Annotated in this window: 52 protein-coding genes, 4 tRNA genes and 1 riboswitch; of the genes, 10 read left to right on the top strand and 46 right to left on the bottom strand. The window is 42.3% G+C overall.

The genetic code is table 11. The annotated features are described in order from the left end of the window. From Q7U33_RS03000 to Q7U33_RS02950, 11 genes are all read right to left on the bottom strand, one after another. On the bottom strand, nt 1–98 hold a 98-nt coding region (locus tag Q7U33_RS03000), incomplete at its 3' end, for a GTP-binding protein (RefSeq protein WP_033453371.1). Between the two features lie 172 nt (nt 99–270). Then, nucleotides 271–345 (bottom strand) — tRNA-Thr (locus tag Q7U33_RS02995). 25 nt (nt 346–370) lie between these two features. Beyond that, nucleotides 371–446: transfer RNA gene (locus tag Q7U33_RS02990), tRNA-Gly, on the bottom strand. 76 nt (nt 447–522) lie between these two features. Then, nucleotides 523–607: transfer RNA gene (locus Q7U33_RS02985), tRNA-Tyr, on the bottom strand. A 72-nt stretch (nt 608–679) separates the two neighbouring features. Continuing rightward, nucleotides 680–755 (bottom strand) — tRNA-Thr (locus Q7U33_RS02980). A 46-nt stretch (nt 756–801) separates the two neighbouring features. After that, a complete protein-coding gene (locus tag Q7U33_RS02975) occupies nt 802–1,224 on the bottom strand; it encodes a ClpXP protease specificity-enhancing factor (protein ID WP_304858102.1) in 423 nt (140 codons plus the stop codon). Between the two features lie 104 nt (nt 1,225–1,328). Next, nucleotides 1,329–1,928 carry a glutathione S-transferase N-terminal domain-containing protein gene (locus Q7U33_RS02970; RefSeq protein WP_304858101.1) on the bottom strand — a complete coding sequence of 200 codons (600 nt, stop codon included), beginning with the start codon at nt 1,926–1,928 and terminating at the stop codon, nt 1,329–1,331. Between the two features lie 3 nt (nt 1,929–1,931). Beyond that, nucleotides 1,932–2,639 carry a cytochrome c1 gene (locus tag Q7U33_RS02965; RefSeq protein WP_304858100.1) on the bottom strand — a complete coding sequence of 236 codons (708 nt, stop codon included), beginning with the start codon at nt 2,637–2,639 and terminating at the stop codon, nt 1,932–1,934. 5 nt (nt 2,640–2,644) lie between these two features. Continuing rightward, nucleotides 2,645–3,943 carry a cytochrome b N-terminal domain-containing protein gene (locus Q7U33_RS02960; RefSeq protein ID WP_304858099.1) on the bottom strand — a complete coding sequence of 433 codons (1,299 nt, stop codon included), beginning with the start codon at nt 3,941–3,943 and terminating at the stop codon, nt 2,645–2,647. A gap of 2 nt (nt 3,944–3,945) precedes the next feature. Beyond that, complete coding sequence (petA, locus tag Q7U33_RS02955; protein ID WP_304858098.1) at nt 3,946–4,584, bottom strand: ubiquinol-cytochrome c reductase iron-sulfur subunit; 639 nt, start codon at nt 4,582–4,584, stop codon at nt 3,946–3,948. A 248-nt stretch (nt 4,585–4,832) separates the two neighbouring features. After that, entirely contained in the window at nt 4,833–5,582 is a 750-nt protein-coding gene (locus tag Q7U33_RS02950; protein ID WP_304858097.1) for a Nif3-like dinuclear metal center hexameric protein, read from the bottom strand. 136 nt (nt 5,583–5,718) lie between these two features. On the opposite strand from Q7U33_RS02950, the gene Q7U33_RS02945 reads away from it, so the two are divergent. Further along, nucleotides 5,719–6,891 (top strand): Do family serine endopeptidase, encoded by a 1,173-nt coding sequence (locus Q7U33_RS02945; protein ID WP_304858096.1) that lies wholly within the window; start codon nt 5,719–5,721, stop codon nt 6,889–6,891. A 7-nt stretch (nt 6,892–6,898) separates the two neighbouring features. On the opposite strand, the gene tatC is transcribed toward Q7U33_RS02945, so the two are convergent. The 25 genes from tatC to Q7U33_RS02820 all read right to left on the bottom strand — a co-directional run bounded on the left by tatC (nt 6,899) and on the right by Q7U33_RS02820 (nt 24,712). Beyond that, nucleotides 6,899–7,639, bottom strand: a complete 741-nt coding sequence (tatC, locus tag Q7U33_RS02940) for a twin-arginine translocase subunit TatC (protein WP_304858095.1) — start codon at nt 7,637–7,639, stop codon at nt 6,899–6,901. A gap of 8 nt (nt 7,640–7,647) precedes the next feature. Then, nucleotides 7,648–8,004 (bottom strand): Sec-independent protein translocase protein TatB, encoded by a 357-nt coding sequence (gene tatB, locus Q7U33_RS02935; RefSeq protein WP_304858094.1) that lies wholly within the window; start codon nt 8,002–8,004, stop codon nt 7,648–7,650. 51 nt (nt 8,005–8,055) lie between these two features. Then, complete coding sequence (tatA, locus tag Q7U33_RS02930) at nt 8,056–8,406, bottom strand: Sec-independent protein translocase subunit TatA (protein WP_304858093.1); 351 nt, start codon at nt 8,404–8,406, stop codon at nt 8,056–8,058. Nucleotides 8,407–8,435: 29 nt separating this feature from the next. Beyond that, on the bottom strand, nt 8,436–8,774 hold the full coding sequence (locus Q7U33_RS02925) for a histidine triad nucleotide-binding protein (RefSeq protein WP_304858092.1): 339 nt from the start codon (nt 8,772–8,774) through the stop codon (nt 8,436–8,438). Between the two features lie 75 nt (nt 8,775–8,849). Then, nucleotides 8,850–9,173, bottom strand: coding sequence for a phosphoribosyl-ATP diphosphatase (locus Q7U33_RS02920; RefSeq protein ID WP_304858104.1), 324 nt, complete (start codon nt 9,171–9,173; stop codon nt 8,850–8,852). Nucleotides 9,174–9,177: 4 nt separating this feature from the next. Further along, nucleotides 9,178–9,564, bottom strand: a complete 387-nt coding sequence (gene hisI / locus Q7U33_RS02915; RefSeq protein ID WP_304858091.1) for a phosphoribosyl-AMP cyclohydrolase — start codon at nt 9,562–9,564, stop codon at nt 9,178–9,180. Nucleotides 9,565–9,660: 96 nt separating this feature from the next. Continuing rightward, complete coding sequence (gene hisF, locus Q7U33_RS02910; protein WP_304858090.1) at nt 9,661–10,428, bottom strand: imidazole glycerol phosphate synthase subunit HisF; 768 nt, start codon at nt 10,426–10,428, stop codon at nt 9,661–9,663. A gap of 10 nt (nt 10,429–10,438) precedes the next feature. Next, on the bottom strand, nt 10,439–11,179 hold the full coding sequence (gene hisA / locus Q7U33_RS02905) for a 1-(5-phosphoribosyl)-5-[(5-phosphoribosylamino)methylideneamino]imidazole-4-carboxamide isomerase (protein ID WP_036301888.1): 741 nt from the start codon (nt 11,177–11,179) through the stop codon (nt 10,439–10,441). Between the two features lie 74 nt (nt 11,180–11,253). Next, on the bottom strand, nt 11,254–11,916 hold the full coding sequence (gene hisH / locus Q7U33_RS02900; protein WP_304858089.1) for an imidazole glycerol phosphate synthase subunit HisH: 663 nt from the start codon (nt 11,914–11,916) through the stop codon (nt 11,254–11,256). Between the two features lie 49 nt (nt 11,917–11,965). Next, nucleotides 11,966–12,553, bottom strand: a complete 588-nt coding sequence (gene hisB, locus Q7U33_RS02895; RefSeq protein WP_036301884.1) for an imidazoleglycerol-phosphate dehydratase HisB — start codon at nt 12,551–12,553, stop codon at nt 11,966–11,968. 147 nt (nt 12,554–12,700) lie between these two features. After that, complete coding sequence (gene hxlA, locus Q7U33_RS02890; RefSeq protein WP_304858088.1) at nt 12,701–13,378, bottom strand: 3-hexulose-6-phosphate synthase; 678 nt, start codon at nt 13,376–13,378, stop codon at nt 12,701–12,703. A gap of 244 nt (nt 13,379–13,622) precedes the next feature. Further along, the gene (gene hisC / locus Q7U33_RS02885) at nt 13,623–14,684 is read right to left on the bottom strand and encodes a histidinol-phosphate transaminase (RefSeq protein WP_304858087.1); all 1,062 of its coding nucleotides are present in this window, start codon (nt 14,682–14,684) and stop codon (nt 13,623–13,625) included. A gap of 141 nt (nt 14,685–14,825) precedes the next feature. Continuing rightward, complete coding sequence (gene hisD, locus Q7U33_RS02880) at nt 14,826–16,121, bottom strand: histidinol dehydrogenase (RefSeq protein WP_304858086.1); 1,296 nt, start codon at nt 16,119–16,121, stop codon at nt 14,826–14,828. Nucleotides 16,122–16,145: 24 nt separating this feature from the next. Further along, nucleotides 16,146–16,790: an ATP phosphoribosyltransferase gene (gene hisG, locus Q7U33_RS02875; protein WP_304858085.1), complete on the bottom strand. Its 645-nt coding sequence runs from the start codon at nt 16,788–16,790 to the stop codon at nt 16,146–16,148. Nucleotides 16,791–16,801: 11 nt separating this feature from the next. Next, complete coding sequence (gene murA / locus Q7U33_RS02870; RefSeq protein ID WP_304858084.1) at nt 16,802–18,067, bottom strand: UDP-N-acetylglucosamine 1-carboxyvinyltransferase; 1,266 nt, start codon at nt 18,065–18,067, stop codon at nt 16,802–16,804. Further along, nucleotides 18,068–18,379, bottom strand: coding sequence for a Grx4 family monothiol glutaredoxin (grxD, locus tag Q7U33_RS02865; RefSeq protein ID WP_304858083.1), 312 nt, complete (start codon nt 18,377–18,379; stop codon nt 18,068–18,070). Between the two features lie 76 nt (nt 18,380–18,455). Beyond that, on the bottom strand, nt 18,456–18,707 hold the full coding sequence (locus tag Q7U33_RS02860; RefSeq protein WP_304858082.1) for a BolA family protein: 252 nt from the start codon (nt 18,705–18,707) through the stop codon (nt 18,456–18,458). A 33-nt stretch (nt 18,708–18,740) separates the two neighbouring features. Beyond that, nucleotides 18,741–19,541 carry an ABC transporter permease gene (locus tag Q7U33_RS02855; protein ID WP_304858081.1) on the bottom strand — a complete coding sequence of 267 codons (801 nt, stop codon included), beginning with the start codon at nt 19,539–19,541 and terminating at the stop codon, nt 18,741–18,743. Next, nucleotides 19,538–20,476, bottom strand: coding sequence for an ABC transporter ATP-binding protein (locus tag Q7U33_RS02850; protein ID WP_304858080.1), 939 nt, complete (start codon nt 20,474–20,476; stop codon nt 19,538–19,540). The genes Q7U33_RS02855 and Q7U33_RS02850 overlap by 4 nt, the downstream gene beginning before the upstream one ends. Nucleotides 20,477–20,714: 238 nt before the next feature. After that, a complete protein-coding gene (locus Q7U33_RS02845) occupies nt 20,715–21,005 on the bottom strand; it encodes a lipid asymmetry maintenance protein MlaB (protein ID WP_304858079.1) in 291 nt (96 codons plus the stop codon). Further along, nucleotides 21,002–21,574 (bottom strand): phospholipid-binding protein MlaC, encoded by a 573-nt coding sequence (locus Q7U33_RS02840; RefSeq protein WP_370651975.1) that lies wholly within the window; start codon nt 21,572–21,574, stop codon nt 21,002–21,004. Before Q7U33_RS02840 ends, Q7U33_RS02845 begins: the two co-directional genes overlap by 4 nt. A 118-nt stretch (nt 21,575–21,692) precedes the next feature. After that, nucleotides 21,693–22,223, bottom strand: coding sequence for an outer membrane lipid asymmetry maintenance protein MlaD (mlaD, locus tag Q7U33_RS02835; RefSeq protein ID WP_304858077.1), 531 nt, complete (start codon nt 22,221–22,223; stop codon nt 21,693–21,695). Nucleotides 22,224–22,254: 31 nt separating this feature from the next. Beyond that, a complete protein-coding gene (gene mlaE, locus Q7U33_RS02830) occupies nt 22,255–23,058 on the bottom strand; it encodes a lipid asymmetry maintenance ABC transporter permease subunit MlaE (protein WP_304858076.1) in 804 nt (267 codons plus the stop codon). A gap of 39 nt (nt 23,059–23,097) precedes the next feature. Beyond that, nucleotides 23,098–23,892: an ABC transporter ATP-binding protein gene (locus Q7U33_RS02825; protein WP_304858075.1), complete on the bottom strand. Its 795-nt coding sequence runs from the start codon at nt 23,890–23,892 to the stop codon at nt 23,098–23,100. A 172-nt stretch (nt 23,893–24,064) separates the two neighbouring features. Continuing rightward, entirely contained in the window at nt 24,065–24,712 is a 648-nt protein-coding gene (locus Q7U33_RS02820) for a prepilin-type N-terminal cleavage/methylation domain-containing protein (protein WP_304858074.1), read from the bottom strand. A gap of 242 nt (nt 24,713–24,954) precedes the next feature. Between Q7U33_RS02820 and Q7U33_RS02815 the strand changes: the two genes are divergently transcribed. Beyond that, nucleotides 24,955–26,655: an ATP-binding protein gene (locus Q7U33_RS02815; RefSeq protein ID WP_304858073.1), complete on the top strand. Its 1,701-nt coding sequence runs from the start codon at nt 24,955–24,957 to the stop codon at nt 26,653–26,655. Between the two features lie 140 nt (nt 26,656–26,795). Here Q7U33_RS02815 and ccsB read toward each other — a convergent pair whose 3' ends face one another. The 3 genes from ccsB to Q7U33_RS02800 form a co-directional block, all read right to left on the bottom strand. Then, nucleotides 26,796–27,938, bottom strand: a complete 1,143-nt coding sequence (gene ccsB / locus Q7U33_RS02810) for a c-type cytochrome biogenesis protein CcsB (RefSeq protein WP_304858072.1) — start codon at nt 27,936–27,938, stop codon at nt 26,796–26,798. 9 nt (nt 27,939–27,947) lie between these two features. Next, nucleotides 27,948–29,861 carry a cytochrome c biogenesis protein ResB gene (locus Q7U33_RS02805; protein WP_304858103.1) on the bottom strand — a complete coding sequence of 638 codons (1,914 nt, stop codon included), beginning with the start codon at nt 29,859–29,861 and terminating at the stop codon, nt 27,948–27,950. A gap of 219 nt (nt 29,862–30,080) precedes the next feature. Then, on the bottom strand, nt 30,081–30,692 hold the full coding sequence (locus Q7U33_RS02800; protein WP_304858071.1) for a cytochrome c: 612 nt from the start codon (nt 30,690–30,692) through the stop codon (nt 30,081–30,083). Between the two features lie 205 nt (nt 30,693–30,897). Here Q7U33_RS02800 and yihA point away from each other — a divergent pair, with 205 nt between their 5' ends. After that, the gene (gene yihA / locus Q7U33_RS02795; protein ID WP_304858070.1) at nt 30,898–31,542 is read left to right on the top strand and encodes a ribosome biogenesis GTP-binding protein YihA/YsxC; all 645 of its coding nucleotides are present in this window, start codon (nt 30,898–30,900) and stop codon (nt 31,540–31,542) included. Between the two features lie 83 nt (nt 31,543–31,625). On the opposite strand, the gene trmB is transcribed toward yihA, so the two are convergent. Then, nucleotides 31,626–32,345: a tRNA (guanosine(46)-N7)-methyltransferase TrmB gene (gene trmB / locus Q7U33_RS02790; RefSeq protein ID WP_304858069.1), complete on the bottom strand. Its 720-nt coding sequence runs from the start codon at nt 32,343–32,345 to the stop codon at nt 31,626–31,628. Between the two features lie 61 nt (nt 32,346–32,406). Then, entirely contained in the window at nt 32,407–33,570 is a 1,164-nt protein-coding gene (locus Q7U33_RS02785; protein WP_304858068.1) for a class I SAM-dependent methyltransferase, read from the bottom strand. Nucleotides 33,571–33,610: 40 nt separating this feature from the next. Here Q7U33_RS02785 and Q7U33_RS02780 point away from each other — a divergent pair, with 40 nt between their 5' ends. The 3 genes from Q7U33_RS02780 (at nt 33,611) to topA (ending at nt 38,040) form a co-directional block, all read left to right on the top strand. Next, nucleotides 33,611–34,360: a pteridine reductase gene (locus Q7U33_RS02780; protein ID WP_304858067.1), complete on the top strand. Its 750-nt coding sequence runs from the start codon at nt 33,611–33,613 to the stop codon at nt 34,358–34,360. A gap of 65 nt (nt 34,361–34,425) precedes the next feature. Further along, nucleotides 34,426–35,331, top strand: coding sequence for a tRNA 2-thiocytidine(32) synthetase TtcA (gene ttcA / locus Q7U33_RS02775; protein WP_304858066.1), 906 nt, complete (start codon nt 34,426–34,428; stop codon nt 35,329–35,331). Nucleotides 35,332–35,442: 111 nt separating this feature from the next. Next, entirely contained in the window at nt 35,443–38,040 is a 2,598-nt protein-coding gene (topA, locus tag Q7U33_RS02770; protein WP_304858065.1) for a type I DNA topoisomerase, read from the top strand. 161 nt (nt 38,041–38,201) lie between these two features. Here topA and phoU read toward each other — a convergent pair whose 3' ends face one another. Further along, complete coding sequence (gene phoU / locus Q7U33_RS02765; protein WP_304858064.1) at nt 38,202–38,909, bottom strand: phosphate signaling complex protein PhoU; 708 nt, start codon at nt 38,907–38,909, stop codon at nt 38,202–38,204. 80 nt (nt 38,910–38,989) lie between these two features. Beyond that, complete coding sequence (gene rpiA / locus Q7U33_RS02760) at nt 38,990–39,649, bottom strand: ribose-5-phosphate isomerase RpiA (protein ID WP_304858063.1); 660 nt, start codon at nt 39,647–39,649, stop codon at nt 38,990–38,992. An 80-nt stretch (nt 39,650–39,729) separates the two neighbouring features. On the opposite strand from rpiA, the gene ilvA reads away from it, so the two are divergent. Next, nucleotides 39,730–41,241, top strand: coding sequence for a threonine ammonia-lyase, biosynthetic (gene ilvA, locus Q7U33_RS02755; protein WP_304858062.1), 1,512 nt, complete (start codon nt 39,730–39,732; stop codon nt 41,239–41,241). A 236-nt stretch (nt 41,242–41,477) separates the two neighbouring features. Next, a complete protein-coding gene (locus tag Q7U33_RS02750; protein WP_304858061.1) occupies nt 41,478–42,608 on the top strand; it encodes a glutaminyl-peptide cyclotransferase in 1,131 nt (376 codons plus the stop codon). Between the two features lie 49 nt (nt 42,609–42,657). Here the strand turns inward: Q7U33_RS02750 and Q7U33_RS02745 are convergent, their stop codons facing one another. After that, entirely contained in the window at nt 42,658–43,116 is a 459-nt protein-coding gene (locus Q7U33_RS02745; RefSeq protein ID WP_304858060.1) for an EVE domain-containing protein, read from the bottom strand. 67 nt (nt 43,117–43,183) lie between these two features. On the opposite strand from Q7U33_RS02745, the gene Q7U33_RS02740 reads away from it, so the two are divergent. Further along, on the top strand, nt 43,184–43,555 hold the full coding sequence (locus Q7U33_RS02740) for a DUF2237 family protein (protein ID WP_304858059.1): 372 nt from the start codon (nt 43,184–43,186) through the stop codon (nt 43,553–43,555). A gap of 454 nt (nt 43,556–44,009) precedes the next feature. Here Q7U33_RS02740 and Q7U33_RS02735 read toward each other — a convergent pair whose 3' ends face one another. Further along, nucleotides 44,010–44,300, bottom strand: a complete 291-nt coding sequence (locus Q7U33_RS02735; RefSeq protein WP_304858058.1) for a cell division protein ZapA — start codon at nt 44,298–44,300, stop codon at nt 44,010–44,012. Nucleotides 44,301–44,334: 34 nt separating this feature from the next. Further along, nucleotides 44,335–44,523, bottom strand: coding sequence for a hypothetical protein (locus Q7U33_RS02730; protein ID WP_304858057.1), 189 nt, complete (start codon nt 44,521–44,523; stop codon nt 44,335–44,337). 123 nt (nt 44,524–44,646) lie between these two features. After that, nucleotides 44,647–44,900: riboswitch (cobalamin riboswitch) on the top strand. A gap of 49 nt (nt 44,901–44,949) precedes the next feature. Between Q7U33_RS02730 and Q7U33_RS02725 the strand changes: the two genes are divergently transcribed. Next, a complete protein-coding gene (locus tag Q7U33_RS02725) occupies nt 44,950–46,938 on the top strand; it encodes a TonB-dependent receptor domain-containing protein (RefSeq protein WP_304858056.1) in 1,989 nt (662 codons plus the stop codon). The last annotated feature ends 66 nt before the right edge of the window (nt 46,939–47,004 follow it).

The raw sequence follows: 47,004 nt of genomic DNA, 5'->3' as shown, positions 1-47,004 counted from the left end.
GTGATCGCTGCTGTTAGTGTTGTCTTACCATGGTCAACGTGGCCAATCGTACCTACGTTAACGTGCGGCTTGGTCCGCTCAAATTTACCTTTTGCCATTGCTTCAGTCCTTTACAATATTTTATTAACCATAAGTTTTATTAGAATTAATAAAACTTGTTCAAATCATCATGCCCGACATTTCACCATGCGGCTACTTATCATCAAGCACACTATACCAACAACCTCTAACCGCCACAGCAACTTGCCATTTACTAGCACGTAAGCTTTATGGTGCCCATGGCGGGAATCGGACCCGCGACCTCTCCCTTACCAAGGGAGTGCTCTACCACTGAGCCACATGGGCGCTTAAATCCGCTACAGCCAACTGGTGGAGCGGGCGACGAGGTTCGAACTCGCGACATCTTGCTTGGAAGGCAAGTGCTCTACCAACTGAGCTACACCCGCGTACATGTTGCATAACGCCAACAAGCTCAAATTACCGCAACTTACTATATGCTTTAAAACGTTATGTTTTACAAACTGGTGGAGGGGGAAGGATTCGAACCTTCGTACTCTGAGAGAACGGATTTACAGTCCGTCGCCTTTAACCACTCGGCCACCCCTCCTCACCGAACCCGCGATTATGCTGAAAATTTGACTTGCTGTCAAATGTATAAAAGGGAATTTGCTAAGAATTCTGGTGCCGGGTATCGGAATCGAACTGATGACCTTCGCATTACAAGTGCGCTGCTCTACCAACTGAGCTAACCCGGCGTTTTCGTGAGATGCGTATTATACGCAGTTTTCGAAAAATGTTAAGTTATTTTACTATTTTTAATATAGGTTTTTTACTTTTTATTAATTCTTCTTTATTTTCAACAACTTTTGCATCTACATCAGCTTTTGAAAGTTCCACATCTTCTTGCTCTGATTCAGCCTCAAAAAACATACCTTGTCCATTTTCTCGTGCAAATATACCTCTTATCGCACTCATGGGAACATATATATTTTGTGACACTCCACCAAAGCGGGCAGAGAATACCACAGAATCATTGTCTATGTGTAAATCTTTAGTTGCGCCGTAATTAACATTTAAAACAATTTCACCATCTTTAACATACGCCATTGGTACTCGCGTTTGCGCATTCACTGCAATTATCAAATGTGGCGTTAGATTGTTATCTACACACCACTCATGAAGCGCACGTAACATATATGGTTTTGTTGGAATTAATTCAGACATATTTAACGAACCCAATAGGATAGCTTCAGTTACGCACTTGTAGAGTAATGGCGTTTAATTTCAACAACTTTAATTAAACGCCACCCAAATGCTATTTAGACAGCTTACTTACGCATTGCTTTTTCTGAAGGCGTCATTGCATCTGCATACAATGGCCTTGAGAACAAACGCTCTGCATATTTTAAAATTGGTGCAGCTTGATTTGGCAGGTCAATACCGTAATGCCCTAAACGCCAAAGTAACGGCGTTACCGCAACATCCAACATCGAGTAGTCATCTCCTAACAGATAATTCTGTTTAGAGAAAATAGGCACTAATTGACACAAGTTATCACGTATCGTGGCACGCGCTTTATCCGCTTTTTCTTGATCATCAGATTCGATATCAACAATATGACTAAACAAGTCTTTTTCAAAACTATACAAGAACAATCTAGCACGTGCGCGCATCACTGGATCTGGCGGCATCAACTGCGGATGAGGAAAACGCTCATCAATATATTCATTGATAATATTAGCTTCTGACAATACCAAGTCACGTTCCACCAACACTGGCACATGGTTATATGGATTAATAACCGCTAAATCTTCTGGTTTATTTGCCAAGTCGACATCAATCACCTGAAAATCCATGCCTTTTTCAAATAAAACAATTCGGCAGCGGTGGCTATAGGGATCCGTTGTCCCTGAGTACAAAGTCATCATAATTTAATGTATTTCCTTCCAGTAAGCTTTTTTAAGTTTGTATGTTAGTACTAATAACACACCTAAAAATAGCAAGACAAACCAACCGAGTTGGTTTCTTTGATGCTTTGCTGGTTCAGCCATGTAAGCCATAAAGTTTGTTAAATCACCCACCAAAACATCGTATTCTTCGACAGACAGCTTGCCAGGTTTAACAAGTTTCAGTGCATGAGTTTCATGATTCAACTCTTGCTCACCCTGTAACCCATAAAGCACATGCGGCATACCAACCTTATCAAACACCGTATTATTCCAGCCCGTTGCTCTAGTGCTATCACGGTAGAACCCGCGCATATAGGTATAAACCCAGTCTGCACCACGCGCACGCACCTCTACTGACAAATCAGGTGGCGCAGCACCAAACCATTTCATCGCATCCTTCTTATTGATAGCCACTTTCATCGTGTCACCAATTTTTTCACCTGCCAGCAACAAATTATCTTTGATTTGCTTTTCAGTTAAACCAATCTCCAACAATCTGTTATAGCGCATGTAGTTAGCGCTATGGCAGTTTAAGCAATAGTTAACGAAAGTACGCGCACCACGCTGCAATGACTCATGATCAGCAGCATCAATCGGCGCCTTATCCAAACTAACACTTTCACTCGCACTCACTGCCAAAGGCATCGCAAGGAAAGGCATCAACAACAAAGTTAACAATAATTTTTTCATGGTTATTATCCTGTTACCCTTTCTGGCACTGGTTTAGTCTTATCTTTTTTCGTATACCAAGGCATCAAAATAAAGAACAAGAAATAAACCGCTGTAAAGATACGCGCAACTACTGTAGCGCGATCAGCACCACCCATCCATGCACCGAACTGCCCCCAAATATTTGATGGCACAGTACCAAGATAGCCAAGCACCAAGAAACTGATAACAAATGCAAGCAACCATTGTTTATATAGCATCCCGCGGTAACGAATTGATTTCACTGGACTCTTATCCAACCAAGGCAGGAATGCAAACGCCACTACAGACAAGCCCATTGCAGCCACACCTGGAAATTGTGAGTTCAAGATGGGCGGAACAGCTCGCAAAATAGAGTAGTACGGTGTGAAATACCAAACTGGCGCAATGTGTGCTGGCGTTTTTAGTGGATCAGCAGGCACAAAGTTATTTGCCTCAAGGAAATAGCCACCCATTTCTGGTGCAAAGAAAACAATTGCTGAGAAAACAATTAGGAACACTGATACACCAACCAAGTCTTTTACGGTGTAATAAGGATGGAAAGGAATACCATCTAATGGAAACCCTGTTTTCTTATCTTTCAGCTTTTTAATCTCAATACCATCTGGGTTATTTGAGCCAACTTCATGCAAAGCAATTAAGTGAGCAACAACCAAGCCAACCAATACAAAAGGTAAAGCAATTACATGGAAAGCAAAAAAGCGATTCAAGGTTGCATCAGATACCAAATAGTCACCACGCAACCACTCTGAAACATCAGGCCCAATCAATGGAATCGCAGAGAACAAGTTAACAATTACTTGCGCACCCCAGTAAGACATTTGACCCCATGGTAATAGGTAACCAAAGAATGCCTCACCCATCAACACCAAGAAGATTCCAACACCGAACAACCAAATCAATTCACGTGGATTTCTATAAGATCCGTAAATAATACCGCGGAACATGTGTAGATAAACGACAACAAAGAACATAGACGCGCCAGTTGAGTGCATGTAGCGAATCAACCAACCCCATGGCACATCACGCATGATGTATTCCACTGAGCCGAATGCTAAGTCCGCATCTGGTTTGTAATGCATTGTCAGGAAAATACCTGTTAGTATTTGCAGCACCAATACCAACAATGCCAAAGAACCAAAGAAGTACCAGAAGTTAAAATTCTTTGGCGCGTAATACTCGGTTAAATGCGCTTTGACATTACTAGTCAACGGAAAACGTGCATCAACCCAATTTAAACCGTCATTTAAAGCGCTTGATAGCGCTGATTTATTTTTATCAGTCATGATTATGCTTTCTCTTCAGTATCAACACCAATCAGAAGTAGATTCTCACTCAAATATTTATGTGGCGGCACTACCAAATTGATAGGTGCAGGTGAGCCCTTAAATACGCGACCTGCTAGATCGAACTTAGAGCCATGACAAGGACAGAAGAATCCACCCGTCCAACCTTCACCCATATCACCACCACGCTGTAATTTTTCGCTTGGCGAACAACCCAAATGCGTACAAATACCAACCACAACAGCAAGGTTAGGCTTAAGTGAACGACTCTCATTTTTACAATATTCAGGTTGTTGTGATGTAACATCAGACGCAGGATCTGATAATTGATCATCATGCTTAGCTAATTCAGCAGTCATTTCATCAGTACGATTGATAATCCAAACTGGTTGGCCACGCCATTCAGCTGTAAGCATAGTACCTGGTTCAATCTTACTAATATCAACTTCTACTGGCGCACCCGCAGCTTTTGCACGCTCACTTGGCGTCATGCTTTTCACAAAGGGCACTGCTACCGCAGCACAACCCAACGCCCCCACCGCAGAGGTGGCTATTAAAAAGTTACGCTTATCTAAATCTACTTGAGAACACTCGCGCATTTGCGAGTCAGCCTGCTGATTGTCATTTTGGTTGTCTGACATGTTTTCCTCTTGCTCGAAAGGATTGACTGGATACAGACGCCGCACCTACGCGAGGTAACAACGTCAACTTTACTAAAACACTTAACATTAAGCGCGAACAGCTATTTCCTAATTAGAAAAAAGCTTGAACACTTAATCACAGCCAAAGCAATTAAAATGTAGGCGAGGCTTCATGTTTAGGCGCCAGATTATACAATTTTTTGACCACCAATTAAAGCTTTATTTATTAAGTTACTGAAATAAAACGATTAAACAGGATTGTGAATATCTATAAATTCATGTTCTAAGTTAAATTTATCTGCCAAATGGCGTCCTAATGCCTGCACCCCATAGCGCTCTGTTGCATGATGTCCTGCAGAAATATACGCAACACCCGACTCGAGTGACTGATGTGTAGTTTGTTCAGAAATTTCGCCACTGATAAATAGATCTACATCTAGCGCTATCGCTTGATCTATATAACCTTGCGCTGCCCCAGTACACCAAGCTACCTTGTTTATCTTTTTAGCTGGCTCACCAATAGCCATTACTTTGCGCCTCAAACGATGCTCTACCAACAAAACTATTTCCGATAGAGGCAACTCCATTTCAAGTTCAGTGTATGCAAGCAAGCTATCTGACCCCACGTAACTTTGGGGCTTAAATCCCAACAAATTGCCAAGCTGCACATTGTTACCCAACTCTCCATGTGCATCCAACGGTAAATGGAATGCCATTAAGTTAATATCATGCGCCAACAAGAATTTAAGGCGTCTTTGTTTAATACCAACAATCTCAGATGCTTCATTTTTCCAGAAATATCCATGGTGCACTAAAATCAAATCAGCACTAGCTTTATGTGCAGCCTCTAATAGCGCCATGCTGGCAGTTACACCAGTAACAATCTTATTAATTTCAACTCGCCCTTCTACTTGCAAGCCATTAGGACAGTAATCTTTGAAACGCTCTACTTGCATCAGTTGTTGGGTATAATGCGTTAACTCATTGATTTTTACCATAAGCTTGAGACCTTTAAAATGTTAGTCTATTGATTTTCAATATTGTTAACTCAATATCAAAAATCATTAGGTGAGATGTATTTGAGATACTAAAGCAACTTTGATTAAATTTAATTACCATACTAAGAATTAAAAAATGAACAATTCGCTACATAAAAGATTATGGCTAATTTTTGCGCAAGCAGCCACCATATGTATGGCTTTAATATTTGCTTCACGCATTTTCTACCCCAATCTCCTTAACTTCAGAGAACCTGTGGTCGTTGTAAAACAAGCAGAGCCTGCTTCAGCCACCACCCCTTCCAACTCATACAGCCTAGCAGCAAAAAAAGCCATGCCTGCTGTTGTGAATATCTTTACCAGTAAAAAACAGCGCGTCAGTCCACATCAGGATTTTCTAGATGACCCTGCATTTCGCCACTTTTTTGGCGACCAGCTAGATGAGCTAGAAATTCCATCACAAACTGAAAATAGCCTTGGCTCTGGTGTTATCGTTAGTACACAAGGCTTGATTTTAACCAACAACCACGTGATTGCCACTGCGGATGCTATTGAGGTCGCTTTATCTGATGGCAGAAAAATGACCGCTAAAGTAGTAGGTACCGACCCAGACACAGACCTAGCACTTATTAAAGTAGATGCCAATAATTTACCTGCAATTACTTTTGCCAGCTCCGACTCATTAAACGTCGGTGACGTAGTATTAGCGATTGGCAATCCATTTGGCGTAGGGCAAACAGTGACTCAAGGGATTGTTAGCGCACTTGGTCGTAGCCATCTAGGGATTAATATTTATGAAAACTTCATACAAACAGATGCCTCGATTAACCCTGGCAATTCAGGCGGCGCATTAATCGATACAGAGGGAAATCTGGTTGGTATCAACAGTGCAATCTACTCACGCAGTGGCGGCTCTATGGGAATTGGGTTTGCAATCCCAACTACATTAGCTAAACAAGTGATGGAACAAATTGTAGCGCAAGGCAATGTTACTCGCGGATGGATTGGTATTGAGGCACAGGACATCACCCCTGAGCTAGCAGAGTCATTCAGATTAAACAAAGCTCAAGGCGCTTTAATTGCGGGCGTACTGAGAAATAGTCCAGCAGATAAAGCTGGCCTCCGCGCGGGAGATATATTGGTGGCAATTGAGGGTAAAGCGGTTAAAGACAGTGGAACCATGCTTAATTTAATCGCAGCATTAAAACCAAATCAAAAGGCGACGGTGCAAATTATTCGAGCTAGCGCTATTGTTGACATTACAATCGTGATTGGCAAGCGTCCAAAACCTGCAATGGCAATGGAATAAAATCGACTTAAGCTGGCGGTAAAATTTTAGGTTCACTTTCCTTTGTAGTAAACCTTGCCACAACGATACCCAACTCATAAAGCAGCCACATAGGCACTGCAAGCATGAATTGTGAAATCACATCTGGCGGTGTCACTATAGCCCCAATGACAAACGCGCCGACAACAATGTAACCTCTCGCCTCTTGTAGCGCACTTATTGTTACCCATCCAAAACGCACCACTATTACCACGGCAATAGGCACTTCAAATGCCAACCCAAACGCAAAGAACAGCGTAATGACAAAATCCAAGTAATTTCCTATATCAGTCATCACTGCAACCCCCTCAGGTGCAGTGCCCACAATAAACCCAAATATCACTGGGAAAACAAGAAAATAGGCAAAAGCCATACCGGCAAGAAACAAAAAGCTACTGGCCACAATGATAGGTACCATCAACTTCTTTTCATGGGCATATAAACCTGGTGCAACGAATGACCAAACTTGATATAAAGTATGCGGCAATGAAAGTACAAAAGCAGCCATCATCGCAACCTTCATTGGCACAAAGAACGGTGTAGTGACGGCCGTCGCAATCATCTGACCGCCTGACGGAAGCTTGCTTAACAATGGCGCAGCAAGTAATGCGTAAATTTCATTCGCAAATGGGAACAGCAGAATAAAAACAACGATAAAACCTATTACGATACGCAGTAAACGGTTTCTTAACTCGATTAAGTGGGAAATGAAATTTTCTGTAGGTGTCACAGCGGGCGCTAATCTTTAATTGGAGAGTGGGATTCTTGAGGTTTTATAGCAGAGGCTGCCGTGTCATCGACTTCCTGAATTGTATTCTGATTATCTGCGCCAACTGTATCCGCAAGATAATTAGCACCACCCTGAAAACCTGACTGCGCACTGTCCGTTGCTTGCTGAATCTCTTGCTGAAGCTTCTGCAACTCAGCAAAACGCGACTCACGATTCACTTCATCTTTAATTTGTGTCATATAACGTTGCATACGTCCGACCACAGTACCAATCGTGCGTGCTACTTTAGGTAATCTTTCAGGGCCTATCACGATCAGTGCAACAATCGCAATGACAACTAACTCAGAAAATGCAATATCAAACATTCTGCCTAGATCCTATTACGAATGATGCGCCATAGCTAATATTCCATGCAGCTATTTAGCGGCAGTAGTGGCTTTAGTTTTTGCGGGGGCCTTTTTTACAGTTGTCGACTTTGCTTTAGGCGCCGGCTTACTAGCTGCGGGTTTTGCTGGTGCTCTTTTTTTAGGCGTTGGCTTAGGTGCAGCAACCTCAACAGCCTCACCCTCAATTAAAACTGAACTATTTGCAACTTGCGCATGCTCAGTTGTATCAGCAGCAGCATTCTTACCATCATTAACCGCATCTTTGAAGTTTTTTACTGCGCCACCAACATCACTACCAATATTACGAAGTTTTTTTGTACCAAACACGAGCACCACAATGAGTAAAACTACTAACCAATGCCACCAAGCTCCGATTCCCATTGTAAATCTCCTTAATAAATATGTTTAAACTATGTTTTAGGTAGTGTATTGCCGCCACCAAACACATGCATGTGTATATGGAACACTTCCTGACCGCCCTCGCGCCCAGTATTAATCATCGTGCGAAAACCAGTCAATCCTTGTTGTTTGGCTAACTCAGGCGCTAGCAATAACATCTTACCCAATAATGCCTGATGTTGCGAGCCGCAACTTATCAAACTTTCAATATGCTGCTTGGGTACAATTAAGAAGTGTACTTTAGTAATAGGATGTATATCATGAAAAGCAATCACATCCTCATCTTCATAAATTCTCTTTGACGGAATGTCACCTTGAACAATCTTACAAAAAATACAATCAGTACTCATTTTTATTCTTTCAATTTTCAGCTTTATATCAACTAAAGAATCATTAAACTTAAGCTATCTTTTGAATAAGTCGTACTAGTCGCCCTTATTGCGACTAGCTTTCTCATCAATACCTGACAAACCTTCTCGCCTAGCCAGCTCCAACAAAACATCTTGTGGTTTTAAGTCTACTTTCGCCAGCATAATCATCGTATGGAACCACAAGTCGGCTGTTTCATAGATAATCTCATCTTTATTACCACCTTTGGCGGCAATCACAGTTTCCGTGGCTTCCTCGCCTACTTTCTTAAGAATACTGTCCATTCCTTTAGCGTACAACTTTGCAACATAAGACGATGCAGGATCTGCAGATTTGCGCTGCTCCAACAACTCTGAAAGTCGAGTTAACACATCATTCATATCATCACTCATGCTTATAAATTTCTTCTGGGTTTTTAATGACAGGCTGGTCTACCTCCCAGACACCCTCTTTTAAAACTTTAAAAAAGCAATTATGCCGACCAGTATGGCAAGCAATACCACCAACTTGTTCGACCTTAAGCAAAATCACATCCTCATCGCAATCTAAGCGAATTTCGTGTATCTTTTGAACATGGCCAGACTCTTCGCCCTTATGCCACAACCGATTACGCGACCTTGACCAGTAGACGGCTCGATTGGTTTCACTACTTAACTGTAAGGCCTCACGGTTCATCCATGCGAACATTAACACACGGCCAGTGTCGTACTCTTGAGCAATAACAGGAACAAGACCATTGACATCCCAAGCAACTTCATCTAACCAACTCATCAGATACCTTACCTATTGAAACTTCTGTTTAATTTACATGGTTAGAGTCACAACCTAAAAAGGTAACACTCTGAAAGTATTTAACTTTAAAGACTATTACAGCCTAACCTCAATGCCATGTTGTGCCATGTACTCTTTTGCCTGTCTTACCGTATATTCGCCATAGTGAAAAATACTTGCCGCTAACACTGCGTCAGCGCCACCTTCTTTAACCCCATCAACTAGATGCTGCAAATTACCTACACCACCTGAAGCAATAATCGGCACTTCTACTGCATTGCTAATCGCCTTATTAAGTGGATTATTAAATCCAATTTTGGTGCCATCTCTGTCCATGCTAGTGACCAGCAACTCTCCAGCACCAAGGCTCACCATATACTCTGCCCACTTAACCGCGTCTAAACCCGTTGCCTTACGCCCGCCGTGCGTAAACACTTCCCATTCGAATGGTTGGTTATCTACTTTTTTTGCATCGATAGCCACAACAATGCATTGCGAACCAAACTTAGCTGCGGCAGCTTGCACCATTTTTGGATTAAGCACGGCTGTTGTGTTGATACTGACTTTATCAGCACCTGCGTTTAACAAACGGCGCACATCTTCAACTTCGCGCACGCCACCACCCACTGTTAATGGGATAAACACCTGACTGGCGACTTCTTCAATGATATGCAGAATAAGCCCTCGGTTATCCGAGCTTGCCGTGATATCTAGAAAAGTAAGTTCGTCAGCACCCTGCTCGTCGTAGCGCCTAGCAATCTCTACTGGGTCGCCAGCATCCCTAAGCTCCAGAAAATTAACACCCTTTACTACACGCCCATTAGTGACATCCAAGCAAGGAATAATACGTTTGGCTAATCCCATCAACTAAACCTTATGCACTTAACTCATCAGCAAGCTTCTGTGCAGCTGCAAAGTCTAAGGTACCTTCATAAATTGCACGGCCTGTAATCGTACCAATAATGCCTTCATTGGCTACCGCACATAGTTTTTTAACATCGTCTAAGTTTGTTACGCCGCCAGAAGCAATAACAGGAATTGTTAGGGCTTGTGCCAATGCAACTGTCGCTTCGATATTGACGCCCGTTAACATGCCATCACGACCGATATCCGTGTAAACAATCGACTCAACACCGTAATCTTCGAATTTTTTTGCTAAATCAATCACATCATGGCCTGTTAATTTAGACCAGCCATCAATCGCCACTTTCCCATCTTTAGCGTCTAAACCCACCATAATCTGCCCAGGGAAGGCATAACAAGCCTCATGTAGGAAGCCAGGCGTTTTGACTGCTGCAGTACCGATAATGACATAGTCAATACCACTATCTAAATAGCGTTCGATGGTATCTAAATCTCGAATACCACCACCTAATTGAATTGGAATATCGCCACCGACAGCACTTACAATAGATTTAATCGCGCCCTCATTTACAGGCTTACCTGCAAAAGCGCCATTTAAATCAACAAGGTGTAAGCGCTTGCCGCCGAGATCAACCCAATGCCTAGCCATCGCGCCTGGGTCTTCTGAGAATACGGTTGATTCTTCCATCAAACCTTGTTTCAGTCTGACGCAGTGACCATCTTTTAAATCAATTGCTGGGATTATTAACATAGTAAAAATTAATTTTTATATACGAAAAAGTTAAAAAGAAGAAAAGCTATTACTTATATTTAAGGCTAACCTATTTAGTTTGGTGACCAGTCAACAAAGTTACTCAACAATTGCAAGCCAGCATTAGCGCTCTTTTCTGGATGAAACTGTACTGCAAATAAATTATCTTTAGCAACAGCACAAGTAAAACGATTAGGATAATGGGTAAAACCAGCCACGATATTGTCATCTTCAGGTTGCACATAATAGCTATGTACATAATAAAATCTGGCACCATCTTCTATACTATGCCATAACGGATGTACATTAGCATCTAGATTGCGATGTTGATACACCTGATTCCAACCCATATGAGGCACCTTCAGCTTCTCACCTTGGCTATCAACCATATCTTCAGTTGCAAATCTTTTCACGCTACCTTTAAATAAACCTAAGCCAGCTGCGTCGCCTTCCTCAGAGTGTTCAAATAGCATCTGAAGGCCGATACAAATTCCCAAAAATGGTTTATTTTGTGCTGCATCCAATACCGCTGTCCGTAAACCTCTGGCATCCAACTCTCTGATGCAATCTGGCATCGCACCCTGACCAGGAAATACAACCCGAGACGCTTTTGCAACATCATCAGGATGACTAGTCACGACCACGTTTTTTGTAGGTGCGACATGCTCTAATGCTTTTGACACTGAGCGTAAATTACCCATGCCATAATCAACTACTGCAATATCAATTGTACTCATATTTTAAATCCTGCCTAAGGTCATGTCTCAAGGATGCGCTTTGGCAGACTTACAAACTACCCTTTGTGGATGGCATAATCCCAGCCATACGTGCGTCCAACTCTACTGCCATACGCAATGCGCGCCCAAAGGCTTTAAATATGGTTTCAGCTTGATGGTGTGCATTATGACCTTTTAAATTATCAATATGCAAAGTGACGTTGGCATGATTTACAAAACCCTGAAAGAACTCATGTACCAAATCAACATCAAAACTACCAATAGCGGCACGTGTAAATGTACAGCCGAATTCTAATCCTGGGCGCCCAGAAATATCTAACACTACTCTTGATAGCGCTTCATCTAATGGCACATAAGCGTGCCCATAACGACGAATGCCTTTTTTATCGCCTACTGCCTGCGCAAATGCCTGACCAAGCGTAATGCCAATATCCTCAACGGTGTGGTGTGCATCAATATGCAAATCACCCTTAGCGTTCACTTCAATATCCATCATGCCATGACGCGCGATTTGGTCTAGCATGTGATCTAAGAAGCCTAAGCCAGTATTAAATTGAGAAACGCCAGTGCCATCTAAGTTGATGCTCACCGTAATTTGAGTTTCTAAAGTATTCCTAGTAATTTTAGCGTTACGCATAAGTGTAATGTTTTATGTTATCAGCCTGCATTTTAACCCATTAAAAGGTTGTAACACATAGCTACATGATGAATTTAAAATCTAAAATAAAAAAACCCCAGTTTTAAGACTGGGGTTTTCATTTTACTACTTAGATATCAATAGATATTAGCTAAATAATTTTTTGATCCAGCCGAACAAACCACCTGTAGATCCGCCATGAGCGATTGCAGTGATTTCTGCAGCAGAAGCAGCTGGGTCAGCAGCACCGTAGATTGCAGCACCAGCAACAATGATTGTTGCGCCAGCGTCACGTACTTGTGCAGCTGTAGCCGCTTTAACGCCACCAGCAACTGAAATTTCAAGACCTAAGTTCAAACCAGCAACTAATGCTAAGTCAGCAAATGGTGTTTGACCAGCAGCTTGTTGATCTAAACCAGTGTGAACGCCAATGATGTGCGCGCCTAATTTAGCAACTTCTTGTGTGCGTGCTTTTTTATCAGCAACATTGATCAAGTCATCTTGTGCTTTTTTACCGTATTTGTTAGCTACATCAATCACGCCTTTGATTGTACCGATGTCTGAAGTACCCAATACTGTACAAATGTCAGCACCAGCTTTGTAGAATGGTTCAGCTTCGTAGAAACCAGCATCCATTGTTTTCAAGTCAACTAAGATTTTGTTGTTTGGGAACTTAGCACGTAATGTTTGAAGTAATTTGATACCGTTATGCTTAATGCATGGTGTACCAATTTCTAAAATATCTACGTGTGGCGCAACTTTAGCTGCTAAAGCAACTGTTGCGTCGAAATCTAATGAGTCTAATGCCATTTGGGTTTGTGCCACGATACATCCTCCAACTAATAATAAATCAAAATTAATGACTTACCTAGGTTAAAAATACAGATTGAAAATAATTATTATATTGTGCACAAAACGCACATTTCGCTATCATAACCGCACTTCGTGTCAAAATTCAAACTTTTCGTGCTTAATTTACATGTTTTATCTATATTGCACGTTTAAATTCTTAAATTCATTCACTTAGGCAGCCCGCACATGCAATATTTTAAGCTAACTTTCACCACAATTAAGCTAAAAGTGCTCTTAATGCCTTAAGCAATAACTCAGACTGATTATCAGTACCTATCGTAATACGTAAGTAGGGAGCTATTCGATTTGGCGACTTAAAATGACGCACAATAACACTGTGCTCACGCAATCCTGAACTTAACTCAGCTCCATCTCGTATTTTATGTTTAGCAAATATAAAATTCGCACCAGAGGGTAATACATCAAAACCTAATGCCTCTAAGTCTTTAACTAGCGCCTCACGCGTAGCAACAACCTTAGCACACGTTTCATCAAAGTACTCAACATCTAGCATCGCCGCCGTAGCGCCTGCTGAAGCAAAACGATCGATAGGGTACGAGTTAAAGCTATCCTTAACTCGTACCAAGGCTTCTATCAATTCCACCGACCCAAGCGCATAGCCAACACGCAGACCAGCCAACGAGCGTGCTTTAGACAATGTATGCGTCACTAGCAAGTTAGGATATTGATTAATTAAACTTACTGCAGACTCCGTTCCAAAATCCACATAAGCCTCATCTATCACCACTACGGATTCGGCATTGTTTTGCAATAGCCATTCGATTTTCGCAAGCGGCAACGGCATGCCAGTTGGCGCGTTCGGATTAGGAAATATAATACCGCCATTTGGTTTCTTATAATCTTCCACACAAATGCTAAAGTCTTCAGCTAATGGAATCGTTTGATAGGCAATGTCATATAGTCCGCAATACACAGGATAAAAGCTATAAGTAATATCAGGAAATAACAAAGGCTTATCATGCTTTAACAATGCTTGAAACACATGCGCTAATACCTCATCAGATCCATTACCCACAAACACCTGACTACTATCTAAATGATGTACCTGAGCAATTGCAGTTCTTAAAGCATCAGAATTTGGGTCTGGATATAGGCGTAACGTCTCTGCAGCCTCAAGCTTCAAGGCTTCAATCACTTTCGGACTTGGTCCATAAGGATTTTCATTGGTATTCAACTTCACCAAATTATTAATTTTTGGTTGCTCGCCTGGCACATAAGGGGTGAGCTTATGAACGACATCACTCCAATATTTACTCATACCAAAACCTCGGACACATTCTTTGTGATCACGTCTTCCAACGTGAAATTAATTAATAGGTGTTATTACCAAACTGATATACGCTTGATTGATCGCTTTAAGCATGTATCACTAAGACAAATACTTAAAGCGATTAAAAGACTATTTAAGACGATATTCAGCAGAGCGTGCATGCGCTTGCAGACCTTCACCATAAGCCAAAGTGGCAGCTACTTTACCCAGCACTTGCGCACCTTCTGAAGATACCATAATCAAGCTTGAGCGCTTTTGGAAGTCATATACACCTAATGGTGATGAAAACCTTGCAGTACGTGAAGTAGGCAAGACATGATTTGGCCCCGCACAGTAATCACCTAAGGCCTCACAGGTATCACGACCCATAAAAATAGCGCCCGCATGTTTAATTTTTTTGCTAAAGGCTAATGGCTCTTCAATAGACAATTCCAAATGCTCAGGCGCAATATAGTTACTAATTTCTGCTGCTTCATCTAAATCACTTACGTGAATTAAAGCACCTCGATCTGTCAATGAAGTCGTAATAATTTCTTTACGTGGCATTTCTTGTACCAATTTCTCGATACTAGCAGCGACCTGATCCAAGAAGCCAGCATCAGGACTTAGCAAAATAGATTGTGCTAACTCATCATGCTCAGCTTGTGAGAATAAATCCATCGCAATCCAGTCTGGATTTGTTTTACCGTCACAAATAACTAAAATCTCAGAAGGTCCAGCCACCATGTCAATACCCACTACGCCAAATACACGACGTTTAGCGGCAGCAACATAAGCATTACCTGGTCCTACAATTTTATCAACTTGCGGTACGGTTTCAGTACCATATGCCAAAGCACCAACGGCTTGCGCGCCACCGAGACAGAACACACGATCAACCCCACACACAGCTGCGGCAGCCAACACTAGTTGATTTTTCTCACCATTAGGGGTTGGTACAACCATAATAAGTTCTTGCACGCCGGCCACTTTTGCGGGTATCGCATTCATCAACACTGAAGATGGATAAGCGGCTTTACCTCCTGGCACATATAAACCAACACGATCAAGCGAAGTTACTTGTTGACCAAGTAAAGTGCCATCAGCTTCTGTGTAACTCCATGAACTCATCAACTGTTTTTCATGATAGCTTCTCACTCGGTCTGCGGCTGTTTGTAATGCTACACGCTGATCAGCTGGCAAGCCATTTAATGCCGCAACCAACTCTGCTTGGCTGATTTCAAGTTCGCTGATTTTGCTAGCGTTCGTTTTATCAAAACGATTGGTATATTCAAGCACAGCCGCATCACCGCGATTTTTAACATCTTTTAAGATATTAGCCACCACAACATCAATGCTATCGTCTTGCGCAGTTTCAAATGCAAGCAATTGTTTTAAGTTCGCTTGGAAATCACTATCTGAAGTAGAAAAACGTCTAATATTCATATGATTAAACCTATTTACCTAAATTTATTTATTGTTTGCAATGGCGGTTTGAAACGCATCCATGATGGGTTGTAGCTTAGCCCTATTGAGCTTAAGTGACGCCTGGTTGACAACCAGCCTTGAACTGATGTCACCAACCTCTTCTACAGCCTTAAGCTTGTTAGCGCGCAAAGTACCGCCCGTGCTCACCAAATCAACAATCACATCAGCTAATCCAACTAATGGACCAAGCTCCATGGAGCCGTACAGCTTGATTAAATCAACGTGCATGCCTTTTGCCGCAAAATGCTCACGTGCAGTTTTAACGTACTTAGTCACCACTTTAAGACGTGCACCACTTCGAATAGACCCAAAGTAATCAAAATCCTCACGCACAGCCACCATCATTTTGCATTTTGCAATTTGTAAATCTATCGGCTGATACAAACCATCACCACCATGCTCATCCAACACATCTTTACCAGCGATACCTAAGTCAGCCGCGCCATACTGCACATAGGTAGGCACATCGGTCGCCCGTACGATAATCAAACGCACATCAGGTCGGTTCGTTTCTATAATCAACTTACGCGATGATTCTGGATCTTCAGCCGCATGAATCCCTGCTGCCGCAAGCAATGGTGCGGTTTCTTCAAAGATTCTGCCTTTTGAAAGTGCTATCGTAATCATTTTTAGTTTCTCTATGCTATTCGCTTTACATTGGCGCCTAAGGCATTTAACTTAGCTTCTAAGTTTTCATAACCGCGGTCTAAATGATAGATACGCTCAATCACCGTATCTCCACGTGCTACTAATCCAGCCAACACCAAACTTGCTGAAGCGCGCAAATCAGTGGCCATCACGGTAGCACCATCTAAAAACGGTACGCCTTTGACCAACGCTGTATTGCCATCAATATCAATATCTGCGCCCAAACGCTGCATTTCCTGCACATGCATAAAGCGATTTTCGAAGATTGTTTCTGTGACTTTAGAAACGCCAGTCGCAATGGTATTAAGCGCCATAAACTGCGCCTGCATATCGGTTGGGAATGCTGGATGAGGTGCAGTACGAATATTCACCGCTTTTAATTGACCATCACTTTTAACAGTGATGCTATCAGCATCGGATGTCACTGTTGCACCAGCTTCGCGCAATTTCTCAATCACCGCATCTAGTAGATGTGTTTGCACATTCCGCAAGGTCACTTCACCGCCAGTCATGGCAACCGCAACCATATAAGTACCAGCCTCAATGCGATCGCACACGACATTATGTGTAGCACCTGTTAACCGCTCTACACCTTCAATGGTGATCACATCTGACCCTGCACCAGTGATTTTTGCACCCATTTTAATCAGGCACTCAGCCATATCAACCACTTCAGGCTCTTTTGCTGCATTTTCTAATACAGTAGTTCCGTTCGCCAATGCAGCTGCCATCATTAGATTCTCGGTACCAGTGACCGTTACTAAATCCATGTAATAACGCGCACCTTGCAAGCGCTGATTAGGCAAATGCTTAGTCGTTGCTTCAATATAGCCATGCTCAATATGAATTTCGGCACCCATTGCTTGCAAGCCTTTGATATGCAAATCTACCGGACGTGAACCAATGGCACAGCCACCAGGCAATGAAACTCGAGCATGCCCAAATCGGGCTAATAGCGGCCCCAACACCAAAATAGAAGCACGCATGGTTTTAACCATCTCATACGGCGCCTCTTTAGTGTGGATGACACTCGCATCTAAAGATACTTTATCTGCATTACGCTCAGCCTTTACACCCATTTGCTCTAAAAGCTTGATGGTCGAACCCACATCTTTTAATGCAGGGACACTCGATAGGTGCAAGGGCGTTTCAGCAAGCAATGATGCGCATAGTATCGGCAATGCCGCATTTTTAGCACCAGACACGGCCACTTCACCATGAAGGCGATTACCGCCTGTAATCAGCAGCTTGTCCAATTATTTGGTCGCATTCAATAAAGTTTGGAGCTCACCACTTTCGTACATGGCACGCATAATGTCTGAACCACCCACAAACTCACCGTTAACATATAACTGCGGAATGGTTGGCCAGTTTGCATAAGTTTTAATACCCTCGCGGATATTTTGGTCTGCTAACACATCAATAGCCACGTACTCTACGTTGCAAGCATTGAGAATTTGCGTTGCCAAATTTGAAAAACCACATTGTGGGAATTTAGGGCTACCTTTCATGTAAAGCACTACTGGGTTACCTGTTACCTGACTTTTGATTAATTCCTGCGTATCCATTATTTATCCTAATTACAAAACTTTATTACAAAATTACAAAACTTTTCACTGGTATCTATTTAGACACACTTTAAATTCAATTGTTAGCTTTTAACTTCAGCCATGCTTCTGGGGTCAGGGTTTTCATGGATAAAGCATGTATTTCAGCCTTCATCCGCTCACCTAACGCTGCATATACGAGTTGATGCTGCTTCACCATGGGCTTACCAACAAACTCTGGACTCACAATCACAGCCTCAAAATGGGTACCGTCATCACCTAAGACCTGTATATAATCACACGCCAAATTTTGTGTGATATAGGCTTCTAATTGCTGGGCACTTAACACGCGACACTCACCTTTATATTATTCAACCTAACATTATGACCTAAGTTTGTAGCCAGATTTTAACATTTTTAATGTTACCAGTGCTAACACAAGGAACGATGCTCCTACAATCAACAAACTAAGCACAGGTGATACATCCCCCTTACCAAAGAAGCCGTATCTAAACCCATCGATCATGTAGAAGAATGGGTTTAAATGAGATACTTTTTGCCAAAATGGCGGTAGTGAATGAATTGAATAAAAAACACCAGACAAAAATGACAAAGGCATAATAATAAAATTCTGAAAAGCTGCCATTTGATCAAATCGATCAGCCCATATTCCAGCAATAATGCCAAACGTTCCGAGTAAGGCACTGCCAAGCAAGCCAAACGCAATAATCATCCATGGATTTGCTACTGTTAAATCAACAAACCACATTGCCACAAGGTAGATACATAAACCCACAACCAAACCACGAATAATCGCAGCAATCAGAAATGCCATAAAAAACTGCAAATGCGTCAAGGGTGTTAATAAAACAAATACGATATTACCCATAACCTTAGATTGAATCAGGCTGGACGAACTGTTAGCAAACGCATTCTGCAACACAGACATCATAATCAAACCAGGAATTAGAAATTCAGTATAGGCAACACCGTCATAAACCTGCACGTGCTTATCTAGCACGTGAGAAAAAATCAATAAATATAGCAACGCTGTAATCACAGGAGCGGCTACCGTTTGAAAAGAGACTCGCCAGAAACGCAGCAACTCTTTTTTAAGTAAAGTCCATGGACCCACCCAACTTGACCTACTCTTCAATGGATCAATCACTTTTGAATCACTCATGATGATTGGCTCGTTAAATGTTGGTCAACAACCACATTGCCCACTAATGATAAAAAGACATCTTCCAAATCGGCCTCATTCAATTGCATATCAATCACCTTAATGCCACTAGCGCGTAACGATGTAAGCACAAACTCAATTTGTATCATATCGGTTAAAGCAAAGGTATAAATGCCATTTTCCACATGGCGCACTAAGCGCGCCACATCTTGAGGCAAACTCACGTTACCTAATGTTAGTCGCAAATGTTTACCTGAGAATTTGTTGAGCAAATTGGCTGTACTATCTAATGCGACAATTTTACCCTGCTTCATCATGCCGACACGACTACACAGCGCTTCGGCTTCTTCTAAATAATGTGTCGTTAAGATGATCGTGTGGCCATCTCGATTTAGCTTTTTGATAAACTCCCAAAGCATTTGGCGCAATTCAACATCCACACCAGCTGTTGGTTCATCCAGCACAATCACGGGCGGCTTATGAGCAAGCGCCTGTGCGATTAAAGCGCGACGCTTCATACCTCCAGATAACTTACGCATATTGGTGTGCGCTTTATCCGCCAAACCAAGCCCCTCCAACACCTCATCTACCCATGGGTCGTTTTCGCGGCCAAGGCCAAAATAGCCTGCTTGAAAACGCAACATTTCTCGGACATTGAAGAAAGGATCAAACACTAACTCCTGAGGCACCACACCCAACAACTGGCGTGCTTGTTGATATTGCTTCTGCACATCAAAACCCATCACAGAGATACTGCCAGCAGTTGGCGCAATAAGCCCTGCAAGAATATTGATTAATGTGGATTTCCCTGCACCGTTAGGTCCAAGCAGCGCAAAGAACTCACCTTGCTCAATGGTAAGGTCCACGCCATTTAAGGCATGTAGCGTACCAAAGTTTTTATGTACTCCATGGATATGAATTGCAGGATGATTCAAGAAGTGACTTTCGATTAACAATTAAAACGCATAAGTACTCAACGACAAAAGCCTTAACTTTCAAAAGCAGTGTAAATATGCAATGCTGTTTAGAATAGCTATATTTAAAATATGGGTAGTGATTTGAAAATGCAGCTTACAAAAAGCTACTACTTTTCAATCAATTAAAGCCGCACTGAACCCTGAATCCCAAAACACCGAATCCCAAAACAATCTTAAATCAAAAAATAGGCTCTCACTAGGCACTCAGAGGAATGAAATCGGCAACCCCATAAAGGATGGCCAAACTACCAAGACCTTCAGGTAAGCTTTTAAATGTAATTTTATGATTAGAAGCAGCCGCTCTACGCTGCCACTCCATCATCAAACTAATGGCAGCCGTATCTGTATTAGTCACAGCCGAAAAATCAATCTGAAGCGCGTCATTCATTGGCAATGCAACGCTCTCGACGAGCACTGCATTTGCGTTGTCCACTAATATCTCACCAGTGACTAACCATTTATTTTCTTGTGAATCGAAACTAATCATACGCCAGATGCTTTGTTCTTATCCGCAAGTTTTTTATTTAAGCTATCAATACCATTCTGACGAATTTCGCTACTAAACTGGCTACGATAATTAGTCACCAAGCTCACGCTTTCAATCACAATATCATATACTTTCCAACCATTTTCAGCTTTCACTAAGCTGTAATCAACAGTTATCGGTTGGCCACCAGATTGTAAAATCTGGGTTTTAACACTCACGTTTTTCGCACCAGCCTCTGCACGCATAGGCTTATATTCAATCACTTGATCTTTATATTTACCAAGTGCAGTAGCATACGTGCGCAACAACAAAGTACGGAACTCTTTTTGGAAAGCTGCTTGCTGTTCTGGCGTAGCTGATCTCCAGTTTTTACCAAGCACCATGCGACAAACACGGTCAAAATCGAAGTTTGGCAAAATCTTCTCTTCGGCCAGCGCGAAAATCTTTTTTTGGTCGCCAGCTTGAATGTCTTTGTCGCTCTTGATTGCACTAAGCACTTCATCAGCAGTACGTTTCACCAACTCATCAGCAGAAAGCTCTGCTTGTGCCAAGCTAACATTCACAAACATCGCGGTAATGAAAGCAGTGTTCATTAATAATTTCAAAAACATTTTCATTGGAACCCTTTATATTTTCGTCAAAATGACCAAATAGTTAATTCAACATCAGTACTGTGGCTAACCCAGATTAAAACGGTGCATCACCCAATTCCGTTGACTTGTCTTTTGTAGACTCAGCACTTGGTGCGCTTTTATCAGCTTCGGCCTCAGAAGCTTTACTATACAAAAATTGACTAATCATTTTTTCTAATACAATAGCGTCTTGCGTCTGTGTGATTTTATCACCACTTTTTAGCACATCCTCGTCGCCGCCAGCCTCTAAACCAACATACTGCTCACCCAACAAACCTGCTGTATAAATATTGGCAAACGTATCTTTAGGAAACTCATAACGCTTATCAATTTTAATCGTTACAATTGCCTCATAAGTTTTAGCATCAAAACCAATCTCAGCTACGCGACCTACGACTACGCCAGCACTCTTTACTGGTGCATTTGGTTTCAGGCCGCCGATGTTTTCAAAGGCAGCACTCACATGGTAAGTATCTCCAATTTTATTGGATGTTAAATTACCCACTTTCATGGCAAGACCAAGCAAAGCCGCTGCGCCTAAAGCCACAAAGATGCCTACCCATAAATCTATTTTTGTTCTTTCCACTTCACTACCCTCTCAACTATGCTTTTATGGCCTAAACAACCAACATAAAAGACGTTAATACAAAATCTAATCCCAACACCGTCAGTGACGAAATCACTACGGTTCTAGTGGTAGCATGGCTAACACCCTCTGCAGTAGGCGGGGCATCAAAGCCTTCAAATAAAGCAATCATCGTACACGCGACACCGAACACGACACTTTTAATCACGCCATTAATAATATCTGCACGAACGTCTACATTAGCCTGCATCTGCGACCAGAACGCACCTTCATCCACACCAATCAAAGGCACAGCAACTAAATACCCACCCAGCACACCCACCATTGAAAACAGTGCAGCAAGGATAGGCATAGAAATCACGCCAGCCCAAAATCTTGGTGCTACTACGCGCGCAATTGGATTAACTGCCATCATTTCCATTGCAGATAACTGCTCAGTCGTTTTCATCAGGCCAATTTCAGCGGTAATTGCAGTGCCCGCACGGCCAGCGAATAGCAAGGCGGTAACGACTGGTCCCAACTCCCGCACTAAAGCTAGCGCGACCAACACACCTATCGCTTCAGATGAGCCATATTTCTGTAACGTGTTATAGCCTTGCAATGCTAACACCATACCCACAAAGAACGCCGACACTATAATAATTAACAACGACATCACGCCAGTAAAGTAAATTTCACGCAAGGTGAGGTGAAACCGCTTAAAACTTTCACCCGAATAAATAATGGCCAATATAAACAGCCGCGCACCCGCACCCAGACGCCAGATGCGTGCAATCATACGATGACCGATACCACTTAGAAGCCGAGAAATTTTATTAATTATTATATTAATCATTAAACTAAATCCATTGAACTGCCATTGTGAGCAGAATGCTCAACCCAACAACTGAGCGCGATAATCAGGCGCTGCATAATGGAAAGGCACTGGACCATCTTTTTCACCATGAACAAACTGGTGAACAAATGGAAGGGTAGACTGCATTAAATCTTCAGGAGTGCCCTCTGCCGTCACTTCACCATTTGCAACAAAGTACACGTAATCAGCAATTAAGAAAGTCTCTTTTACATCGTGCGAAACAATAATAGAAGTGGCACCAAGCGCATCATTCAAGCTACGAATCAACCCGCATATCACCCCCATAGAGATAGGGTCTAAACCTGCAAATGGCTCGTCATACATAATAATATTTGGATCTAATGCAACAGCTCTTGCCAACGCTACTCGTCGCGCCATACCGCCAGACAACTCGGTTGGCATAAACTTATGCGCACCGCGCAAACCTACCGCATTGAGCTTAAGCAACACTAAGTCTCTAATCATAGACTCTGGTAAGTCTGTTAGTTCACGCATTGGAAAGGCAACGTTATCAAACACGCTTAGATCGGTAAATAATGCGCCGTGCTGAAACAGCATCCCCATCGTACGGCGCAGTTGATAGATACCATCACGCGTTTGCTCGTGCACCACATGCCCATCTACCCGCACCTCACCTTTAGTCGGCTTAATTTGCCCACCAATCAAGCGCAACAATGTGGTCTTGCCGCTACCGCTACCCCCCATAATGGCCACGACCTTTCCTTTTGGAAAAACCATATTAATGCCTTTATGCAATAAGCGACCGTTGTACCCAAAGGAAAGATTATCGATTTCTACAATATTTGATGTCATTTAAAGCACAATTTTTCAGTTAGTTTTCTTGCTTTTACTCAAGTTGTCATTTTAGAACAATTAGGATTCTGCGCAAGCTTAAATGTCACATAAGTAGCAGAGTCAATGCAAAAGCATGAACCAGCCCTAACAAAAAAGCCCGCCATAAGCGGGCTTTTAAAACCAACATAACTTAGAAGGTCATACAAACAGTATATGGCGATCCATCATCTATTGTTGCTGTAGTAATAGCATTTGTGTTTGCACCAGCGGTGCCAGTGCCTAGCGCCCTTAATGAGCCAGTTGCAGTATTACCATCGTCCATATTAATATCTATCTGTTTAACCAAGCGACCTGCAATATTGTCCGAACACACTACATACAACCCTGTCATGCCTGTAATTGTATTGAAGCCAGTAACACTTTGCACACCAATACGCCCATTATCAGCGTTTCTTGGATAGTAGTTTGGATCATTTACCAACGTAGGTCCTGTAGAAAACCCCGCCAAACGCACATGCTGCCAAAATAACGCTGACTCAGAGGTACCATCTTCCAAATTCCATGCACCCTCAATACGTGCATTACCCACTGTGCCGCCTGTTGCCAAAGTGCCAGCGACATGAGCCACTACTCCCGCATCATCGCCTGGCAACGCTTTAAATTTATCTTGATAGCCATAAATAAAAATCTGCGCGTTTTTAAAATCACTCGCAATACTTTTCGCTTTAGCGCTATTAATCAGCTCCTGCCCTTTAAGTACGCCTCCAAGCAATAAGCCAATAATTACCAGCACAATTGCCAACTCAATGAGCGTAAAGCCTGCTTGTGTTCTTTTCATTTAGTTCCCCGAACTGTGCGCAATTTAATTACGCTATTTTAAACATGTAAATTAAAACACTCAAAGTGTTAATTTTAAATAGCAAAAAACATACCACATATGCTTGATTACACTCACGACCAATTTGCTTGTATTCTACAAGATGCAACATCAAATATGCAGGAATTATTGTCAAAGATTGGACACTTATGTTCAAATCCTAACAGCAGGTTAATTTAACCAATTTGTGAACCATCCAAACTATGCGAACACTTCATCAGTTTTATCAGCTAGCACTCAATAATCATGACCGCCTAATGGCACTCATGATGCTGTCTTTGCACGGCCTTTTAATCTGGGGCGCCAATGGTCACTTGCAAACAGCATTGCTACTTTGCCATTACGGCTTCTTCTTGTTATGGCAGCCAGTCATGCGCCAAAGCGACAAGCTATCATGGAAAATGATGGGGATAGTTCTCGCTGGCGCGTATCTCACTACGTTCCTCACTAACTGGTGGGTCACGGCATTTTGGATTGCAGGATTATTTTCTCTGATAGGCGGACGAGTACTATCTAGTGATGCTTCACATTCAAAAATCCCGAATATTCTGGCTGCTTCGTATCTGCTTGCCATATTATTGCTTTGGGTTGTACCCAAAATTCTTGACGCAAACAACGACTTACTCGCTGCTGAATTAATCCTTATTTATGTATTACCAGTACTTCCACTCGCTATTTTATTTTTATCCGCAAAAAAGAAAAGCTCCGCTTATACGCCCAATATTGACTTTTTTTACACCTTATTAATCTTTTTACTGACAATAATTGTCATATTAAGTAGCTTTGCGATTGGCATTATCTGGCAAATCCATTATGTAAAACTGTTGGCTTTTACCGTTTTTGGCTTAGCAACCACTTTAGTTGCTATCAGTTGGCTATGGAATCCTAGCGCAACTTTTTCGGGCTTAGAGCTGCTAATGTCACGCTACCTCTTAAGCATAGGATTGCCATTTGAACAGTGGATTAGAAAAATTGCAGCATTTGCTGAAAATGAAACTTCTGCAGAGGGTTTTTTACAAGCATCAATGCATGAGTTAGCAGCATTAAACTGGGTTAGCGGCGTGTCGTGGCAGTCTAACAACACTCACCAAGAGATTGGCGAAACCACACGCTTCATTTCTACGTTTAGCTTTCAACAACTTCATTTAACGCTGTATTCACGCTGGCAATTTACACCTGCTATGTACCTGCACGTACAACTACTCACTCAAATTTTAGGCGAGTTTTACGAGGCAAAACGTCGCGAGGAGACGATCAGCCAAAATGCCTACATGCAAAGCTTATATGAAACAGGCTCTAGATTAACGCATGATATTAAAAACATTTTACAGTCGTTAGGCACGCTTTCTGCCGCCGCAGAGCAGAGCAATCACGCAGAAGATGACGCTAGGCTAGTTAATCTAATAAAAAAACAACTGCCAAAATTAAGTCAGCGCCTTTCAAGCACACTCAACAAACTTGAAGAACCTAGTATAGAGAAAAATAACCAAGCTAAAATTAGCCACTGGTGGAAGAACTTTAAACAACTTAACGCACACTACCAAGTGCAATTTGAGGCGCCTACTCATTTACCGAAGACCGACATCGACCCTGATGTACTGGATAGTGTAGTAGACAACTTAATACAAAATGCACTAGAGAAAGCTAGGCTTGAAGCTGGTATTAGCATCAACGTCTCATTAATGCCATCTAATCACTTTTGTATAGAGGTCACCGACACAGGATCAGCTTTAGCTAATGAAGTTGTAGAAAAGTTATTTAAATCACATATCAGCTCAAAAAGCGGCTTAGGTGTTGGTTTGTTTCATGCTGCTCAGCAAGCTAAAAATGCAGGCTATTTATTGAGCCTGACAGACAATACTGATGGCGAGGTTAGGTTTAGACTTGAAAAAATAAGTGAATAACCCATCTGCTTTACTTACTACACTTAACTTAATTTACGATTTACGCATGTCTGAGTTAAAAAATAAGGCATTGTGATTAATCACAATGCCTTACAGGAATTAACCAGCAACTATGTCTTAAATCAACATAAGAATCTTGGCTATAACGTGCCGTATGAATGTAAACCGCTCAAGAACATATTCACGCCCAAGAATGCAAAGGTGGTAATAATCAAACCAATCAATGACCACCAAGCTAGCAATGGCCCACGCAAGCCTTTAACCATACGTAAATGTAGCCATGCTGCATAATTTAGCCAAACAATCAACGCCCAAGTCTCTTTAGGGTCCCAGCTCCAATAGCCACCCCATGCCTCAGCTGCCCACATTGCGCCTAAAATTGTTGCAATGGTGAAAAATGCAAATCCGACTGCAATTGATTTGTACATTAAATCATCTAACACTTCTAAACTAGGCAAACGTGAAGTAAGTACGCCCTTACTAGAAAGCAAATACGCCAACGCTACCATTGCCGCGAGAGAAAACGCACCATAGCCGACGAAGTTAGCTGGAACATGAATCTTCATCCAGTAGCTTTGTAACGCAGGGACCAGTGGCTGAATACTGTGCGCCTCACGATCAAAGGTATACCATAAAATGAAACCAACCGCGGCATTGATGACCAGCAACACAAAACCACCCAACTGCTTGGTGTTTAACTTTTGCTCATAGTGTAAATATAACAAAGCGGTAATGAGGCAAAACAACACAAAAACTTCATACAAATTACTGACTGGAATATGGCCAACATCTACGCCAATAAGATAAGACTCATACCAGCGCACCATCAAACCAACAAAGCCAAATAGCACTGCCACCCATGTTAATGCGGAAGCTACGTTAGCTGTAAAAGCACTACGCCTATATAACGCAAACCAATACGTTACCATCGCAAGCACAAATAAAACATTCATCCACATGATTGCAGACTGACTTGAAATTAAAAACTTAAGAAAAAACACTTCCGTTGCACGCGTTTGATCACCCTGATACAAAGCGATAGAGGCAATACTGAGCACACCAACAATTATCACCAACTTACCCAGCGACTTCCACTGCCAGCCTAAATAGCTAAATAGTGCTGCCGCCCCAAATAAGAAAGCAACTTCGTATGCATCCATATAATGCGCATACTTAACAAAAGCAAATATTGAACCCGCAACGACAACAAAGGCATAAAGCCAATCTTGCCAATTCAACCGTTGTAACAATGTCTTTTGTTGATAATCCAATGTATTGCTCATCTTTACTCCTTAACTAACAATGCCAGCAAGTTGTTCGCGGTACAAACTAAACTCTTTTTCAAAATCCAAATTCTTACGATTTGAAGCCATTGCAAAATGCACCTCATTCGCGCTTGGTTTCAAATACAACCAAATTCTTCTTTCGCGGATATACATCATAGAGAAAATACCCAGCACCAAGATGACAGAGCCCAAATACACCCATTTCTGACCAGGCGATTTTGTCAATTGCAGTCCGCTAGCTTCTTTATGCTCAAACTGATTTAGCTGTAGATAATAAGGCGCCCCATAAAAGAACATATCACTGAAAGCATTTAGACTATCACGCATTAGCGCCTCGGTTTCAGACGTATTTTTAAGCAAAGGCTTTTTGTTCAGCTCAAGCCCCATGTTATACGCTTCATAAGCTGCGATATTAACCATTTTAATATAAGTAGTCGCTGAAGCTTCACGTTCTGCTTCAGGCACACTTTGCTCAATAACTTTAGCAACCTCACTATAACCGCCCTGTGCAAAGATAGTCAGCAATCGCACTAAGCTTAGTTCAAACTGCTTTTTGATTTCTGAATTACCACTGCCCTCTAAAGATTTTTTAGCAATTCGCTTCGCTATTTCCTGATATTTAGACGCATCTAACATCACGGCCCTGAAGCCCATAAAACCATCGATACTGAGATCGTCATCAGCAGGGATGCGCAAATAGCGGAAATCTTCTTGCACTGTTTCACGCATACCAGACAAGAAATAAAATTTGCCGTCAATTTGCATAGGCTGCATATAGGTCACGTACTCAATCGCCTGACCACGATTATCACGTAGTTTATAAGTAACATTAGGCCCTACATTGTGTGGCTTACCTTTGCCATCTGGCGACATATTAATAATATTAAATTTACGAAAGTCGTTATATTCAACACGTAGAAGGTCATCCCCCTCACCTAACGCACCCTCATCAAATATTGCGCCAGATAATACGCGAGGCTTATCGCCTGGTGAAAACAGATTCCACACATTAAATTTAAGGCCTGTTCCGCCATCTTGGAAGTCTGACTGATAAATCGCGATACCTTTATAGGTCAAAGGATGATTAACGCTAATTGTTTTTGTAATTGGTTCTTTTAACTCTGGATCAAAAATCACCAAATCACTCTCAAACGATTTAGGCTGTCCTGTTGCGTAGTGCTCTATGCGGAAGTCTTTTAACCCGATAGCAAATGGAAGCTCCTGTACCAAGTAGCCATCACGTACCCGCAAAAAAGCCACATTATGTGTCGCACCCTCTGACAAAGTCATATTGCCGCGAAACGAAGGATTGCTCACAGACATTCGACTTTCAGCAGGTACTTTTGAGACAGGCAAGTCTAAAGTTTCGATTCGTTTGTGACCCAACATCTCTTGCACTTTAAAAGGCAGGTTACCATCTAACAAACCACCGAATAGAATCACCACCATTGCCACATGCGTAAAAATGTAACCCCAGCGTTGATGAGTGCCAGCTTTAGCAGCAATCAGCTCACTGCCACCTTCTTGTGCTTTGATTTTATATTTAAAACCTTTTGCATTTAAAAATTGCAACAGGTTTTGCTTAGTACCTGCATAATCACCTGATAGATTGAAGGTAGCTTGGTGGCTAAACGCGCGCAGTGATTTTTCAGTAGCATGGTCTTTAAACGTGCGCCATTCTTTAAGCATAGCAGGCGTGTTTCGATAAATACACAAGCTGGTAGATACCACCAGAAACAATAAAATCACTAAAAACCAAACGCTATGATAAACATCATATAAGCCAAGATATTCAAACAAAGCAAACCAAAACTGCCCAAACTTTACGATGTAGTTCTCATATGGCTCATTTTGCTTAAGCACAGTACCAATAACAGAAGCAACACCCAACACACTCAGCAAGCTCACGGCAAAACGCATAGAACTGAGTAAATCTAGGAAGTTTTTAGTCAATGATAATTTAGGATTAAAAATACGGCACTCTGAGGGTGAAATTAGGTTAATGCTCGTGGTTGCTGCTGTTACTTATGACGCTAACTGAGCAATGATAGTTGCTAACCCTAACAAATAAAGGAGTTTTCCTAGATGTTTTAGCGTTAAAAAAGGGTAGCATTGCCACCCTTTTTCATCATCTCTAATCTAGCGTAAACCTTGAATATAATCTGCTACAGCTGCCATTTCCGCATCGGACATCTTAGCTGCAATCGTCATCATCATAGGCGCATTTGCACGCTCACCTGAACGGAACGCTTTTAATTGTGCAATTGTGTAATCAGTATGCTGACCACTTAAACGTGGGAACTGTTTTGGCAAACCTGCACCGTTGGGGCTATGACAAGCCGCACAAGCTGGAACACCAGTCGCTGCATTACCTGCGCGGTAGATTTTTTCGCCCACTGAACCAACACCATTTGATTTTGCTTGAGCCAAGGCAGTAGGCTTAGCTGAAAAGTAAGCAGCTAGTTCTTTCATTTCAGCATCAGACAATCCAGCAGCCATGCCCGACATTACCGCATTTGCACGCTTGCCTGACTTAAACTCCATTAATTGTTTTTCTAGATACTCTGGATGTTGCCCTGCTAATTTAGGATTAAGGCTAATCGCACTGTTGCCATCTGCTGCATGGCATGCAGCGCAGACGTTATTTACTGTTTGCTGTGCGGCCTTTTTAACAGAATCGTCCGCTTGTGCATGAATAGAAATCCCCAACATTAAACCAGATATTAACCAAGCTAGATGACGAAATTGCATTACCGCTCCTAAATCTAAATTATTCAACCAATTAACGCGCTATTTTAGCGAAAAACAACTATTCGTGATAGCATTTTTCACTATTACATCAATTCCTTTAATAATTCAAAAAAACTGCAACAGCCTGTCATGCCAAATTCATGACATTGACTTGAAAATAGATTGAATTACACAAGGAATTTGCTTTACCAAAATCAGGATCAATATGCCTTTATTTCAAAACGCTGCTTTCTTTATATCTGCTCACCATCTGCGCGACTTGCCTCCAGCGAGCGGCATTGAAGTGGCCTTTGCTGGTCGCTCCAATGCAGGAAAATCTAGCGCGCTCAACACTTTAGCCAACCATAACCGTTTAGCATTTGTGAGTAAACAGCCTGGGCGCACTCAGCTTATTAACTTCTTCACACTAGGTAACGATAGACACCTAGTGGACTTACCTGGCTATGGCTACGCGAAAGTACCAGAAGCAATGCGCGCGCACTGGCAAAACGTGCTGGCGCGTTACCTAGGTGAGCGTACTAGCTTAGGGGGCTTAGTGCTAGTGATGGATAGCCGTCACCCGCTCACACCACTAGACCGCCAAATGTTGGATTGGTTTTGCCCCAGTGGCAAACCTGTGCACGTTTTACTGACAAAATCAGATAAGCTATCGCGCGGTGAAGCCTCTTTAACACTAAACAGGGTTCGTAAAGAATTGATAGAAACATGGGGCAACCACTACCATAGTGAATGCACTATTCAACTATTTTCAAGCCTCAAGAAACAAGGCGTAGAAGAGGCAGAAAAAGTGATTGGGAAATGGTTATTTGCTGAGGAAGCGTCACCTACTGAAAGCAACGAACAACTTTAAACTTACTTGAAAATAAATTGGTACCGAAGACAACCTCTCCCCAAAACGGTACCAAACCATTTTTCACTAGGATTTACTTACATCTACTTACGCGTAAACACCATATCCCATACACCATGACCAAGCTTTAGGCCACGATTCTCAAATTTAGTTAGTGGGCGATAGCTTGGTTTGACCGCATAATCTTCCGCTGTGTTTTCTAACTGAGTTTCTGCCTTAAGCACTTCTAATACCCATTCAGCATATTCCTGCCAATCAGTTGCTACGTGAAGATAGCCTCCATGCTTAAGCTTGGTGCATAACAACTTGACAAACTCAGCCTGAATCAAGCGGCGTTTGTGGTGGCGTTTTTTATGCCAAGGATCCGGAAAAAAGATATGTACGCCATCCAAGCTCGCATCCGCGACCATGTTGTGTAGCACTTCAACCACATCATGTTGAATCACACGGATATTTGTTAACGCATTTTCTTGTATGAGTTTAAGCAATGCACCCACGCCTGGTGTATGCACTTCAGCCGCTAAAAAATCACATTCGGGTAGCACTTGAGCAATTTTGGCAGTTGTTTCACCCATGCCAAAACCAATCTCTAGAATCTTTTTACTATCTGCTCGATTAAATACAGCATTTAGATCTAGCAACTCGGGCACATAACTCACACCAAATTGTGGAAAACCTGTTTCTAGCGCACGCGCCTGACCTTTAGTTAAACGCCCCTGACGCAATACGAAACTGCGAATACGGCGCTGGCTTAGCGCTTCGGTTTCATTTTCAACTTGCTCTGTTTGATTTAATGTATTCATAAGGGCGAATTATACTTCAGGTACAACAACTCAGCACGGCCACATTGCTGACATTATTGTTTTAAAGCATATGTGATTTATCACCAGACGCAAATCCAATCAACGCTTGATTCAGCCCTTTACCCAAGGCAATCACTTTAAATAAATCGCCCATTTCCGCAGGAGACAATAACTTTTGCGCCGCTGCAGCCAACGGTGCATAGCGCGCCATATCATGTGGAGAGACTTGGCTCATGATGTCTAAAATACCGCAGTTCATTAAAAATTGTGCTTGTGAACAAAAGCCCATCAACTCAAGACCACTTCGCTCCCCTGCATTAGCAACACTAGTAAAATCCACATGCGCAGTAATATCCTGCAAGCCAACATAAATCAGCGGGTTAACATGTGCGTAATGCTGGTAATGGCACATCAGCGTACCTAGATTACGTTGCGGATGATAATACTCGCGGGCTGAAAAACCATAATCAATCATGACAATTGCGCCACGCTTTAATGCACAACCCAAGCTACTCACAAGCCCAATCGCCTCAGGGCTTACTTCTGTCAGATAATCATCAGGCAACCCATAGGCACTAGCCAAATCATAAAGTGCGCCAGCTGGTAAAGGTTGATCTTGCCAATAAAAATCACCATTAAATGCGACCCCTCGCTCACACAGTGTTTGTGAATCTGTAGTGGCAGACTTGTAAACCAGATGCACGGGAACAGCATCAAGCACTTCATTACCTAACATAACACCAACAAAATTTTCGGGCAAAGTATCCAGCCAAACCACTCGCTCCATTAGTGTTGCTGGCAGGCACTTCTGCATTGCTTCTAACTGAACTTGCCGCAAGTAAGCACTAACTTCAAGAATGTAATAATGAGTGGGTAATTGGTTAAGTGTCTGCAAGCTCAGCAGTAAATCAACGGCGAGCTTACCTGAGCCTGCACCTAACTCAAGCACGTCGCCCTTTGTTTCATCTAACACTTGGGAAACCTGGTTAGCCAATGCCTGCGCAAACAGCGGGGAAATTTCAGGTGCGGTGACAAAATCTCCGCCTACGCCGAACTTTTTAGCGCCGCCGCTGTAATAACCTAGGCTGGGTGTATAAAGTGCCATCTGCATAAAGTCAGCAAATGATAGCCAACCGCCATGCTGACTGATTCTATCTTGAATTAGCAACGCAAGCTGCTGACTATGCGCTTGCGCATCAGCGTTAGGAATAGGTAATGAACTCATAAGCCATTATAATATTTTAGAAGAAAGAAATGAGTAAACTGTGGATACAAACAAAGATAAAGTTATTTTAATCACTGGTGGCGCAAAGCGCGTTGGTGCCGCCATGTGTCGTGAGTTACACAAGCATGGCGCAAAACTAATGATTCACTACAACACCAGCATGTCAGAGGCTCGTGCGCTACAAGCAGAACTCAATTTATTGCGCGCAAACTCAGTCTCTATTATCCAAGGTGATTTGCTTAACAACAACGTATTACCTACACTGGTGAGTGAAACTGTGAATCAGTTTGGCAAATTAGACGTGCTCATCAATAATGCGTCAACTTACTACCCAACAGACTTAGGGCAAATTAACGAAGAAAATTGGCAAGACTTAATCGGTAGCAATTTAAAAGCACCTGTATTTTTAGCACAGGCGGCTGCGCCTGAGTTGCGTAAAAACCACGGCTGCATTATTAATATCACTGACATGCATATTGAACGCCCGAAAAAGGGCTATATTGTTTACAGCGTGGCAAAGGCTGGCTTAGTGACACTCACCAAATCACTCGCACATGAGCTTAGCCCCGAGGTGAGAGTCAATGCTGTTGCCCCAGGGCCTGTACAATGGCCAGAAAGCAACCCGCAATTTGATGAAGTCTATCGCCAGCGCGTCATTAACCAAACTTTGCTTAAGCGTGTAGGCGAAGCGGAAGACGTAGCCAAAGCCGTTAAGTTCTTGATTTACGACGCACCATTTATCACAGGGCACGTATTAGCAGTTGATGGCGGCCGCTCTTTAAACCTGTAACGACATTTAATGAACACCCATCAAACATGATGCCACTTTGTAATATATTTTAGATTTAAAACATAATGATTAAACACTTACCAGACAACCATTCAAACAACTTTATCAAACTACGCAATAGTTTGATTAGTGCCACGGGCAAAGCCATTGGTGACTACAACATGATTGAAGAAGGCGACACCGTGCTGGTATGTATGAGCGGCGGCAAAGACTCTCACGCTATGTTGATGATTCTGCTCGCATTGCAAGAGCGCGCCCCTATCAACTTCAAACTGATTGCGATGAATCTTGATCAAAAGCAACCAGGCTTTCCCGCAGACATACTGCCAGCCTATTTCGAGAAGCTAGGAATTGATTATCGAATTGTAGAGGCAGACACTTACTCTATCGTTAAAGAAAAAATTCCTGAAGGTAAAACCACATGCTCGCTGTGCTCACGCTTGCGTCGCGGGGTCATTTACACCACTGCCAAAGAATTAGGTGCTAATAAAATTGCACTTGGTCACCACCGTGATGATATTGTTGAAACCTTATTTCTGAATTTATTTTTTGGCGCGAAAATGAAAGCCATGCCGCCAAAGCTAGCGACTAACGACAAACAAAATATCGTGATTCGCCCTTTGGCTTATTGCAGTGAAAAAGACATTGCCAGCTACGCACGTCAAATGGAGTTCCCTATCATCCCTTGTGACTTATGCGGCAGCCAAGAAAACTTACAGCGTCAAAAAATAAAAGACATGCTACAAAGCTGGGAGCGCGAACAACCTGGGCGTATTAATAATATATTCCGCGCAATCACCAATGTAGAGCCCTCACACTTAGCTGATACTAATTTATATGACTTCAAAAATTTGAGTCAGGCCAAAGCAGATGATGAAGACCCTTTATTCGGAGATATTGCCAATGAAGGGGCTGCATTAAGTTTAGCCAGCACAGAAGGTAGCAAAATTGAGTTTATTCGCAACAAATAAGGTAACAAGCAAAAAAAATGGCACTATATAGCTTAAGTTGTTGTATTTTAGGCAATGTCCTTGTTATCATCCAAAATGTTATAAAAGCAAACTCCTTATTATTAGGCATTCATGTCCAAACTACTTATTGTTGAATCTCCATCTAAAGCAAAAACGCTCAAAAAATATCTTGGGAGCGATTTTGAGGTACTTGCCTCTTATGGACATGTCCGTGATTTAATTCCTAAAAATGGCGCGGTAGATACCGAAAATCAATTCGCCATGAAGTACGACATCATTGAACGCAACAGTAAGCATGTAGACGCGATTGCAAAAGCGGTTAAAAATGCTGATAGCATCTATCTAGCAACCGATCCGGACCGCGAAGGTGAAGCCATTTCTTGGCATATTGCGGAGATTTTGAAGTCTAAGAATCTACTTAAAAACAAACTCATGAAACGTGTCGTGTTTCATGAAATTACCAAAGGTGCGGTAGAGCACGCGATTGCCGAGCCACGCGACATTTCCATGCCTATGGTCAATGCGCAACAAGCACGTCGCGCACTGGATTACCTAGTCGGCTTTAATTTATCTCCATTACTATGGAAGAAGATCCGTCGTGGACTATCAGCTGGCCGCGTACAAAGCCCAGCACTACGCCTGATTGTTGAGCGTGAGTTAGAAATTGAAGCGTTTAAATCACAAGAATATTGGTCTATCCATTTAGATGCATTAAAACATCAACATGGTTTTAAAGCTAAATTGGTACAACTCAACAATCAAAAAGTTGAGCAATTCACTGTGATTAACCATGACCAACAAGCTGATATTGTTGGCAAACTACTGTTAGCCAGCGCAGGTAAAACTACAGTATCGCGCGTTGAAAAGAAACAACGTAGCCGTAGCCCTGCTGCGCCATTTACGACGTCAACACTACAACAAGAAGCAGTTCGCAAACTTGGCTTTACGACTTCACGCGCTATGCGTGTGGCACAGCAACTATACGAAGGTGTTGATGTAGGTAGTGGCACTGTTGGTTTAATCACCTACATGCGTACCGACTCATTTAGCTTGGCTGCTGAAGCGGTCATGCAGATTCGTGACTATGTTAAAAAGAATTTTGACGCTGATTACCTACCAAAATCACCTGTCATGTACAAAACGAAGTCTAAAAGTGCTCAAGAAGCGCATGAGGCGATTCGCCCAACCGACATCTCACGTACACCAGCCAGCGTTCGCCAATATTTAAACGACGAACAATTCAAGCTGTATGAAATGATATGGAAGCGCGCACTTGCTTGCCAAATGGCACCCGCTAAATTTGACGCAGTCAGCGTAGATTTAAGCGTGGGTAGCGATGCCAACCTGTTCCGCGCAACAGGCCAAACCCTTGTATTCCCTGGCTTTATTGCAGTATATATGGAGGGCTCAGACGACGAGGAAGAAGAAGACGAAAGCAAACTGCCTAATCTAGAAACAGGTGAAGTACTCACTGTTGAAAAAATTTACGGCGACCAACACTTTACCGAACCACCTCCGCGTTACTCTGAAGCTAGCTTAGTAAAAGTATTAGAAGAGTACGGCATAGGCAGACCTTCTACCTATGCAAGTATTATTAGCACTCTGCAAGACCGTGAATATGTGCTATTGGATAAAAAACGCTTTACACCCACAGATGTTGGCCGAGTTGTGAACAAGTTCTTAACTGAACATTTCACCAAATATGTAGATTACGACTTCACTGCAAACCTCGAAAATGCACTAGACAGTGTAGCTGAGGGTGAGCGCGAGTGGATTCCACTCATGGATGAGTTCTGGAAAGACTTTAACCAGCAAATTCACGACAAAGCTGATGTTGACCGTCCAGGCAACGAACTTATCGATGAAGCATGCCCTAAATGTGGCAAGCCATTACAAAAACAACTCAGTAGATTTGGTAGTTTTATTGGCTGCACAGGCTATAACGACACGCCGAAATGTGACTACAAACGCAGTATCGATGGCACAGCCAACGCAGGTGCAGACCCAGTTACCATTGGTATAGATGCCGCCACCAGTAAAGAAATTTACCTGATGAATGGTCCTTATGGTCCATATTTACAGCTAGGCCTTGCCGTAGAAGGCGAAAAGAAAAAACCAAAACGTGTGAGCATTCCAAAAGAAATTCCGCTTGCCGATGTCAACCTAGACACGGCCAACATGTTGATATCTCTGCCACGTGACCTTGGCTTACATCCAGAAACTAACAAAAAAATCATTGCGAATATTGGCCGTTTTGGCCCTTATATCAATCATGATGCTAAATTTAAATCTATCCCCAAGCACCTAAGCGTATTTAGCATTGACTTAGACGCTGCTGTAGCACTGTTAGCTCAGGCAAACACAGGCCCTGCTCCGCTTTGCTCATTAGGTAGCCACCCAACGGAAGATGGTCAAATTGAGGTATTTGCTGGACGCTACGGCCCTTATGTACAACATGGAAAAATTCGCGCAACCTTACCAAAAAGCGTAGAGCCTGAATCTCTAACCATGGAAGAGGCGCTAGAGCTATTAAGCGCAAAAGCAGCAAAAGAAGCACCTGCTAAAAAAACAGCGGCAAAAAAAGCGATCACTAAGAAAACGACAGCTACAAAACCAGCGACAGAGAAGAAGGCAAGCGCGACCAAAGCTAAACCTGCCGCGAAGAAAGCAACTCCTAAGAAAACTGCTGCTAAAAAAACCAGCACATGACCTAATGTTGCCTAACTTAATATAGCAATATTTAGACAGCAATATCAACGGCTTAGCCAAATAAAAAAGCGGTTTTAAAAACCGCTTTTTTATTTGATTCACACAATACTTTATGTGCTATGGCTAAGTACTATGACACTAAAGTACTATGACACTAAGTACTATGGCTCGAACGTTTCTCTTTCCATCTCTTGCACTGAGATATGACGAACATCTTTGCCTTTAACCATATACACGACATATTCGGCAATATTCTTAGCATGATCGCCAATACGTTCAATTGCTTTGGCAACAAACAAGACCTCTAACGACATAGAAATCGTACGCGGATCTTCTAACATAAAAGTAATCAACTGACGCATGGCTGAACGGAAATGCTCATCCACTTGCTCATCTTGTCTTGCCACTTCTACAGTTTTACTCACATCCAATCGAGCAAAGCCATCTAGCGAGGTGCGCAACATTTCTCTCACCAATGCCACCATCGATTTAATTTCATTAAAGCGTGGCTTGTACATACGGTCTTCATCAAAAATCTTTTGTGCAGTACGGGCAATTTTAGTGGCTTCATCACCAATACGCTCAAGATCCGTGATAGTTTTCACCATCATCATCACCATACGCAAATCACTTGCAGCAGGCTGGCGACGCGCGATAATCTGACTACATCCTTCGTCAATTTGCACTTCAAGGGCGTTTACAAGGTGATCGTTATTCATCACCTCTTTAGCTAGATTTGAATCTAACTTCACCAAGGCTTCAAGTGCCTGTACGATTTGCTGCTCAACCAAGCCGCCCATCTCAAGCACTTTACCTCGTAAAGCCTCTAGTTCTGCGTCATATTGCTTAAAGGTATGTTCAGATTGCATTTTTTTAATTTCCAATATCTGCTGATTAACACAGTCTAACAACTCAATATGACAATATTATTACAATTAAATATCAAAACTTACTTTTGATAGGTTTTTACACCATCAGCAGTTGCTAGTAATAATACGTTAGCTGGACGAGCTGCAAACAGGCCATTAGTCACAACACCCACGATTTGATTGATTTTTGCCTCCATCGCAACAGGGTCAGTAATCGCTAAGCCATGTACATCGAGAATCAAATTGCCGTTGTCAGTTGTAAAATCGCGTAACTGTGGTTGACCACCTAACTTAACTAGCTCACGTGCAACATGGCTTTTTGCCATCGGCAACACTTCTACAGGCAATGGGAACTTACCTAACACTGGCACATATTTAGTAGCATCACAGATACAAATAAATTTTTTCGCAACAGCAGCAACAATCTTTTCACGTGTTAATGCGCCACCGCCACCTTTTAGCATGTGCATATGTTCTGTAATCTCATCAGCACCATCTACGTAAATTTCCAAATCATCTACTGAATTCAAATCAAACACTTCAATACCATGACCACGTAAGCGTTGCGCTGTTGCTTCAGAGCTAGCGACTGCACCATCGATCTTATGTTTTACTTTCGCTAACTCTTCAATAAAAAAGTTAGCTGTTGAGCCTGTACCTACACCAATGATGCCGCTTTTTACATATTCCACTGCCGCTTTTGCCACTTGTTGCTTTAATTCGTCTTGTGTAAACGCCATTTACTTAATTCCTTATAAATTCTTTATAATGTCAATCAAACCATAACTATACACCGCTACTAACTAATACAAAATAACGCATGTCTACTAACTACCTAGAAAAAATCAGAAACTCTCGCGTTTATGACGTGGCTAAAAACACGCCATTGGACTTTCAGCCAAACTTATCGGCACGCATACACAACCGCGTATTATTAAAACGTGAAGATATGCAACCAGTCTTTTCCTTTAAGCTCCGTGGTGCTTATAACAAAATGGCAAACCTGCCAAAAGCAGCGCTAGATTCAGGCGTGATTGCTGCGAGTGCAGGCAACCATGCACAAGGTGTAGCGCTGTCAGCACAAAAACTGGGCTGTCGCGCTGTGATTGTGATGCCAACAACCACACCTCTCATTAAAATCAATGCAGTTAAAAGCCGTGGCGCTGAAGTAGTGTTGTTTGGTGACAGTTACTCAGATGCCTATGTGCATGCGCTAGAGCTAGAAAAGTCTGAACACCTCACCTTTGTACATCCTTATGATGACCCTGATGTCATTGCAGGCCAAGGCACCATTGCGATGGAGATTTTAGACGCTCACCCAGAACCCATCGAAGCAATCTTTTGCTGTGTGGGTGGCGGCGGTTTATTAGCGGGCATTGCAGCTTATGTCAAAGCGGTTCGCCCAGAAATTAAAATTATCGGCGTGGAAGCGCGTGATGCGGAAGCGATGACCGAGTCCTTACATAAAGGTCATCGCGTCATGCTAGATCAAGTTGGCTTATTTGCTGATGGTGCAGCAGTCAAACAAGTGGGTGAACATACATTTGCGCTTTGCCAACAATATGTTGATGAAATGATTGTGGTAGATAACGACGCTATTTGCGCAGCTATTAAAGATGTATTTGAAGATACACGCAGCATTTTAGAGCCAGCTGGTGCGCTTGCTACAGCAGGACTCAAAGCCTATGCCGCACGAGAAAAGCTGGAAGGTAAAACACTCATTGGCATTGCTTCTGGCGCCAATATGAACTTTGACCGCTTACGTTTTATTGCTGAGCGTGCGGAACTGGGTGAAAAACGTGAAGCAGTACTAGCTGTGACTATTCCAGAAAAACCAGGTGCATTTAAAGCCTTCTGTCATCTACTTGGTAACCGCAATATCACAGAGTTTAACTATCGCTACTCTGACCAGAAAGAAGCGCACATTTTTGTAGGTGTTGCCGTAAACGACCCGACAGAATCCGCAAAGCTTGTAAAAGACTTAGAATCACATGGCCTACCTGCACTAGATTTATCAGACAATGAAGTTGCTAAGCTACATTTACGCCACTTGGTTGGTGGTCATGCGCCACAAGCCGAAAACGAGGTTGTGTTCAGATTTGAGTTTCCTGAGAAACCTGGCGCATTGATGAAGTTTTTAGACACGATGGGGCATGATTGGAACATTAGTCTGTTTCATTACCGCAATCATGGTGCAGATTTTGGTCGTGTATTAGTCGGGATGCAAGTGCCACCAAGTGAACTATCTGAGTTTTCTAATTTCCTAAATAATCTAGGCTATCCATACTGGGATGAAACGCAAAATCCAGCTTACAAATTATTTTTAGGCTAATTGCACGGTACGTAATAACGGTGATGAAAATTGGTTAATATCAGCCACATTGGTTGGTTGATATTAACCAATGCATCACCTCTCAGTATTTAAGCTTTTGTTTTTAATTGATTATACCTACGAGTATAGTTTTTGCTTGCTTTACCCAGCTAAGGTCTTAACTTAAAAACCAGCTAGGTCTTAACTTAATAAAAAGATCAGCATGTCATTTTCAGAAGTCAATTTGGAGAGAACGTATGAAATTTACACCCACATTTAGCAAAACGCGTATTAGTTTAGTGTTACTAGCGCTTATGGCAGGCATTAACGGCTGTAGTAAAGAACCTGCCACTGAAACGCAAGCAGTTGCAGAAGATCAATCCACAACTAACAGCGTTGCTTATGTAACACGTCAAGATGCTGGTGTTAGTGTAATCGACCTTGCCACCATGCAAGTGATTAAAGAATTTGATGTTAAAGCAGAATCACCACGTGGCCTAGGCATTACAGATGACGGCAAGAAGCTGATTGTAGCGACACGTGAAAACGAAAGTATTTCAGTGATTGATACCGCTACTGGTGAAGTCTTACAGCAAATTCCTGTAGGTAAAAATCCTGAGTTCGTGCGCATCAGCGGCAATTATGCATTCATCTCATCTGAACCAAGTGCAGTAGGTGGCCCACCACCAAAACCAGGCCAAAAACCAGCAGAAGAAGAGGATGACGACGATGATGATGACGCTGAACCAGCGCGCATCGCTATTGTAGATTTAGCGCAAGGCAAAAAAATACGTGATATTGTTGGCGGCCCAGAAACCGAAGGAATTGAGTTTTCAGCTGACGGCAAAAATCTTGTCATCACCAACGAAGCTGACAATACGGTGACTGTGCACAATATTGACGACGGCAGCTTGGTTAAAACCATTCACACCCATGAACACGGTGACCGTCCACGTGGCATCAAAGTCTCTCCTGATGGCAACACTTACCTTGCAACACTGGAGTACGGAAACAAGTTTATGGTACTAGACAAAGACTTTAACTTTGTACGCACCGTAGACACTGGTGAAACCCCTTACGGAATTGCTTATGACAAAAAAGGTGAACGCATTTTTGTCGCTGCTAATAAACAAAAAGCACTGCAAGTGTTTGATGCAAAAACATATGAAAAAGTAAAAGACATCCCGACAGGCAACCGCTGCTGGCACTTTACATTCACACCTGACGACAAACAAATCTTATTAGCTTGCGGCAAGTCGGATGCTGTATTTGTGATTGATGCTGAAAAATTAGAAGTCACCAAGCAAATTGAAGTGAAAGACATGCCTTGGGGAATCGTGACATATCCAAAATCAATGGGTAGCTTAGACACTAAAAAATCTAACTAGTCGATTTAGTGAGTGATTGAGTAAAAAGCGCCTATCCCTAGGCGCTTTTTTATTTCAGCTTATTAATAATGAATTGCCAATCCCTAGGGTCTACTGGCGTAATTGAAAGTCGATTGCCGCGTTGCAAAATACGTAAGTTTTGCAGCTCAGGCGTTTCTCGCATTTCTTTTAAACTCAACAATTGTGTTTTGCGTACTAACTTAACATCTACATTAAACCAACGTGGCGACTCTGGCGTGGCTTTCGGGTCAAAATACTTATGCCCTTCTATAAACTGCAAGCGATCAGGATAAGCAAGCGTAGCGACTTCAGCAACCCCTGCGATACCAGGCTCTGCGCAATTTGAGTGATAAAACAAAACCCCATCACCCACCTGCATCTGGTCACGCATAAAATTGCGCGCCTGATAGTTACGCACCCCATACCAATCTACCGTTTGATTCTGAAAGCCAGCTAGATCGTCAATTGAAACATCAGATGGCTCGGACTTCATTAACCAATATCGCATTACGTTTTCCTGTCAAAAATGATTGCCTATGATAATCTATATCCAATCCAATTAAACCATCTCCAACATGACAAAACCACAACAAAAAAACGTACTAGGTACCGCATTACAAACTTGTAGCTTAGACCCCATAACAGGCTTCACTCGCTCAGGATGCTGTGAAACTGGCGCAGACGACCATGGTAGCCATACTGTATGCGCGCAAATGACTGAGGAGTTTTTAGCGTTTTCAATATCAAGAGGAAATGATTTAAGCACACCACACCCTGAATACGGCTTTGCTGGCGTAACTGCTGGAGATCGTTGGTGTTTATGTGCAAGCCGTTGGTTAGAAGCATCTGAGGCAGGATTTGCGCCCCCAGTCATTCTGGAAGCATGCCATGAAAAGTGCTTGGAGATTGTTAGCCTAGCTGATCTGAAATATCACGCATTAAGGTAATGTGTGATAAACAGGCTCACACTGAACACAGGCCTGATTCCATTTCTAAATCATTTGTGTCTAGGCGACGAGGCGAAAACAGTGCTGTAGCACGGCGAGCCGAAGATAACAACGACCGAAGGATTTAGCATTGGAATAATCATTAAGGAGTTCTCCACGGACATAGCCTAAGCCAGCATCCTGAACCAAAAAGGCTCAAGTGGTAACAGCCTAGAGCGCATTAGGTACACCCGCCACAAGTGCTCTAAAAGAACACCTACTAGGGCGCGCACACAACAACTCGAATGACTAAAACCGATGCTATAAACTAGTTCAAGGAATTATTAGCCTAAACCACGCCGCAGAGAACAAACTGTATAACCTGACGTTTTGATGATTAACTAACCAAATATTTAATCAACAAACGATTGAATTGATTCTACTCTACTTACAGAAAAATTCTCACCTTTTTATATTACTTCTCTATAACTTGATCTATCTGATCTTGCATATCAGAGACTCTACGCTTGATATCGCCGATATTCACATCACCGCTTTTACTATTAAGCAACTCATAAGATAAGTTTAACGCTGTCATAATTGCAATACGCTCTACACCAATGACCTTGCCGCTATCTCGAATATCACGCATTTTTTTGTCTAAGTAATTAACGGCATTTAGCAAACCAGGACGTTCTTCATCCGTGCATGACACAGTAAAGTCACGCCCCATGATATTGACATCAACGCCTTTAATTTCACTCATTAGCTTTTACTCAAAAATAATCATTGATTGAAACTCAAGGCAAGCTCTGCATCAAAGCTTCAATACGCTCACTCGCTTTTGCCATGTTCGCTTTTAACAATGAGGTATCAGCCTCCATCGCGCCTAGATCAACGCGCAGACGTGCATTCTCATCCCGCAACTCATTATAGCTTGCGATTAATTGCAACAGTTTTTGTTCCAGTGCGGTTAAGTCTGCGTCCATACACTCACTATAATTGAAAAAAATGATTGTAGTCAATAGTTAACAGTGATTTTTAAAAGTATTACAACACATTGTAAAAAAAATTATTATTGATAATTAACTTTATGGAATTTTTAGGCGCTATAATTGCCGCTGTTGATAGGTGCCGAATTTGTGATTCACAAACAAGGTGAAACTGGGAAATAGGTGCGTTAACGCTTTATTATTTAAAGTAAACAATGCCTATGCTGCCCCCGCAACGGTAAGTGAGTATGATTTTCAATCATCTTGTTTTGCAATAAACCACTGAACACCACTATTTTCATAGTACACGTTTGGGAAGGTGTAAAACATAGCGCTCATAAGCCCGGAGACCGGCCTCGCAACAATTAGTTGGAAATACCGCGGGGTGACGGTTTATCAAAACGTACTGCATGGCTGATGCCTATGCGTCATTTTTTTCGTTTCGATACTTTAAACTCTCCAGTATTTCCTTTTTCACAGTTACATGCGGGGTCGCATGTCACAAAAGGAAATAGAATGAATAAAAAAGTCATCGCAGGGCTAATCAGCCTTGCTTTTTATCACACCTCGTCATCTGCTACAGAAAGCATCAACTTAGACGAAGTTGTTGTCACGGCCACTCGAACATCACAAGCACGTGAAAACGTTATCGGAGATGTAACCGTCATTGATCGCCAAGCAATTGAACGCATGGGTGCAGGCTCTATTACTGACCTATTACGCATGCAACCAGGAGTACAAATCAGCGCCAACGGTGGTGCGGGCACAGGGAGTAATGTATATCTACGTGGCACAAATGATCAGCATGTTGTTGTATTGGTAGATGGCTTACGAATCAACTCTGCTACATCAGGTACAACCTCTTTTGAAAATATTCCACTTGGTCAAATTGAAAGTATTGAAATACTTCGCGGACCAGCTTCTAGCTTATATGGTGCCGATGCTATTGGTGGTGTTATTCAGATATTTACACGTAAAAATATTTCTGATGCACCAGTGGTGAGTGCGGCAGCTGGGCTTGGCTCTTTCAATACAAAAACTGCTGAATTTGGCATTAGTGGTGCAGTAAGTGCGCTTAAATATGGTGTAAATGTAAGCAGTATGGATACTGAAAGCTTTTCTGCTAAACGTATACGCGTAGGCAAAGATGCTGATGATGATAGCTACCGCAATTTAAGCACGTCCGCTTTTTTGGAACTGGCACTAGCCCAAGGTCATACTTGGGGTTTGCAATTTTTTGAAAGCAAAGGTCATGCGGAGTTTGATAATAATTATGAGAACTTTGGTGAGCAAACGCTACAAAGCTATGCATTTACCAGCAAAAATCAATTTACTGATATATGGCATAGCACATTTAAGCTGGGCATGGGCGTCGATGATTCGGACAGCCACGCAAGACCTAATACCAACCCAGCAAGTTCGAGTTACAACCCTAGCGGCATTAGCCAGTTTCGTACAGAGCAACAACAACTGACTTGGCAACATGACATTCAGCTGCCGATAGGTGCACTAACCTTAGCGTATGACAGGCTAGAACAGGACGTAGATGCACAAAGTAATGTTAAAACCACCGTTAAGAAACAACGTAACAACGATAGCTTCTTGGCAAGCTATTTAGCCAATGTTGATAAACACACGTTACAGCTTTCATTACGTGAGGACCATAACACGCAGTTTGGCAACTACACCACTGGTGGTGTTGGCTATGGTTACCGTATTACACCAGAGTGGCGTATCACTGCCAGCTACGGTAAAGCATTTAAAGCGCCAACCTTTAACCAATTATATTTTCCTAACTTTGGCGATCCTACTTTGACTCCAGAAAAGTCAGATAACATAGAAGCTACCGCTAGATATACAGGTCAACACTTTAATGCTGGCATCACCATATTTGAAAATAAAATCCGCAATCTGATCGCAAATGCTGGGCCTGCCACTTCTGGATGTACGTTTGGAGGATTCTGCCCTATCAACGTTGGAAAAGTTGAAATTCTGGGCACAACAATCGACGGAAACTGGAACATTAATGACAACTTATTACTGAGCGGAAATCTGACAATACAATCACCTCGTGATGAAGAGACAGACCAGCTACTCGTCCGCCGTGGTAACCGCTATGGCACCGTTAACCTCATGCACACGTGGGGGAAGTTACAATGGGGATCTGAAATTACAGGAGCATCCACGCGCTACAACGACACAAATAATACAAAAGCGATGAGGGGCTATATGCTAGTTAACTTCACCGCCAACTATAAACTCTCTCCTGAGTGGAAACTTGAAGCACGTGCAAATAACGTTTTCGATAAAAATTACATTATTGCTTACACAGGTAACACAGTAACCGCTGTGCCTTACAACACAGCTGGCAGCAACTTGTTTGTAGGATTGCGCTACAGCATGAAACATTAACTTTAACCAACAATTGGCGAGTGAAAGCTCGCCAAAATAAATACTTAAGCAAAACACATTTACGCT

It is taken from the genome of Methylotenera sp. (genome assembly GCF_030653755.1).
GTDB lineage: Bacteria > Pseudomonadota > Gammaproteobacteria > Burkholderiales > Methylophilaceae > Methylotenera.
Note: the sequence above shows the minus strand (reverse complement) of the source record. Positions and strands in the feature narration are given on the sequence as shown.

Bases quoted from the DNA above. Each gene is read 5' to 3' on its own strand.
- Q7U33_RS02975 (WP_304858102.1), bottom strand. From the start codon at position 1,224: ATGTCTGAATTAATTCCAACAAAACCATATATGTTACGTGCGCTTCAT.
- Q7U33_RS02970 (WP_304858101.1), bottom strand. From the start codon at position 1,928: ATGATGACTTTGTACTCAGGGACAACGGATCCCTATAGCCACCGCTGC.
- Q7U33_RS02965 (WP_304858100.1), bottom strand. From the start codon at position 2,639: ATGAAAAAATTATTGTTAACTTTGTTGTTGATGCCTTTCCTTGCGATG.
- Q7U33_RS02960 (WP_304858099.1), bottom strand. From the start codon at position 3,943: ATGACTGATAAAAATAAATCAGCGCTATCAAGCGCTTTAAATGACGGT.
- petA (WP_304858098.1), bottom strand. From the start codon at position 4,584: ATGTCAGACAACCAAAATGACAATCAGCAGGCTGACTCGCAAATGCGC.
- Q7U33_RS02950 (WP_304858097.1), bottom strand. From the start codon at position 5,582: ATGGTAAAAATCAATGAGTTAACGCATTATACCCAACAACTGATGCAA.
- Q7U33_RS02945 (WP_304858096.1), top strand. From the start codon at position 5,719: ATGAACAATTCGCTACATAAAAGATTATGGCTAATTTTTGCGCAAGCA.
- tatB (WP_304858094.1), bottom strand. From the start codon at position 8,004: ATGTTTGATATTGCATTTTCTGAGTTAGTTGTCATTGCGATTGTTGCA.
- tatA (WP_304858093.1), bottom strand. From the start codon at position 8,406: ATGGGAATCGGAGCTTGGTGGCATTGGTTAGTAGTTTTACTCATTGTG.
- Q7U33_RS02925 (WP_304858092.1), bottom strand. From the start codon at position 8,774: ATGAGTACTGATTGTATTTTTTGTAAGATTGTTCAAGGTGACATTCCG.
- Q7U33_RS02920 (WP_304858104.1), bottom strand. From the start codon at position 9,173: ATGAATGATGTGTTAACTCGACTTTCAGAGTTGTTGGAGCAGCGCAAA.
- hisI (WP_304858091.1), bottom strand. From the start codon at position 9,564: ATGAGTTGGTTAGATGAAGTTGCTTGGGATGTCAATGGTCTTGTTCCT.
- hisF (WP_304858090.1), bottom strand. From the start codon at position 10,428: ATGGGATTAGCCAAACGTATTATTCCTTGCTTGGATGTCACTAATGGG.
- hisA (WP_036301888.1), bottom strand. From the start codon at position 11,179: ATGTTAATAATCCCAGCAATTGATTTAAAAGATGGTCACTGCGTCAGA.
- hisH (WP_304858089.1), bottom strand. From the start codon at position 11,916: ATGAGTACAATTGATATTGCAGTAGTTGATTATGGCATGGGTAATTTA.
- hisB (WP_036301884.1), bottom strand. From the start codon at position 12,553: ATGCGTAACGCTAAAATTACTAGGAATACTTTAGAAACTCAAATTACG.
- hisC (WP_304858087.1), bottom strand. From the start codon at position 14,684: ATGAGTAAATATTGGAGTGATGTCGTTCATAAGCTCACCCCTTATGTG.
- hisD (WP_304858086.1), bottom strand. From the start codon at position 16,121: ATGAATATTAGACGTTTTTCTACTTCAGATAGTGATTTCCAAGCGAAC.
- hisG (WP_304858085.1), bottom strand. From the start codon at position 16,790: ATGATTACGATAGCACTTTCAAAAGGCAGAATCTTTGAAGAAACCGCA.
- grxD (WP_304858083.1), bottom strand. From the start codon at position 18,379: ATGGATACGCAGGAATTAATCAAAAGTCAGGTAACAGGTAACCCAGTA.
- Q7U33_RS02855 (WP_304858081.1), bottom strand. From the start codon at position 19,541: ATGAGTGATTCAAAAGTGATTGATCCATTGAAGAGTAGGTCAAGTTGG.
- Q7U33_RS02845 (WP_304858079.1), bottom strand. From the start codon at position 21,005: ATGATTAGTTTCGATTCACAAGAAAATAAATGGTTAGTCACTGGTGAG.
- Q7U33_RS02840 (WP_370651975.1), bottom strand. From the start codon at position 21,574: ATGTTTGTGAATGTTAGCTTGGCACAAGCAGAGCTTTCTGCTGATGAG.
- mlaE (WP_304858076.1), bottom strand. From the start codon at position 23,058: ATGATTAATATAATAATTAATAAAATTTCTCGGCTTCTAAGTGGTATC.
- Q7U33_RS02825 (WP_304858075.1), bottom strand. From the start codon at position 23,892: ATGACATCAAATATTGTAGAAATCGATAATCTTTCCTTTGGGTACAAC.
- Q7U33_RS02820 (WP_304858074.1), bottom strand. From the start codon at position 24,712: ATGAAAAGAACACAAGCAGGCTTTACGCTCATTGAGTTGGCAATTGTG.
- Q7U33_RS02815 (WP_304858073.1), top strand. From the start codon at position 24,955: ATGCGAACACTTCATCAGTTTTATCAGCTAGCACTCAATAATCATGAC.
- ccsB (WP_304858072.1), bottom strand. From the start codon at position 27,938: ATGAGCAATACATTGGATTATCAACAAAAGACATTGTTACAACGGTTG.
- Q7U33_RS02805 (WP_304858103.1), bottom strand. From the start codon at position 29,861: ATGCGTTTTGCCGTGAGCTTGCTGAGTGTGTTGGGTGTTGCTTCTGTT.
- Q7U33_RS02800 (WP_304858071.1), bottom strand. From the start codon at position 30,692: ATGCAATTTCGTCATCTAGCTTGGTTAATATCTGGTTTAATGTTGGGG.
- yihA (WP_304858070.1), top strand. From the start codon at position 30,898: ATGCCTTTATTTCAAAACGCTGCTTTCTTTATATCTGCTCACCATCTG.
- trmB (WP_304858069.1), bottom strand. From the start codon at position 32,345: ATGAATACATTAAATCAAACAGAGCAAGTTGAAAATGAAACCGAAGCG.
- Q7U33_RS02785 (WP_304858068.1), bottom strand. From the start codon at position 33,570: ATGAGTTCATTACCTATTCCTAACGCTGATGCGCAAGCGCATAGTCAG.
- ttcA (WP_304858066.1), top strand. From the start codon at position 34,426: ATGATTAAACACTTACCAGACAACCATTCAAACAACTTTATCAAACTA.
- topA (WP_304858065.1), top strand. From the start codon at position 35,443: ATGTCCAAACTACTTATTGTTGAATCTCCATCTAAAGCAAAAACGCTC.
- phoU (WP_304858064.1), bottom strand. From the start codon at position 38,909: ATGCAATCTGAACATACCTTTAAGCAATATGACGCAGAACTAGAGGCT.
- rpiA (WP_304858063.1), bottom strand. From the start codon at position 39,649: ATGGCGTTTACACAAGACGAATTAAAGCAACAAGTGGCAAAAGCGGCA.
- ilvA (WP_304858062.1), top strand. From the start codon at position 39,730: ATGTCTACTAACTACCTAGAAAAAATCAGAAACTCTCGCGTTTATGAC.
- Q7U33_RS02750 (WP_304858061.1), top strand. From the start codon at position 41,478: ATGAAATTTACACCCACATTTAGCAAAACGCGTATTAGTTTAGTGTTA.
- Q7U33_RS02745 (WP_304858060.1), bottom strand. From the start codon at position 43,116: ATGCGATATTGGTTAATGAAGTCCGAGCCATCTGATGTTTCAATTGAC.
- Q7U33_RS02740 (WP_304858059.1), top strand. From the start codon at position 43,184: ATGACAAAACCACAACAAAAAAACGTACTAGGTACCGCATTACAAACT.
- Q7U33_RS02735 (WP_304858058.1), bottom strand. From the start codon at position 44,300: ATGAGTGAAATTAAAGGCGTTGATGTCAATATCATGGGGCGTGACTTT.
- Q7U33_RS02730 (WP_304858057.1), bottom strand. From the start codon at position 44,523: ATGGACGCAGACTTAACCGCACTGGAACAAAAACTGTTGCAATTAATC.
- Q7U33_RS02725 (WP_304858056.1), top strand. From the start codon at position 44,950: ATGCGTCATTTTTTTCGTTTCGATACTTTAAACTCTCCAGTATTTCCT.